At 35.2% G+C, this 57,671-nt stretch carries 54 protein-coding genes, 1 tRNA gene and 2 pseudogenes (2 of these 57 running past the window's edge); 25 read left to right on the forward strand and 32 right to left on the reverse strand.

Annotated features, from left to right (window positions below):
• Positions 1–398 carry the 5' portion of a hypothetical protein gene (locus R0F62_RS00875; RefSeq protein WP_274979353.1) on the reverse strand. It extends 391 nt beyond the left edge of the window, so only the first 398 of its 789 coding nucleotides appear in the window; it begins with the start codon at positions 396–398; the stop codon falls past the left edge of the window.
• A 244-nt stretch (positions 399–642) separates the two neighbouring features.
• Complete coding sequence (locus tag R0F62_RS00880) at positions 643–3,297, reverse strand: 2-oxoglutarate dehydrogenase E1 component (protein WP_274979352.1); 2,655 nt, start codon at positions 3,295–3,297, stop codon at positions 643–645.
• A gap of 127 nt (positions 3,298–3,424) precedes the next feature.
• Between R0F62_RS00880 and R0F62_RS00885 the strand changes: the two genes are divergently transcribed.
• Positions 3,425–3,556, forward strand: coding sequence for a hypothetical protein (locus R0F62_RS00885; RefSeq protein ID WP_255322263.1), 132 nt, complete (start codon positions 3,425–3,427; stop codon positions 3,554–3,556).
• Positions 3,557–4,898: 1,342 nt separating this feature from the next.
• Here the strand turns inward: R0F62_RS00885 and mutL are convergent.
• Positions 4,899–6,725, reverse strand: a complete 1,827-nt coding sequence (mutL, locus tag R0F62_RS00890) for a DNA mismatch repair endonuclease MutL (RefSeq protein WP_274979351.1) — start codon at positions 6,723–6,725, stop codon at positions 4,899–4,901.
• A gap of 7 nt (positions 6,726–6,732) precedes the next feature.
• Positions 6,733–7,224 (reverse strand): 5-(carboxyamino)imidazole ribonucleotide mutase, encoded by a 492-nt coding sequence (gene purE, locus R0F62_RS00895; protein WP_179943748.1) that lies wholly within the window; start codon positions 7,222–7,224, stop codon positions 6,733–6,735.
• A gap of 436 nt (positions 7,225–7,660) precedes the next feature.
• Between purE and R0F62_RS00900 the strand changes: the two genes are divergently transcribed.
• The 9 genes from R0F62_RS00900 (at position 7,661) to R0F62_RS00940 (ending at position 13,454) form a co-directional block, all read left to right on the forward strand.
• Positions 7,661–7,957 carry a helix-turn-helix domain-containing protein gene (locus tag R0F62_RS00900; RefSeq protein WP_274979350.1) on the forward strand — a complete coding sequence of 99 codons (297 nt, stop codon included), beginning with the start codon at positions 7,661–7,663 and terminating at the stop codon, positions 7,955–7,957.
• 60 nt (positions 7,958–8,017) lie between these two features.
• Positions 8,018–8,425 carry a DNA-directed RNA polymerase subunit omega gene (gene rpoZ, locus R0F62_RS00905; RefSeq protein ID WP_317051387.1) on the forward strand — a complete coding sequence of 136 codons (408 nt, stop codon included), beginning with the start codon at positions 8,018–8,020 and terminating at the stop codon, positions 8,423–8,425.
• Positions 8,426–8,453: 28 nt separating this feature from the next.
• Positions 8,454–8,699, forward strand: a complete 246-nt coding sequence (locus tag R0F62_RS00910; RefSeq protein ID WP_007548527.1) for a monovalent cation/H+ antiporter complex subunit F — start codon at positions 8,454–8,456, stop codon at positions 8,697–8,699.
• Positions 8,700–8,705: 6 nt separating this feature from the next.
• Complete coding sequence (gene mnhG, locus R0F62_RS00915; RefSeq protein ID WP_006279703.1) at positions 8,706–8,993, forward strand: monovalent cation/H(+) antiporter subunit G; 288 nt, start codon at positions 8,706–8,708, stop codon at positions 8,991–8,993.
• 1 nt (position 8,994) lies between these two features.
• Positions 8,995–9,522, forward strand: coding sequence for a DUF4040 domain-containing protein (locus tag R0F62_RS00920; protein ID WP_015589497.1), 528 nt, complete (start codon positions 8,995–8,997; stop codon positions 9,520–9,522).
• Positions 9,515–9,934, forward strand: coding sequence for a Na(+)/H(+) antiporter subunit B (locus R0F62_RS00925; RefSeq protein WP_006279705.1), 420 nt, complete (start codon positions 9,515–9,517; stop codon positions 9,932–9,934). The genes R0F62_RS00920 and R0F62_RS00925 overlap by 8 nt, the downstream gene beginning before the upstream one ends.
• Complete coding sequence (locus R0F62_RS00930) at positions 9,931–10,242, forward strand: cation:proton antiporter subunit C (protein WP_006279706.1); 312 nt, start codon at positions 9,931–9,933, stop codon at positions 10,240–10,242. The genes R0F62_RS00925 and R0F62_RS00930 overlap by 4 nt, the downstream gene beginning before the upstream one ends.
• Before the next feature lie 138 nt (positions 10,243–10,380).
• Complete coding sequence (rpoD, locus tag R0F62_RS00935; RefSeq protein WP_274979349.1) at positions 10,381–12,333, forward strand: RNA polymerase sigma factor RpoD; 1,953 nt, start codon at positions 10,381–10,383, stop codon at positions 12,331–12,333.
• A 140-nt stretch (positions 12,334–12,473) separates the two neighbouring features.
• Positions 12,474–13,454, forward strand: coding sequence for an SGNH/GDSL hydrolase family protein (locus tag R0F62_RS00940; protein ID WP_010082050.1), 981 nt, complete (start codon positions 12,474–12,476; stop codon positions 13,452–13,454).
• Between the two features lie 174 nt (positions 13,455–13,628).
• On the opposite strand, the gene R0F62_RS00945 is transcribed toward R0F62_RS00940, so the two are convergent.
• The 4 genes from R0F62_RS00945 to carB all read right to left on the reverse strand — a co-directional run bounded on the left by R0F62_RS00945 (position 13,629) and on the right by carB (position 18,055).
• Positions 13,629–14,012, reverse strand: coding sequence for a hypothetical protein (locus R0F62_RS00945; RefSeq protein WP_227738615.1), 384 nt, complete (start codon positions 14,010–14,012; stop codon positions 13,629–13,631).
• The gene (locus R0F62_RS00950) at positions 13,963–14,223 is read right to left on the reverse strand and encodes an IS110 family transposase (protein ID WP_274979348.1); all 261 of its coding nucleotides are present in this window, start codon (positions 14,221–14,223) and stop codon (positions 13,963–13,965) included. Before R0F62_RS00950 ends, R0F62_RS00945 begins: the two co-directional genes overlap by 50 nt.
• Positions 14,220–14,435 (reverse strand): hypothetical protein, encoded by a 216-nt coding sequence (locus tag R0F62_RS00955; RefSeq protein ID WP_080717592.1) that lies wholly within the window; start codon positions 14,433–14,435, stop codon positions 14,220–14,222. The genes R0F62_RS00950 and R0F62_RS00955 overlap by 4 nt, the downstream gene beginning before the upstream one ends.
• Before the next feature lie 164 nt (positions 14,436–14,599).
• Positions 14,600–18,055, reverse strand: coding sequence for a carbamoyl-phosphate synthase large subunit (carB, locus tag R0F62_RS00960; protein WP_138265033.1), 3,456 nt, complete (start codon positions 18,053–18,055; stop codon positions 14,600–14,602).
• 138 nt (positions 18,056–18,193) lie between these two features.
• On the opposite strand from carB, the gene R0F62_RS00965 reads away from it, so the two are divergent.
• On the forward strand, positions 18,194–18,367 hold the full coding sequence (locus R0F62_RS00965; RefSeq protein ID WP_167471214.1) for a hypothetical protein: 174 nt from the start codon (positions 18,194–18,196) through the stop codon (positions 18,365–18,367).
• A 124-nt stretch (positions 18,368–18,491) separates the two neighbouring features.
• On the opposite strand, the gene R0F62_RS00970 is transcribed toward R0F62_RS00965, so the two are convergent.
• Both R0F62_RS00970 and R0F62_RS00975 read right to left on the reverse strand, forming a co-directional pair.
• Positions 18,492–19,247 (reverse strand): SDR family oxidoreductase, encoded by a 756-nt coding sequence (locus R0F62_RS00970; RefSeq protein ID WP_022626173.1) that lies wholly within the window; start codon positions 19,245–19,247, stop codon positions 18,492–18,494.
• On the reverse strand, positions 19,234–20,049 hold the full coding sequence (locus R0F62_RS00975; protein WP_274979346.1) for a YihY/virulence factor BrkB family protein: 816 nt from the start codon (positions 20,047–20,049) through the stop codon (positions 19,234–19,236). The genes R0F62_RS00970 and R0F62_RS00975 overlap by 14 nt, the downstream gene beginning before the upstream one ends.
• 136 nt (positions 20,050–20,185) lie before the next feature.
• Here R0F62_RS00975 and R0F62_RS00980 point away from each other — a divergent pair, with 136 nt between their 5' ends.
• Positions 20,186–20,539, forward strand: a complete 354-nt coding sequence (locus tag R0F62_RS00980; protein WP_274979345.1) for a TrbC/VirB2 family protein — start codon at positions 20,186–20,188, stop codon at positions 20,537–20,539.
• 216 nt (positions 20,540–20,755) lie between these two features.
• Positions 20,756–21,100: pseudogene (locus R0F62_RS00985) on the forward strand (TrbC/VirB2 family protein).
• A 666-nt stretch (positions 21,101–21,766) separates the two neighbouring features.
• Here R0F62_RS00985 and recF read toward each other — a convergent pair.
• The 3 genes and pseudogenes from recF to R0F62_RS01000 form a co-directional block, all read right to left on the reverse strand.
• Positions 21,767–22,863, reverse strand: a pseudogene (gene recF / locus R0F62_RS00990) (DNA replication/repair protein RecF).
• 16 nt (positions 22,864–22,879) lie between these two features.
• On the reverse strand, positions 22,880–23,347 hold the full coding sequence (bcp, locus tag R0F62_RS00995; RefSeq protein ID WP_010963157.1) for a thioredoxin-dependent thiol peroxidase: 468 nt from the start codon (positions 23,345–23,347) through the stop codon (positions 22,880–22,882).
• A gap of 189 nt (positions 23,348–23,536) precedes the next feature.
• A complete protein-coding gene (locus tag R0F62_RS01000) occupies positions 23,537–24,964 on the reverse strand; it encodes a sensor histidine kinase (protein WP_274979205.1) in 1,428 nt (475 codons plus the stop codon).
• 65 nt (positions 24,965–25,029) lie between these two features.
• On the opposite strand from R0F62_RS01000, the gene R0F62_RS01005 reads away from it, so the two are divergent.
• From R0F62_RS01005 to R0F62_RS01020, 4 genes are all read left to right on the forward strand, one after another.
• On the forward strand, positions 25,030–26,205 hold the full coding sequence (locus R0F62_RS01005) for an aspartate aminotransferase family protein (protein ID WP_274979206.1): 1,176 nt from the start codon (positions 25,030–25,032) through the stop codon (positions 26,203–26,205).
• 14 nt (positions 26,206–26,219) lie between these two features.
• Positions 26,220–26,726: a ribosome maturation factor RimM gene (gene rimM, locus R0F62_RS01010; protein WP_006279718.1), complete on the forward strand. Its 507-nt coding sequence runs from the start codon at positions 26,220–26,222 to the stop codon at positions 26,724–26,726.
• A 62-nt stretch (positions 26,727–26,788) separates the two neighbouring features.
• Positions 26,789–27,355, forward strand: coding sequence for an elongation factor P (gene efp / locus R0F62_RS01015; RefSeq protein WP_006279719.1), 567 nt, complete (start codon positions 26,789–26,791; stop codon positions 27,353–27,355).
• Between the two features lie 8 nt (positions 27,356–27,363).
• A complete protein-coding gene (locus tag R0F62_RS01020) occupies positions 27,364–28,059 on the forward strand; it encodes an inositol monophosphatase family protein (protein WP_006279720.1) in 696 nt (231 codons plus the stop codon).
• Positions 28,060–28,177: 118 nt separating this feature from the next.
• Here the strand turns inward: R0F62_RS01020 and hemA are convergent, their stop codons facing one another.
• The 5 genes from hemA to ispH form a co-directional block, all read right to left on the reverse strand.
• Positions 28,178–29,386 (reverse strand): 5-aminolevulinate synthase, encoded by a 1,209-nt coding sequence (gene hemA, locus R0F62_RS01025; RefSeq protein WP_006279721.1) that lies wholly within the window; start codon positions 29,384–29,386, stop codon positions 28,178–28,180.
• Positions 29,387–29,450: 64 nt separating this feature from the next.
• Positions 29,451–32,216: a host RNA manipulator TomO gene (locus R0F62_RS01030; protein WP_316659901.1), complete on the reverse strand. Its 2,766-nt coding sequence runs from the start codon at positions 32,214–32,216 to the stop codon at positions 29,451–29,453.
• Between the two features lie 38 nt (positions 32,217–32,254).
• On the reverse strand, positions 32,255–34,150 hold the full coding sequence (htpG, locus tag R0F62_RS01035) for a molecular chaperone HtpG (protein WP_095742876.1): 1,896 nt from the start codon (positions 34,148–34,150) through the stop codon (positions 32,255–32,257).
• Positions 34,151–34,758: 608 nt separating this feature from the next.
• Positions 34,759–35,028 (reverse strand): hypothetical protein, encoded by a 270-nt coding sequence (locus tag R0F62_RS06660; RefSeq protein WP_244663114.1) that lies wholly within the window; start codon positions 35,026–35,028, stop codon positions 34,759–34,761.
• Between the two features lie 662 nt (positions 35,029–35,690).
• Complete coding sequence (gene ispH, locus R0F62_RS01045; protein ID WP_274978999.1) at positions 35,691–36,620, reverse strand: 4-hydroxy-3-methylbut-2-enyl diphosphate reductase; 930 nt, start codon at positions 36,618–36,620, stop codon at positions 35,691–35,693.
• A 20-nt stretch (positions 36,621–36,640) separates the two neighbouring features.
• Between ispH and R0F62_RS01050 the strand changes: the two genes are divergently transcribed.
• Positions 36,641–38,188 (forward strand): peptidoglycan D,D-transpeptidase FtsI family protein, encoded by a 1,548-nt coding sequence (locus R0F62_RS01050; RefSeq protein ID WP_070357019.1) that lies wholly within the window; start codon positions 36,641–36,643, stop codon positions 38,186–38,188.
• A gap of 2 nt (positions 38,189–38,190) precedes the next feature.
• Here the strand turns inward: R0F62_RS01050 and R0F62_RS01055 are convergent, their stop codons facing one another.
• The gene (locus tag R0F62_RS01055; protein ID WP_010081942.1) at positions 38,191–38,499 is read right to left on the reverse strand and encodes a hypothetical protein; all 309 of its coding nucleotides are present in this window, start codon (positions 38,497–38,499) and stop codon (positions 38,191–38,193) included.
• Positions 38,500–38,674: 175 nt separating this feature from the next.
• Positions 38,675–39,400 carry an isoprenoid biosynthesis glyoxalase ElbB gene (gene elbB / locus R0F62_RS01060; protein ID WP_006279595.1) on the reverse strand — a complete coding sequence of 242 codons (726 nt, stop codon included), beginning with the start codon at positions 39,398–39,400 and terminating at the stop codon, positions 38,675–38,677.
• A gap of 118 nt (positions 39,401–39,518) precedes the next feature.
• Between elbB and R0F62_RS01065 the strand changes: the two genes are divergently transcribed.
• Positions 39,519–40,553 carry a hypothetical protein gene (locus R0F62_RS01065; RefSeq protein ID WP_274978997.1) on the forward strand — a complete coding sequence of 345 codons (1,035 nt, stop codon included), beginning with the start codon at positions 39,519–39,521 and terminating at the stop codon, positions 40,551–40,553.
• Between the two features lie 36 nt (positions 40,554–40,589).
• Here R0F62_RS01065 and R0F62_RS01070 read toward each other — a convergent pair whose 3' ends face one another.
• The 10 genes from R0F62_RS01070 to R0F62_RS01115 form a co-directional block, all read right to left on the reverse strand.
• Positions 40,590–41,141, reverse strand: coding sequence for a 5-formyltetrahydrofolate cyclo-ligase (locus R0F62_RS01070; RefSeq protein ID WP_010963143.1), 552 nt, complete (start codon positions 41,139–41,141; stop codon positions 40,590–40,592).
• The gene (locus R0F62_RS01075) at positions 41,125–41,745 is read right to left on the reverse strand and encodes a ferredoxin reductase domain-containing protein (RefSeq protein ID WP_006279429.1); all 621 of its coding nucleotides are present in this window, start codon (positions 41,743–41,745) and stop codon (positions 41,125–41,127) included. The genes R0F62_RS01070 and R0F62_RS01075 overlap by 17 nt, the downstream gene beginning before the upstream one ends.
• 97 nt (positions 41,746–41,842) lie before the next feature.
• Complete coding sequence (locus R0F62_RS01080) at positions 41,843–42,988, reverse strand: SurA N-terminal domain-containing protein (protein ID WP_317051388.1); 1,146 nt, start codon at positions 42,986–42,988, stop codon at positions 41,843–41,845.
• A gap of 176 nt (positions 42,989–43,164) precedes the next feature.
• A tRNA-Ser gene (locus R0F62_RS01085) sits at positions 43,165–43,255 on the reverse strand.
• 92 nt (positions 43,256–43,347) lie between these two features.
• Positions 43,348–43,509: a hypothetical protein gene (locus R0F62_RS01090; protein ID WP_010963140.1), complete on the reverse strand. Its 162-nt coding sequence runs from the start codon at positions 43,507–43,509 to the stop codon at positions 43,348–43,350.
• Positions 43,510–43,553: 44 nt separating this feature from the next.
• Entirely contained in the window at positions 43,554–44,060 is a 507-nt protein-coding gene (gene ppa, locus R0F62_RS01095) for an inorganic diphosphatase (protein ID WP_010082061.1), read from the reverse strand.
• Between the two features lie 59 nt (positions 44,061–44,119).
• The gene (locus tag R0F62_RS01100; protein ID WP_208571592.1) at positions 44,120–45,343 is read right to left on the reverse strand and encodes a WD1261 family protein; all 1,224 of its coding nucleotides are present in this window, start codon (positions 45,341–45,343) and stop codon (positions 44,120–44,122) included.
• 865 nt (positions 45,344–46,208) lie between these two features.
• On the reverse strand, positions 46,209–47,321 hold the full coding sequence (gene mnmA, locus R0F62_RS01105; RefSeq protein ID WP_038199627.1) for a tRNA 2-thiouridine(34) synthase MnmA: 1,113 nt from the start codon (positions 47,319–47,321) through the stop codon (positions 46,209–46,211).
• Between the two features lie 202 nt (positions 47,322–47,523).
• Positions 47,524–48,600: a rod shape-determining protein gene (locus tag R0F62_RS01110; protein WP_007548791.1), complete on the reverse strand. Its 1,077-nt coding sequence runs from the start codon at positions 48,598–48,600 to the stop codon at positions 47,524–47,526.
• A gap of 23 nt (positions 48,601–48,623) precedes the next feature.
• On the reverse strand, positions 48,624–50,045 hold the full coding sequence (locus R0F62_RS01115) for a gluzincin family metallopeptidase (RefSeq protein WP_274979222.1): 1,422 nt from the start codon (positions 50,043–50,045) through the stop codon (positions 48,624–48,626).
• 275 nt (positions 50,046–50,320) lie between these two features.
• On the opposite strand from R0F62_RS01115, the gene R0F62_RS01120 reads away from it, so the two are divergent.
• The 3 genes from R0F62_RS01120 to ftsH all read left to right on the forward strand — a co-directional run bounded on the left by R0F62_RS01120 (position 50,321) and on the right by ftsH (position 54,134).
• Positions 50,321–50,800, forward strand: a complete 480-nt coding sequence (locus R0F62_RS01120; RefSeq protein ID WP_010081889.1) for an OmpA family protein — start codon at positions 50,321–50,323, stop codon at positions 50,798–50,800.
• Positions 50,801–50,984: 184 nt separating this feature from the next.
• Positions 50,985–52,280 (forward strand): tRNA lysidine(34) synthetase TilS, encoded by a 1,296-nt coding sequence (tilS, locus tag R0F62_RS01125; protein ID WP_316659829.1) that lies wholly within the window; start codon positions 50,985–50,987, stop codon positions 52,278–52,280.
• A 12-nt stretch (positions 52,281–52,292) separates the two neighbouring features.
• Complete coding sequence (gene ftsH, locus R0F62_RS01130; protein ID WP_274979224.1) at positions 52,293–54,134, forward strand: ATP-dependent zinc metalloprotease FtsH; 1,842 nt, start codon at positions 52,293–52,295, stop codon at positions 54,132–54,134.
• A gap of 164 nt (positions 54,135–54,298) precedes the next feature.
• Here the strand turns inward: ftsH and R0F62_RS01135 are convergent.
• A protein-coding gene (locus R0F62_RS01135; protein WP_394356546.1) for an IS5 family transposase occupies positions 54,299–55,130 on the reverse strand; the annotation gives its coding sequence in 2 pieces (ribosomal slippage) (positions 54,299–54,788 and positions 54,787–55,130; 834 coding nt in all).
• A 76-nt stretch (positions 55,131–55,206) separates the two neighbouring features.
• On the opposite strand from R0F62_RS01135, the gene R0F62_RS01140 reads away from it, so the two are divergent.
• Positions 55,207–55,875: a hypothetical protein gene (locus tag R0F62_RS01140; RefSeq protein WP_274979209.1), complete on the forward strand. Its 669-nt coding sequence runs from the start codon at positions 55,207–55,209 to the stop codon at positions 55,873–55,875.
• Here the strand turns inward: R0F62_RS01140 and tmk are convergent.
• Positions 55,868–56,458 carry a dTMP kinase gene (gene tmk, locus R0F62_RS01145; protein WP_010081998.1) on the reverse strand — a complete coding sequence of 197 codons (591 nt, stop codon included), beginning with the start codon at positions 56,456–56,458 and terminating at the stop codon, positions 55,868–55,870. The genes R0F62_RS01140 and tmk overlap by 8 nt on opposite strands.
• Before the next feature lie 108 nt (positions 56,459–56,566).
• Here tmk and R0F62_RS01150 point away from each other — a divergent pair, with 108 nt between their 5' ends.
• Together R0F62_RS01150 and R0F62_RS01155 are read left to right on the forward strand one after the other, a co-directional pair.
• The gene (locus tag R0F62_RS01150) at positions 56,567–57,139 is read left to right on the forward strand and encodes a thioredoxin family protein (protein WP_010081997.1); all 573 of its coding nucleotides are present in this window, start codon (positions 56,567–56,569) and stop codon (positions 57,137–57,139) included.
• A 5-nt stretch (positions 57,140–57,144) separates the two neighbouring features.
• A protein-coding gene (locus R0F62_RS01155) for a monovalent cation:proton antiporter-2 (CPA2) family protein (RefSeq protein WP_010963130.1) crosses the window boundary here: on the forward strand, positions 57,145–57,671 show its 5' end (the start). 1,192 nt of this gene lie beyond the right edge of the window; 527 of the gene's 1,719 nt are visible here — the first part of the coding sequence; its start codon is at positions 57,145–57,147; the stop codon falls past the right edge of the window.

A 57,671-nucleotide genomic window follows, 5' to 3' on the forward strand; every position in this document is an offset into this window, starting at 1 on the left:
AAGTCCTCTAAAGGCACTAGTTCTGGATAGGTGCCAGCGTAATCAAGTATGCCACACTCAGTAATACACCCTCCTTTTCTTATAACACAGCAATTGAGACGACCATGATACATTGATAACAAAGAAAAAAGACGTATTATACTTGTACCTCTATCTTTCATTTCCTCGAAAAGCTTCCTATCATTTATTAATTTGTGCAAAATGTAATCCATAGCAGGACCTGATTTGCGGAAACGAAACATATTATTCTCTTCAAAAATGGCCTCAGCTAATTCGATAGATTCTTTATCCTCATCTACAAAAGCTTTTTCATTTCTATTTAACTGTATGATCTCAGCTTTGCTATCTCTGCGTAGACCAGTTCTCCTTATTAACATCTCAAATATTTTTGTATTCATATATATCCTATATTAATTAAAGTAAATATTAATAATGTTTACTTTTTAAATAAAAATAAATGAAAATTTTAATAAAAATTAAATTTTTTTTAATAGAATAAAAATCTTTTATATTTGCTTGAGTACCAAAAGGGCTTTATTGGTGTAATGCGTTTTCTATTGCGCCTGGCTGCAGTGCCCAGCGTCAAGATCTGATGAACAATGTTCGCTTGCCAGCTTTCGCTTCAATATTTGCACAATTGTGCTAGATCCCCTGCATAACCTGCTTTAAAATCTCCTCCTGCTGCTGAGTGTGAACACTAACATAACCACATGCAGGAGATGCAGCAGCAGGTCTTGCGATACACTTAGGTCTTTTTGCTTGGATATCGAGATTAGATAACACTTCTTCTATCAATGGGTTGACAAAAAACCATCCTCCCATATTTTTTGGTTCTTCTTGACACCATATAATTTCAGCGTTTTTGTACTTTTCAAGTTCATTACTTAGTTTATCTGCAGGAAAAGGATAGAATTGCTCCAAACGTATTACTGCTATATCGTTTATTTTTTGTGCTTCACATATGTCGTAATAAACTTTACCACTGCATATTACAACTTTACGTATTTTATCATTCGAAACTAAACCTGTTCTACATTCTGGAATTACTGTGAGGAATTTTCCTTCAAAATCAGATAGGTTAGATACTGCTCTTTTGTGGCGCAGTAGCGATTTAGGTGTAAACACTACCAGAGGCTTACGAAAGTCTCTATGCATTTGTCTGCGTAAGACATGGAAGTAATTCGCCGGAGTGGAACAATTAACTACCTGCATATTATCCTCTGCGCAGAGTTGCAAAAATCTCTCTATACGTGCGGAGCTATGCTCAGGTCCCTGTCCTTCATAACCATGAGGCAGCAATAAAACTAGACCGCTTGATCGCAACCACTTTGTTTCTGCAGATGCGATAAACTGGTCGATCATAATTTGCGCACCGTTTGCAAAATCACCAAATTGTCCTTCCCAGAGCACCAGTGAATACGGAGAATCAAGACTATATCCATATTCAAAGCCCATTACAGCATACTCAGATAGTGCGCTATCTATGACCTCAAAGTGAGCTTGCTTTTCATTTATATTGTTTAGCGGAATAAATGCTTCTTCTGTTACCTGATCAACAAGCCTTGAATGACGGTGCGAGAAAGTTCCACGACCAGAGTCTTGTCCTGATAAACGCACTCCTATTCTTTCTGTGAGCAGTGATGCAAACGCAAGACTTTCGGCAGTTGCCCAGTCTATATTACTACCAAAATTTATGCTGTCTATTCTGCCATCGAGTATTTTTCTAACCTTATTGTTAATGTTAAAGTTACTTGGGATATTGCTATTTATACGCACACCTAATTTTTTCAGCTCATCTGGCGGAACACCAGAATCCGTGTAGTATTCGCTCAAATCGTTCAGCTTTGCTCTTCTTAATTTTGACCACACTCCACCGAACCAGTCAGCTTTTTTTGGAGTGTAAGCCGCTGATTCAGCAAGACTTTTATCTAATTTTGCCCTGAATTCACTGCGCAATTTATTTACTTCATCGCCATCTAATACTTTCTCTGCAGTCAATTTTTCTTCATACAATGTTCCAGGAGTTTTATGCTTTGATATCGCCTTATACATAAGTGGCTGAGTGAAATTCGGTTCATCACCTTCATTATGGCCATATTTGCGGTAGCACATTATGTCAATTACTACGTCCTTTTTAAATTTCTGCCTATATTCCATCGCCAGACTTGTAGCAAAACTCACAGCTTCCGGGTTATCTCCATTGACGTGAAACACTGGAGCTTCTATTGATTTTGCTATATCAGTGCAATAAAAAGAGGATCGTGCGCAACATGGGTTAGCAGTAAAACCAACTTGGTTATTAATGACAATGTGCACAATGCCATCCACTTTATAGCCTTCAATATTGCTTAAGGTTAAAGTTTCAGCAACCACTCCTTGACCGATGAAAGCCGCATCACCATGAATTGATATGCCAAGCACAGATCTTATATTCTGTTTTGCTCTTATTCTTCCAGCCAAAACCGGATTTACCGCTTCAAGGTGAGATGGATTAGGGCATAAACTTAAATGTATTTTTTTGCCACCTGAAAGTGCTCGATCAGAAGAGTAACCAAGGTGATATTTAACATCACCGGACACCTCAAGACCACTTGGGTATGCAAGATTGCCTTGAAATTCAGACAGCATTGCCGCATATTCTTTCCCCATCACTTTGGTTAGAACATTGAGTCGTCCGCGGTGAGCCATGCCAAGGACTATTTCTTCAATACCAAAAACCGTAGAATCACTAATGATTTTTTCAATTGCAACGATAGCTGATTCTCCACCTTCAATAGAAAAGCGTTTATATCCAGGAAATTTCATATGGAGAAATCGCTCGAACATCTCAGATTCGATCAAGTGCCTCAGTATTTCCTTTTTATCTTGTGAACTCAGCGTATAGGTTTGATTTTCGATCTTTTCCTGCAGCCACATCCTCTCCTCATAAGAGGAGATATGCATAAATTCAAAACCGATGTTCTTGCAGTAAATATCTCTATAGATTCCAGCGTCACTTGCCGGATATAGATTCGAATATTTCTGATAATCTACTTCCTTATTCACATTGGGTAATAACGGATTAAGATCCGCAAAAAAATGACCGTAAGATCTGAAAAAATTTGCTAAACTAGAAACTGAATCATCCACCTTAGTTACATGTTGTGCACCGCAGGTCTCCGCTTTATTAACTTCTAAATTGCTTGAAAAAATTCTATACCAATCCTCCCCGATTGATTTATCACCCTGCAAATAACGGCTATACATTTCTTCCACAAATTCTGCATTATCACCATAAAGGCAGCTTAAACTCGACATAATCACTATAAAAAGTATCAAATACTTATAAGTATAACTTAAGTTTTTTAAAAAAGAACTTTTTTAGTTTCTATACGTCATACCGCCGCGGTATCTCTTAACATAGATCCCGCTAACACGTAGCGGGATGACGATTGTCAGGGTGTCATCCCAGTGCGTGACACTGGTTCACTCTATAATGGCAGCGCCCCTATGGTGTCATCCCAGTGCCCAGACTACTTGGATCCAGAAAAAAGAATGGTGTCATCCGAGTAGCTGACACTGGGATCCAGAAGACTTAATTTCAACCAAGTGGCTGCATAATAAAGGCTAGATCCCAGTGTCACGCACTGGGATGACAAGGTATAAACCTTATCGTCACGCCGCCACGAACCGTCATACCGCGATTCATTCGCGGTATCTCAGCCGCTAACAAGAGATCCCGCTAACAAGCAGCGGGATGACAACAATCCTACGTCATGCCGCGGTATCTCTTAGCCGCTAACACGTAGCGGGATGACGATTGTCAGGCCAGCGCCCCTATAATGTCATCCGAGTAGCCGACACTGGGATCCAGATTGGATACTGAGTTGGTGAGTATAAAAGTATAGCTTCTACGTCATACCGCCGCGAACCGTCATACCGTGATTTATTCACGGTATCTCACATAGATCCCGCTAACAAGCAGCGGGATGACAGCAATCCTACGTCATGCCGCGGTATCTCTTAGCCGCTAACACGTAGCGGGATGACGATTGTCAGGGTGTCATTCCAGCGCGTGAAGGTGGAATCTAGTTTCACTTTATTATGGTGTCATCCGAGTAGCCGACACTGGGATCCAGATTGGATACTGAGTTGGTGAGTATAAAAGTATAGCTTCTACGTCATACCGCCGCGAACCGTCATACCGTGATTTATTCACGGTATCTCACATAGATCCCGCTAACAAGCAGCGGGATGACAACAATCCTACGTCATGCCGCGGTATCTCTTAGCCGCTAACAAGCAGCGGGATGACGAATTACTTAACCATCATCTACACCGTCATACCGCGATTCATTCGCGGTATCTCTTAACATAGATCCCCTACTATACCTTAACATAGATCCCGCTAACAAGCAGCGGGATGACGAGCTTATCGTCACGCCGCCGCGAACCGTCATACCGCGATTCATTCGCGGTATCTCAAAGCATAGATCCCGCTAACACGTAGCGGGATGACGATTGTCGGTGAACTTAAGTTACTTTAGTCATAAATATTTAAGAAATTTACCAAACGAAAAAAAGGCAAAAGAAGCCCCGAGTAGCGAGTTTTGACTCTATATTACTGTAAGTGGCGCTGTAATAATGTGCTGACGCTTAGTTTAAGCGCGGTTTGGCTGAATGTAGAAAAAATTTAAAAGACATGCAGCCACTATAATTTTATGTAATCCGCCAAAAAATACCCTGAGTTTTTTACTGAATTTTGTCATTGAGCCTGCAGGTCAAAAACAAGTTTTGAGTCATAAATACCCTTAATACTATAATAAGGGCGCTGGAGGAGTTTGTCAAGGAAGTTTTTTCGTTTCTATGAGCTACTTGGATGACGAGAAAGGAGCACTTACATATTTATGGCAACCTCATTACCTACGCTCAAAAAGTTTTTCAATATCACTGAGTTTCATTTCTATATAAGTTGGTCTTCCGTGGTTGCATTGCCCGGAATATGGGGTTTTTTCCATTTGTCTAAGCAGCACATTCATTTCTTCTAATCTCATTTTTCTACCCGCTCTAATTGATCCATAACAAGCGATAGTGGCCAATATTTTGTTCACTTTATCTTCTACTGGCAATGTATCTTCTATTTCCGTTAATCTATCGACTATATTAATTAGCATCTCTTTCACATCTATTGCTCCCAAAATTGCAGGGATTTCTTTTACTATCACTTTATTTTCTGGTTTGATCTCAATATCAAAACCCATTTCAAATAACTTATCTTTATAGATTTCAATCATCTCCATTCCGGCTTGATTTTTGATTTCAACCGTTTCAGGAAGAAGTAGTTTTTGTCTTTTTACACTTGATTTTTGTTTTAAGCATTCATATACTAGCCTTTCGTGGGCTGCATGCTGGTCGACTATAATCAATTTGTCTCTTACCTCGGCAATAATGTAAGTATTATAGACCTGACAGCGTGCAAACCCGAGCGGGTGGCTCTCTATCAAATCAACTTGCTCTAACACCTTTTTTTCTAGAACCATAGTCTCCGCTTGTGATGGAAATTTCTGTATGCCGGTATAATCAAACGATTTTGACTGTTCTGATAAGCCTTTTGCTTTTTCATTTGGAGAAGCAAATTCTTTTATTAGTTGATTTTTAAAAGGACTTGGTCTTTTTTCATAAAATTCTTTTTGAACATTAGGTTTATCAAAAGGATCCGGCAATGTTGAATCCATTTTCTGGTCATGCGCTGGAAAAGTGCCTATCCTTCTTGACAATGCTTTAATTAATCCTCTTGTCATTATCTCATATATGAGCTTCTTATTCTGATACCTTACTTCTGACTTATTTGGATGCACATTTACATCTACTTGATCATAAGGTATCTCTAAATGTAACGCTGCAAAAGGATACCTATCGCTTGGAATAAAATCATGATATGCATACCTAACTGCGCCAATAAGTAAATTATCTTTAATTGGCCTTCCATTAACAAACGTATAGATCTGAGTGGACTTACCACGATTGACGGTCGGCTTACAGATGTGTCCCGTAAGTTTAATGCCGTCTTCTTCTTCATTGATCTCCAAAGAATTGCCCTGAAATTCTTCTTCTACTTCACACAATCTATGAAATAACGAAGTCTGCTTAGCGTATTTTAAGAGCTTTTTATTACCTGAAGTGAGAGTAAACCCTATATGATAGTTAATCATTGCTAGGTTGTTTACAATATCAACAATGCTTTGAGTTTCTGCTCTTTCAGTTTTTAGAAATTTTAGTCTATTTGGAGTGGCAAAAAATAAATCTTGTACTTCAATATGTGTGCCTTGTGATAAAGAGTAAGGAGTTTGCTCCCCTATTTTCTCTCCACCCTCATAACTTATAGACCATGCTTCATTTGCTTCTCTTGCCTTAGACGATAATTTTATCCTACTTACTGCTGCTATTGAAGGCAGAGCTTCTCCTCTAAAGCCAAGATGCTTGATTTCTATCAACTCATTGTCGCTCAATTTTGAAGTAGCATGGCGCATAAACGCAAGTTCTAAATCGTTTTTTTCTACTCCGTTACCATCATCTGTCACAATAATAAGGTTACGCCCACCACTTTCTATTTTAATCTCTATTTCTAAACTTCCAGCATCTATTGCATTTTCCACTAATTCCTTTACTACACTTGCTGGCCTTTCTATCACCTCCCCCGCTGCTATACGGTTTATGGTTTTTGTGTCTAAAAGAATTATTGCCATAGATTTATTATGAAACTGGTTTTTCTTTTACTTCTTTGGTCTGCTTCTCTCTCCACTTTTTTAACCTACCTGCAATTTCACTGTTAGAAATTGACAATATAGATACGGCGGTAATGGCAGCATTATGTGCTCCATTTTCCCCTATAGACATGGTTGCAACTGGAACACCCTTTGGCATTTGAACTATAGAGAGTAGGCTGTCCAGCCCATTTAATTGTTTACTATGCACAGGAACGCCGATAACTGGTAAACAAGTTAGTGACGCAACCATACCAGGTAAATGAGCTGCACCTCCTGCACCAGCTATAATAACCTTAAAACCTTCTTCTTGTGCAGATTTAGCAAAATTGAAGAGCCTTTCTGGTGTTCTATGTGCAGATATTATGAATATATCATGTGAAACTTCTAATGCTTTTAACATATCAACAGTATGGACCATAGTGGTGTAATCTGACTCACTTCCCATAATAACAGCAACATCTTTTTTTATTTTTGTCATATTCAACACAATTTTACTTACTAACTAAATAATGTTCCAGCTAAAAAGCAACAAATATTTAAATTATATTATAAATATAATATATAGAATTCTCGTTAAAATAGAAATTTTAAAAATTTAAATAAATATTTATATTAAGATATAGAGATATAAACTTCTTATGTAAGATAAATTTATAAAATAATTATTTTTGTATTTCAAGCTTTGTAATCTTAGCTTGTTCTTTCTATAAATGGTTTTTTCAGATAGACTGATGGTAAAATGGTAATTTAAAATTACTAGAAATTTGATAAAAATATTAATATATAATCAACTTAAAGTTTTAAATATTGATATCATATAATTATTGACAAGTTACATGATATTAATATCTTGGTATATTAAATATTATGTTATAATATTTAATAAAGTTAATTGATATGTGAGTGTAAGAATTATGGAAATAATATCGTTAAATAACTTAGACAGTGCAGGAATAAAAACAAAGTTGCTTTATATAATAAATAAAATTATAGAAAAAAATGCTTGGACTCAGGCTTTTGCAGCTGAGAAACTTGGTATTGATCAGCCAAAGGTATCGCAAATTAAAAATGATAAAATAGATGGTTTTTCTTTAGAGCGATTGTTAGGATTTCTAAAAAAACTTGATCATGAGATAACAATCACGATGACAGAAAGCCAAGAAATAAAATCTGAGGCAGAAAAAGTAAAACATGAAGTTGAATCGCAATAGATACAAAGTTGACAACTTGTTTTTTGTGATATAGTATAAAACTTATTAAGGTAGTATCTTATGGCTGAGTCTATTGTAGAAAAGTGTATAGAACGGGTAAGTAACCGTTTCAAATTGGTTCTGTTGGCAAGTCAAAGAGCACATGATTTAAATACAGGGGCAAGTAATCCAATTCAAGCAGCTAAGTTTAAAGGTCATAAAAATACCATAGTTTCCTTACATGAAATAGCAGGAAAACAGGTGGATACTCATGAGCTGTTTAGCCTTTTGGTAGGTAGATGCAAGGAATACATGAAAGGAAATATGAATAATGTTTACAGCAGTAATACAAGTAAGCTAGCGAATTTATTAAATTTTTCTGATAACACAGATCTTGATGCAAGTCAAGAAAGCCAAGATTATGAAGTGGATGGTGAAATAGATGATGAAATAAATGATCAAGATGGCGATGAAGAAGTATCCGTTTAGAAATCTACTGAAGTCACATAGTCTTTAAATGATTTGCATTGCTATCTATACACTGTTGTTCTGTATGAGTGTAATGTTGTGTTGCATAGTGTCTAAGTCAAATGATGTGTACAATAAGGTTTTAGCGTTCAATAATTTCTCAACGCAAGTAGTTGTACTTATAACAGCAATATCAATCATTCTGAATAATTTTTTTTTAATTGATATAGCATTGTTGTATGCTAGCGTTAGCTTTATATCAACTATAGCACTAATGAGATTAATGTTGTTTTGATAATTTATGATAGGATCCATTTTCATATTTTTAGGTATTTGTTTGATAATTATTTCAAATATAGGGGTGATCAGATTTCCTGATTTCTATACTAGGTTACATGCAGCAGGTATTACAGATTCTAGCGGTGCAACGTTATTGTTAATTGGTTTTGCTTTGCAGAATGGATTTTCAATCAATACTGTTAAAATAGTATTATTAATTTTTATAATATGGGTAGCTAACTCAACTAATAGCTATATTTTAGCGCGCACTCATTATAAAGTTAAGAAAAAAACTGTTAAAGAAGGCTAAGGTGTTAGAAATATTAAATGTAGTGTTACTTTTGTTGTTACTAACAGTTACGGTTTTTATAGTTTTCTCGCGACATTTAGTCGTAAGTGCTGTTCTAATGTGTGTATTTAGTTCACTGATTGCGCTTATATACTTAATTATGAATGCACCTGATGTTGCAATTACTGAAGCTTCTGTTGGTGCGGGGCTCAGTACAGTTTTTACGTTTGCAGCACTCTCCTTGATAAAGAATCATAAAGTAAATCTATCTCATAACCCTATAACGCTTTTTTTTATGTTATTTCTGGCTGTATGTTTGTCATATTTTATGATTCAATTGCCAGATTTTGGCAGCCACAATGCTCCGATCCACTTGCATGTTGCTCCTTATTATGTGGAAAATACCGAAAAAGCTACCGGTATTCCTAATATAGTGACAGCTATTTTGGCAAGCTTTCGTGGTTATGACACGTTTGGAGAAACTATAGTAGTTTTTACTGCTGCGCTTTGTATAACGTTGATATTAAAAGAAGAAAAAGAAAATGATTAAAGATCCGATATTAAATGCAGTAACATTTTTGATGATACCTTTTATCATTTTATTTGGTTTATACATACAATTTCACGGTGATTACACTCCGGGTGGAGGTTTTCAAGCAGGAATAATTATTGCCTCCGGGATAATATTATATTCAATGCTATTTGGTGTATCTACAACTCTAAAAGCAATACCTTATTCTGTGATTAGATTGACTAACGTGTTAGGTATTTTAATTTATGGAGGAACGGGCGTTGCAACAACTTTACTTGGCCAAAATTTTTTATCTTATGATATCTTGTTAACCAATAATAGAACCGGTCAAAAATTAGGTATTTTTTTGGTGGAATTAGGTGTAGCATTTACTGTCTGCTCCTCTATGTTAATTATATATATAAATTTTGCTCGTAGGAAAAAACAATGACTTTATATAATTATACGATTATTATTGTATTAATGGTGCTAGGTTTATATATTATTATAAACGATAAAAATTTAATCAAGAAAATGATAGGGGTAAGCGTCTTCCAAGCATCTGTTTTGTTATTTTACATATCTCTAGGATATATAAAAAGTTCCTTGCCTCCTATATTGGTTTCAAATTTTTATTCATATAGCAATCCTATACCCCATGTTTTAATGCTTACTGCTATAGTGGTTGGAATTGCAACATTTTCAGTTGGATTATCCATAGCAGTAAAAATGGAAGAAAAGTATGGAACAATTGATTAAGACAAGTGTACATAAATTAACAGTATCTTAAACTATATGAAGTAACAAATAGCCACAAGTTAAAAGTAAAATTATAGACTTGCTCGTTGTAAGTTTGTTTGTTAATAAGAAATAAAATTATAAACTATAAAGGTAATGATGTCAACTATTAATGATGCAGAAGATAAGAAAAAAATTATCAAAGATCTGGTAACTAAGAGTATAAAAAAGGGTGGTTTTATCACCTTTGATGATATAAATGATAAATTATCAGATGAAAATTTTTCATCTGACTTTATAGATGATGCTATATCTTTATTGCAGGATTCCGGAATTAATGTGCTTGAAAGTAGCGAAGATGAAGAAGATATTCCTTCCAACAGTGATGATAGTAAACTTGATGATGATGACACATCGCCAAATGTTACTGCAACTTTAGTACAAAATGATGATCCAGTGAGGATTTATTTACAAGACATGAGCTCCGTAAAGCTTTTATCAAGGGCAGATGAAATCGAGATAGCAAAAAAAATTGAATCTGAAAAGCATAACATGTTACGTGCAATAATTGAAACATCAGTAACATTAAAGGTGATAAAAGTATGGCGTGATGATTTAAGTAATGGAGCTCTCTTACTGAGAGAAATTATAGATCTGGATGCAATTTATAACTCTGATTTTAATGTGGTACCCAAAGAAGAAAGTGAAGAGAGTGAAGAAAGTGCTGAAGATGTTGAGGATTCTGAGGATGTTTCTGAAGATGCTGAGTACTGTAGTGATGATGAGAAAGATAGTAAAAAAAGTGATGATGAGAAAGACGGTAATAATGAAGATATAAGTTCAGTCAATTTAAATGTTTCTATTCTTGAAATGGAAAGTGACTTATTGCCAAAGGTCATAGTTGCATTGGATGAGATAATTACTTTAACAAATGAAGCGCTGATATTAAGAAAAAATTCTAAAAATTTCTCTAATGAGCTAGAAAATTTGTATAATCAAATATGGTCTATAGCATTACAAATTAAGTTAAGTGATGCTGCTGTTGCCAGAATTACACAAGAACTTTATAAGATAAATAGATCCATTACGCTTGAAGAGGCTAATCTTATTGCTGAGGCTAGAAAATACGATATCGATAGAGAAAGTTTCTATAAAGTTTATGATGACGTGCTTTTAAAGCACGAATTGAAAAAGATAAGTCTTTTAAAGATCAATGAAAATCAGTCCTCTTTTACAGGTGAATTAAAAAACAAATTTTTAAGGTTTATAGACGATAACTCTGAACATATAGCTAGTACCTTGAACGGTATTAAGCAGCATATACAGGAAGATAACGTACAAGAATTTAAGGAGCTAATCAAGAGAATACAAAAACACGAACGAGAAGTCTCTGAAGCAAAGCAAGAAATGACTAAGGCTAACTTAAGGCTAGTAGTTTCCATTGCTAAGAAGTATTCAAAAAGAGGCCTTGATCTGCTTGATTTGATACAAGAAGGCAATATTGGTCTTATGAAGGCCGTGGATAAGTTTGATTACAAACGTGGATATAAATTTTCAACTTATGGCACTTGGTGGGTAAGACAATCAATCACTAGAGCAATACCTGAGCAGTCTAAAGTAGTTAGAATACCAGTTCATATGGTGGAAATTATCAGTAAAATCAACAGAGCATTAAGAAAGATGACTCATGAGATGGGAAGAGAGCCGACGTTAGAGGAATTGAGTGTAGAACTGACAATGCCACTGGAAAGAATACGCAAAGTTATGAAAATAGCAAGGGATCCAGTAAGTCTTGAAGCTCCAACAGGAAAAGATGATAGTAGTACCTTTGGTGATTGTATAGAAGACAAGCGAGTCTCCAGGCCAGAGGATGCTGCAATACTTGCTGACTTGCGTGGCATTACAACCAATGTTCTTGCAACTTTAACACCAAAGGAAGAAAGAATTTTAAGAATGCGTTTTGGCCTTGGTAAAGATGGGAAGGAACATACCTTAGAAGAAGTAGGAAAAATTTTTAATGTAACACGTGAGAGAATTAGGCAAATAGAGGCAAAAGCACTGCGCAAGTTGAAACATCCAAGCCGTGCTAGAAAACTTAGAGGGTTCTTTTAAGTATACGTGTCAAGTTAAGAAGAAGCTGATTTTGCCCGGAAAAAGTGGAGAGCAAGTTAGGCCAAAGTTGTATAATTTCACCGCTATTTTTCTTTTTCTATGAATCTAATGAAACAACATGCTAATCTACGGTAAATATTATGACAAACAAAAATGACAATTCTAATTCAAAGTATAGAAATTTTTATGTTCTGGGTGATAGCTTATCCGATAATGGCGCAATCATTGGAATTTTAAATAATTTATCCTTTGCAAAAAGCGTAAAATTTGATGATCCTTTTTATCAAGGAAGATCTTTTAGCAATGGCCCTACTGCTGTTGAATATATAGCAAAATATTTAGATTTAGATGAATTTAAACCTGGGTGGAGTTATTCATTTTTTGGGAGATGCCACGAACAGCAAGGTCAGAATTACGCAGTTTCATATGCAACAGCATCTGAAATTTTTGACCCTATTTTTTCTTATTTCTTCAATAAATTTCGTTTAGCTAACCAGCTAGATGCAGTAATTAAACATCATCCAGATATAGGTAAAGAAGATTTATTTTGCATCATAATCGGCGGAAATGATGTTATGGTTGCCACTGCTTATGACGATACTAAAGCGGAAGAAGTGTTGGAACAAGCAGTGAGTGAAATATGTAATGCACTTAAGGTTCTAAATGAACATGGTGTTAAGCATGTAGTTGTTGCAAATGCACCTGAAGTTGGCTCAATACCAGCTTTTAATAGAGATGAAGAAGCAAGGGAACTAGCTACAAAGCTCACGGAGAGTTTCAATGCAAAACTGGCTAAAGGCTTAGATTATATGAAGAAAAGTACAAATCTTGAAATAAAAGCATTTGATCTTAACTCTAAAATGAGAAGTATGTTTAGCGAATACAAGAGCAAAGGTTTAAATTGTCAAGATGCATGCACATCGAACATTGCAGACCAAGTTGGGAGATTTAAAGAAAATATAAAAATACTCTTAAAGTTGATATTTAAAGGGGAACTTGACGTTCACTATAACCCTGGGTGTAGCAAAGAAACACTAAAGGATTATTTCTTTTTTGATTATTTCCATCCAACTGCGGAACTTCATCATGAAGTTGGTAATGAAGTGTATGAGTTGATTTGACACAGTTTTTTGAACATATCCTTTTCAATAGTAACCAGACTGCATTCTGTGATTTTTAGCAAAACACGATCTTTCATTTGAGCTTTCTTCAATTTAAAATAAATACAGAAAATTGCTGCCTATAGCTAAACTGACTTAGATTTACCGATAATTTGAAAAACCGTCATCCCGCTACTATATAGTTATTGATATATATTTTCTTTTAAGCTCTTGGTTTTGATCGATAAATGTAATCATTTCATCTTCTAAAGTTTTAATTTGATTACGTAAAATTGCAAGAAGTTCCTCTATTTGTTTGATTATAGATGTATCAGTTACCTGTTGGATTTGGGTTTTTTGTATTTTTGCTATTTCTACAAGTTGGTTTCTACGAGATAATTTTTGTTTCAAGCAATCAATATTACCATTACTAACTGTTAAAGGAGTAACACGCATATCTGTATTATTAATATAACGTGAGATGATACTGCAGTCTATTTTATCAGTTTTTGTAGTAATACCAAGGCTTTTAGCATAGTCTCTCCCACCTTGGTTGAATGACGTACACCTCAAAACCATTGCTTAGTAAAGTATAGGCACATAATTTTTCGTATCCACCAGTTGCCTCAAGACCAATTTTGGTTACATTATGCAAACATAAAAAGTCCAGCATTTCATCAATGGATTGTACATTGTTTTCAAATATTTTATAATGCTCAAGTGGGTGAATGTGGAGATCTAATTTACTTTTGCTAACATCAATGCCAGCAATAATGTTTGATGAATTCATAATTCCTCCGTAATAATAACATATACTGCATTTTCCAGCCTTATATACGAGCCTAAAAGCTCAATCAGTTGTTCGGAACTTTCAGTATAATAAACCAGAGAAGAGAACCTTGCTGAACAACGATTCTTATAATCAAGGGGCGTGACGATTCCTCTTCTCTGTGTGTCTTTAATCTCACTACTTTGATATTTATAAAGACTTGTTCTTAACATATAAGGGAAGTGTCCTCTAGGTGAGATTGTGGAGCATTCGTTGCAGCACTTGGCTGTTCAATTACGCTAGTTGATTCTTTAGGTATACTATTTCCTTCAAAATTTCCATCTTTTTATTATGTTCTCTTTAGCATTTTGAGAGTGAATTATTCTAGTTTTGATATTTAAACGTTTTGTATCTGCTGTAATGATTTCACTTCCAGTTTGCTATTCTTTACATATTGAATTGCAAGCACTAACGCTTTACTTCCGGAAGCTGTGGTGCTGTAAGCTATATTTTGCAAAATAGCAGTTCTCCTGATATCTTTGCTGTCTGAGACTGACTTTACACCTTTTGAAGTATTAATCACTAGATTTATTTTTCCATCTTTGAGCATATCAACTATGTGGGGTCTGCCTTCTCTTACTTTATTTACAGCTTGTGCAGCAATGCCGTTATTGTTCAGATACGAAGCTGTGCCTTTGGTGGCATATATTTCAAAACTCAGTTCTTTCAACATTCGTGCAACTGGCAATATATACTTTTTATCATCATCTTTTACTGAAACCAGAGCTGTTCCTTCTGTTGGTAACTTGTATCCTGCAGCCATGTGCGTTTTTGCAAGTGCAGCTTCAAATGATGAGTCAATTCCCATCACTTCTCCTGTTGATTTCATTTCAGGACCAAGTAAAGTATCAACTCCTGCAAAGCGGGTAAATGGAAAAACAGCAGCTTTAACTGCAAAATGATTGAAAGGCTTGTTTTCCTGATTCAATTTTTTACCCAAAATAACCTGAGTGGCAAGCTTTGCAATAGGAATATTGATTACCTTGGAAATAAAAGGAACGGTTCGACTAGCCCTTAAATTCACTTCAAGTATGTATACATCACTAGACCTCTTGCATAACTCGATTTCTGAAGGCAATTTTGTCGTCAAAGCTTGTCTGCGCTCCTCAAATACATTCGAGTATTCTGTGGTGCTCATCTGCACTTTTCCTAAAGATTTCTCATCACAAACAGGTTCTGCAAGAGGTCTATTCTCTTGAACAGCAAACTGAATGTTTATCAGACCTTTCACTTTTAATGCTAATGCTATTCTCTCAGTTTGGAGCTCGATCTCTTTTATTACTTCGTCACTCAATGTATTTGTCGGTATTGAGCATGTTGAATCACCAGAGTGGATACCAGCTTCTTCAATATGCTCCATGACCGCTGCAATGAAAACTTTTTCCCCATCACATACAGCATCAACGTCAACCTCAACTGCATTGACTAAAAATTTATCAAGAAGCAGCGAACCATGCTCAAAGATTTTAGTTTGATCTAAGACGTACTCTTTAAAGCTCTGAGTATCGTGTCTAATCGACATAGACTGACCGCCGAGGACATATGATGGCCTGACTACTAGTGGAAACCCCACCTTTTCTGCGTTGGTTAACGCTTCTTCTACTGAATGGCAGATAGAATTTTCAGGTTGTTTTAAATTAAGTTGCAAAGCAAGGTTTTTAAACCTCATGCGATCTTCTGCAAGGTCAATAGAATCAAACGAAGTTCCCAGAATTTTGAAACCTCTCTCGTTAAGCACTTTGGCTAACTTTAAAGGTGTTTGACCGCCTATTTGAACTATTACACCAACCAGTGTGCCATTTTCTTGCTCTTTACTTAGTATTTCAAGCACATCCTCTGCAATGAGTGGTGCAAAATATAAACGATCAGCGGTATCGTAGTCAGTTGAGACAGTTTCGGGATTACAGTTGATCATTATTGTTTCATACCCCATTTCTTTGGCGGCAGAAGCTGCATGTACGCATGCATAATCAAACTCAATACCTTGACCAATGCGATTTGGACCACTTCCTAAAATGACAACCTTTTCTCGGTCAGAAATATTCGCCTCACATTCCGTTTTATTTTCAACATCACCCTCATAGCAGCCATACATATAAGCAGTGCTCGATTCAAATTCAGCTGCACAGGTGTCTACGCGTTTATAAACTTGTTTAATGCCAAATTTTTTTCTTATTTCTTCGATTTGTTTTACTCGATCTCCAGCGTGTAACGCTGGCTGGATCCCAGTGTCACGCACTGGGATGACATTAGAGGGTACTGGAATGACAGAGGTAGGTCTATTACTTAACTTTGCTAATCTTGCATCTGAAAATCCCATTTTTTTCAGCTCTAACATTTCGTACGCAGTTCCAGGAAATCCATTTTCCTTGATTTTTTGTTCAGTTAATATAATTTGCTGTATATTTTGCAGAAACCATAAGTCATATCCTGTAATCGAATTTATTTCTTCTATGCTAATTCCGTGGCGCATTGCGTCAGCAGCAATCAGTAATCTGTTTGGTAGCAATTTTGCTAATTGAGATTTTATGTGATCAATATCAATGTTCTCAGGAAATACTTCATCAAGTCCTGTAAAATCAGTTTCAAGTGAACGGAAAGCTTTCTGTAGTGACTCATTAAAAGTGCGGCCTATAGACATCACTTCTCCCACTGATTTCATGGAGGTTGATAATTCACAATTCGTCCCCTTAAATTTCTCAAACTCAAATCGAGGAATTTTAGTGACGATATAATCAATCACTGGTTCGAATGCTGCTGGTATTATTGGAGCACAGTCGTTACGTATTTCGTCGAGCGAATAGCCAATAGCAAGTTTAGTTACAACTTTTGCAATAGGATAGCCTGTTGCTTTCGAAGCAAGTGCAGAAGAACGAGAAACCCTTGGATTCATCTCAATCACAACGAGGCTTCCATCTTCTTTAGGATTCACTGCAAATTGAACATTTGCACCACCGGCACTAACATCAATTTCTCTCAGCACTGCTATAGATGCATTTCTCATCTGTTGGTATTCTACGTCACGCAGAGTCAAAGCAGGAGCAACCGTAATACTATCTCCGGTGTGCACTCCCATCGGATCAACATTTTCTATCGAACAGACTATTATGCAGTTATCTTTACAATCGCGGATAACTTCCATTTCATACTCTTTCCAGCCGATAATTGATTCATCTATCTGAACTTCATTTATTGGCGAAATTTTGAGAGCACTTTCTGCGATATTGAAAAACTCCTCTTTATTATATGCTATGCCACTACCTGCACCACCAAGAGTGAATGATGAACGAATGATTGCTGGTAATCCAACGTAATCCAAAGCCTTTTTTATTTGTTCTTGATTTTTTATAATGATACTTTTGGGGTATTTCAGTCCTATTCTATCCATGGACTGACGGAATAACTCTCTATCCTCTGCTTTTTTTATTGCTTCTCTATTTACCCCTATTAATTCTACGTTGTATTTGTCTAACACTCCATCATCTGCAAGTTTTATTGCACAATTGAGCGCTGTTTGCCCGCCCATTGTTGGCAATATTGCGTCTGGCCTCTCCTTAATTATAATTTTCTCTATGATTTCAGGCAGTACCGGCTCAATATACGTCGCATCAGAAAACTCAGGATCTGTCATTATAGTTGCGGGGTTGGAGTTAACCAAAATGACTTTATAACCTTCGCTTTTTAATACTTTACAGCTTTGCGTTCCGGAATAATCAAACTCGCATGCCTGACCTATAACTATTGGGCCTGCTCCTATTACTAATATAGATTCTATATCTGTGCGTTTCGGCATAATTACAATAACGGTCTCTATTCAAGTAATGTTACCAATCTTTCCTGTATATGTGAATTTTTATTAAACCTATTAGCTAATTACTTTTAGGCTTGACGCATAACTGTACGAACATTGCAATTTGCGTGGCAGATTCCAGTGCTTGACACACAGCTGTACAAACATTCATTTTTGAAGGTAAATTGCACAGCAAATGATGTTATTCAAGTAGCTGACACTGGTTCCTTTATGACGGCAGTGCCCAGAGGTGTCATCCCAGTCTGGGATCCAGAAAACTTAACTTTAAATAAGTGGCTGCATAATAAAGACTAGATTCCAGACTGGAATGACACCATAGAGGCACTAGGATGACATCCTTCCTAGTGGAGATTACTCTCAAATCACAATGTTCATACAATTGTGGGCTTAACGGTATCTTTGCAGATACTATGGTAATTTATTCGGGAGATTTGCTGAGCGGTAAGATTTTTCCTGATATGCTGCAGTCTTCAGAAGCTAATTCCACAAATTTATCTGTTAGTTTATCAGGTGACACCAATTCAGATCCAGGAAATGCCTGCTCACTACCCACAGGTCCTTCCGTGTATACAGCATTTACACATAATTTTGTATGTTTTGTCTCAGATGCATATATCTGCACCATTATTTCTAGTGCAACTTTACTTGCAGCATACGGCATCCAATATGGATAAGAGGAAGGAGAAAGTGTCACTTCTGAGGTCATGAATATCGCTCTTCCAGCATTAGACTTTTTTAGCATTGGATCTAAGTTTTTTAGTAAGTACCAATTGGCAGTAAAATTTGTATTCATTACGTTCTGTAGCTCTTCAATCTCACAGTCATGAATGGGGTTCAGTTTGCCTAAAATTCCAGCACACGCAACTAATATATCAAGTGCTCCAGATTCTGATAATTTCAGGCTTTCTATCATGTTTGTCAGTATCTTTACATTCTCAAAGTCTAAAAGATCAAGCTGAATTAGTTTCACAGAGCCTTCTTTAAATTCTTCAAGCTCTTCAATTTCATTATATAGTGGCTTGAGATTATCAAGAGATCTTGAAATCAGAATCACACATGCACCTTCTCTTATAAACCTTTTTGCAACAGCAGAGCCTACTCCACCTGAAGCTCCGGTGATTAAAGCTACTTTACCTTCTAACTTACCCATTTCTTTCTCCTTAGCGAGATTCATTGAAATATTTTAGCTGAAAATTGAATTTTGCTCCATATATAAAAATCAAACTTAGCATATAAAAAAATAGTAATGACACTACCACACCACCTAAACTTCCATATATCAAATCCAGTTGGTCAAAGGAAGCTTTTAAGTATTGCTTAAAAGCTGAAGCAGAAATCGTCCAAAGAATAACAGCTACACAAGATCCAGGAAATACGTCTGATAAATTTTGTTTTATGTTTGGCAACATAAAATATAGCCAAGAGACTACTGTGAAAAGTACAAATTCAATAAGTAAATACCTAGTATAACTTAGTCCCTGATAGGAAAAATCAATTAGCATTGGTACTAGTGTAGAAAACACTATAGTTAGAGTTATAATAAGCGTGATTACTAAAAATTGTAATATACTTAGTACTCTTCTTAATATATAAGGCGGCAAAACCGGAACTTTATAGGCCTTATTGAGTATTGTTCTAAGCCCTTCAATTGTCGATGAAGCGGTCCAAACAGCACCTACAATTGCTAAAGTTAGTAAGCTTTGCGGCGGGCCTGATATTATCTCCCTAATACGCGGCATCAAAGATGATAAAATATCCTGTGGCATGTTATCAATGATAAATACCCAGCCAATGTTGTACTGGTCTAAAAAATTTGCAAATGTTGACGCCACAGCCATTAAAACGATGAGAAAAGGAAATATTGATAACAGAATTAAAAATGATAAATACCCTGCATGCTCCACTCCATCATTATAAATTGTGTCAATCAAAGCACGATAAAGACAATAAACGATGCTGTAAAATTTCTGTGGCACTGTAATATAAACGAACCAAGAAAAGTATTCTAAATGAAATAAAGGATACTTTTAAGCAAAAAAATCCTCACCATTTACTTAAATTTAATCAAAATGGTAGATAATCCAGCATTAAATAGAAATTATCGGAGGCATAATGAAAAATTTTCTTCTACTTGTGGCGTTAATTCTCTTCTTTGCATTTGATAATGCTTTTGCTAGCAGTGTTACTGATGACGCAACGTCAAATACAATATGCAAAATAGTAGGCTATACTCACGGCATAGGTGGACCGATAATCACAATAGTAATAATTGGTGCAGCATTGCTTGCAATATTTGGCAGAATGCCGTGGCCAGCGCTTTTTGCACTCGGTGCATTTACTGCTGTGTTTTTTGGTGCGCCTGTAGTTGTTTCAAAAATAGTACCAGGCGGTGTGATTTGTAAAAATGGTGCAACTGCTTGCTCTGATGGTAAAGTATGGAATGCAACAACAAATACATGCAACTAGGCACTAAAATTTCAGAAAAACATTAGCTAAATGGTGCTCCTTAAAGGAGCACCATTATTCCGCAATTGTATAAATGTTGTCCAAGTGAATAACACTGAGATCCGGGAATTTTTATAAACTGATAGGATGACAAATTTACTAGAACCCTCACCATTTACTTAAATTTAATCAAAGCGATAGATAACCAAACATGAAACAGAAATTATAGGAGGCGTAATGAAAAATTTTCTTCTACTTGTGGCGTTAATTCTCTCCTTTGCGTTTGATGCAAATGCTAATACTAGTGGTGGCACCACCAACACCGTTTTTGTTGATGAAAGTGATATAACATCATCAGTGATATGCAAGATAATAGGCTATACTCACGGCATAGGTGGGCCGATGATCGCAATAGTGATAATAGGTGCAGCTTTGCTTGCGATATTTGGCAGAATGCCATAGCCAGCGCTTTTTGCACTCGGTGCATTTACTGCTGTGTTTTTTGGCGCTCCTGTAGTCGTTTCAAAAATAACACCAGGAGGTGTGATTTGTGAAGACGGTGCAGTAGTGAATAATCCATAGAAATTATAGAAGGCGTAAACGTAGTTTTCTTTACTTGAAAGTGGTAAGTTTTACCACTTTCAGTGTCTATAACTACCTAATAAATTCTCTTTCTGTAATCATATCAGTTAAAGTCTGGATTCCAGCGCCACGCGCTAGAATGACAAGGCTGATCGTCATGTCACCGCGAACCGTCATACCGCGATTCATTCGCGGTATCTCAGCCGCTAACAAGTAGCGGGATGACGGTTGTCGTTTAGCCATAAATATTTAAGAAATTTACCAAACGAAAAAAAAGGCAAAAGAAGCCCTGGTCATTGTCTATTTTCAGTATTGGCGTTTTTTAAGTCTTAAACACTGCAATTTAGCTGCTTTTGAATGCAACTCACCTTAGTTTGAATGTTTAAGAAATTTACTAAGCAGAAAAAAAGGCAAAAGAAACCCCGTGTTAGCTAGTTGTCACTCCCTAATCCTGCAAATTGGCGTACTATACTGTCTTAAACGACTTATAAGCGCGTTTCAGCTTGTGTAGGTAAAAACCTAGAAATATTGTGAAGACATAAGGTGCACATAGTGCAAAAAATTAAAAATAAGACGCCAACTACGTTGTTTTCTTGCTGTTTAATCTGCACAGATAAAGATAACTGAATACCTTCAGTATCATGATAAGGGGGCTGGCGAGGTTTGTCAAGGAAGTTTTGCATTTAATTCATTTGATAATTCAAAAAACTTGAAAGAATAAAGATAGCTATTGAAATTATCTTGATTTACATCAGTTATCCAAGTTTGACATTGAATACTTAACACTTCCTCCATTAACGCCTTTCTGTAATGTTTATCCAGATGAGACATTATATCATCAAGTAGAAGAAGTGGTGCCTTATTGTAATGAATACACCTTGCTTTTACACTGGATAAAATAATAGAAAGCAGTAATAACTTTTGTTCTCCAGTGGAGCACAGATTTATTGGTACGTTTCTTTTTTGACAAAAACCCGAAAATTATCGTTATGCACACCAAAGGTTACTCTACCAGTCAATGAATCTTTTTCTCTGTTTTCCTTTAGACGATTCTGAAAATATTCTGCAGTATCGTCCAAAGTTAGCTGGCTGCTGAATTTCAAACTTGCCTTCGGAAAAAACTCACTGGAATGGTTATCAATTGTGTCTTGTAGTGTCTTTAAAACAGACGATCGCATACGTAAAATACTAACTGCATTAACGGCCATTATGTTTTCAAGACTAGAGAGCCAATTTTCGTCCAAGGTGTTCTCTCTCAACAGTTTACTTCGCTCACGTTTAGCTTTGCTGTGTTTCATGTAGCAGCAAGTGTAATTTTCCTCAAACAGTGAGACTATACGGTCTAAAAATTTTAATCTGTCACTTGGAGAATTAAGAAGAACATAGTCCATTTGTGGAATCAGCCATATTACATTGGATATCTTATACAAAGATGAATAACTCGATTGCGTTTTTCCATCAATTTGTATTAGTTTCTTATCAAAACTCTTTGCGATACCAATTGAATTAAAATCCATTCCATTAAAAAAATCATAGTGCACTACCCAATCTTCATTACTGAATCTATTTTGTATCTCACTGGCTTTTGCTTTTTTCATTCCATTGCTTTTAGCAAGCAACGAGATTGCTTCAAGTATATTAGTTTTACCAATACCGTTTTTGCCAGTTATTACAACTGAGCTATCATCTGAATCCAGTTCAAAGTTTGAGTGGCTACGAAAATTATGTAATTTCAGCTTTTTTATGTAGCAATGGGTAGCCATTAACCTATTCTTTAGTTTATATTCTCTTTACTTCTTCCAGAACCTCATCAACATGTCCACTAACTTTTACATTTTTCCAGATCTTCACTATTTTACCTTTTTTATCTATTAAAAAAGTAGTGCGTTCTATTCCCATATACTTTTTGCCAAACATACTTTTCTCTACCCAAACACCATATTTTCCCAACATTTCAGCATTCTCATCAGAAACTAAAGAAAACGGCAGAGAATATTTTGCTTTGAAGTTAGTGTGACACTTAACACTATCTTTTGATACACCAATTATCACTGTGTCAAGGAAAGAAAAATCATCTATTTTATCTCTAAAGCCTTTTGCCTCCATTGTACAACCCGGAGTATCGTCTTTAGGATAAAAATAAAGAACTACATTTTTTTTATCAAAAAATTCACTCAGTGATAAATTTTCACCAGAATCTGCTGGCAAGCTAAAATCGGGTGCATTATTTCCTACTGCTAATTCCATACCTTGCTCCATTAATAACACTTCCATCTACAGTAGTATATTGTAGTCAGAGTATCAAATTTTATATATAGCTAACAGATAAGATTCTTGATGGGGGCTTATTGATGAATTTCTGCCTACCTTCTCGGCTTGCCGCTCTTGATAAAGTGTGGTTTTCGTCTGATGTAAGGCCATATCAAATAGATCCTATTAAAAATCAATCGAATCTTCACATGTTTGTTCTTCATAAAAGAAGTTCAATGTTATCGTAGTACCAAGTTTTGCTTCACTTTTAATGTCAAAAGTTCCACCCATTAACTCTACTAATTTCTTGCTTAGCGGCAATCCGATGCCCGTACCTTCGTTTCTATACCCCGAATCTGCTTGGCCAAAAACAGACATAACTTTATATATGTCCTGCTGCATTATTCCTATTCCATTGTCATGAAACTCAATAGTTAATAAGTTTTTTTCTATATTTTCTTTTATCACCATTCTTATTAAACCATCTTTGGGAGTAAACTTGATTGAGTTTGATAATAAATTTATTATAACTTGTTTCATTCTCTTGGGATCTGCAATGACTAATAATTGTTTATTAGTCATCTCTTTTTTTAAATTAATCCCGGCTTCTTTTAATTTAGGCAATAGCATATTTACACATGAATCTATTATTTTGTTCAGGTTAAACTTCACTTTTTCTACTGTTAAACTACTTGATTCAGCTTTTGAAAAATCTAACACATCATTAATTAAGGCAAGTAAGTGTGTCCCTGCATTATATATATCGTCTGCATACTCCTTGTATTGAGAGTTATCCATTGAACCTAAAGTTTCATTTTTGATCAACTCTGCAAATCCAATAATAGCATTAAGAGGTGTGCGTAATTCATGTGTAACGCTTGCAAAAAACTTTAGCTTGTTTGCATTTTCTTGCTCTAATGTCTCTTTTATCTGCTGTAATTCAATGTTAGTTTTATGTTGCTTGGCTAGCATTTGGGTATTAGAAAAGTGCAAATAGAACATTATTAATATTAAGATTATTAATAATAGGCCCAAAAATGTTAAAAACAGGCCATATGCTATAACATAAGAATTATTGTAGTTTCGAAGAATCTTCAAAAAAAACGACGGTTTAACGCTATTTTCATGGAATATAGGGAAAATAGAAGTTAATGTATTTCCTGTAGTATAAAATATTTCTTGGTTACTTAATAGTTTATCAATTTCATCGTTTGTAAGTAACTGTTCATAATCACAATCTTGAGTGTTAAAATTACTGAATATTATTCTGCCGTTTTGATCATACAGTATTAAGCTGAAATCCTTTACTTTGCTCACTGATTGTAATAATTCAGCACGTAGTTTTACTAGTTGGTTTATGTAGTCAAAATTTTTGTATTTAATGTGATGCTTTTCTATTAGTAAATAATGGTATTTTTTTATTATGCCATTTTCCAGTACGCTTTTTAAGTTTACACTTGAATCACGGTAAGAAGAAAGGAAATTACTCCTTAGTAAATGATTACAATATATCACACTGAATAAAATCATAAAGATCGATGAGAGTAATACAATAACTTTTGTGTATTTGTTTTTCTTCAACGCAGAAAACATCAATTTACCTAGCTTATACATATCCTTCTTATTGTGAAACAACGGTTTTTATGTTATTAATAATAAAATTTAGCATATAATATTTTATGACAATTTCTCCTATTTTGCCAGTTTATTCTCCTGTTAATATAAATTTTTCTCATGGCAAAGGTATCTACCTATATGATGTTGATGGTGAGCGCTACGTAGATTTTCACTCCGGAATAGCCGTTAGTAGCTTAGGTCACACTCATTCGCGATTAATTAGTGCTCTTAAATTGCAAGGAGAAAAATTATGGCATATATCAAATACCTATAATATACCTGCTGCCAATAATTTTGCAGAAAAATTAATAAACAATAGTTTCGCTGACACTGTATTTTTCTCAAATTCTGGATCAGAGGCAGTAGAATGTGGACTTAAGATTGCTAGGATCTATCAAAATGGAAAAGGCAATAAAAATCGTCACAGAATTTTAACATTTCATGGTGCATTTCATGGAAGAACCTTTTTAACTTGTGCTACAAACGATAAACAGAAATTTTCTGAATTACTAAATCCCTACATTGATTGGTGTGATAACATCGAGCCCAATATTGAGAGCGTAAAGAAAGCAATTTCAAGTGGTATAGGCGTTATATTAATAGAACCAATACAAGGGCAAGGTGGTATCAAAGTAATGAATGAAGTCTTTATGAAAGAACTAAGAAGGCTGTGTGATGAAAATGACATATTGTTATTTTTTGATTGCGTACAATGCGGTGCTGGTAGGACAGGAAAATTATTCGCATACGAACATATAGGAGTGGAACCTGATATATGTGCTCTTGCAAAGGGAATAGGCGGGGGGTTTCCGCTGGGGGCTTGTCTTGCAACTGAAAATGCTGCTAAATATATGGCGGTCGGTATGCACGGTTCCACTTGTGGTGGCAATCCGCTTGCAACCTCAGTAGGTAATGCTGTGCTCGAAGAATTGCTCAGCCCCGGCTTTTTGAAAAATGTTGAAATCAGAGGTAAATACTTAAAAAATAAACTAGAAGACTTAGCAAGTAAATTTCCAATAATAGAGGAAGTAAGAGGGCAAGGGTTAATGCTTGGAATAAAAGTGAAAGCAGACAATCAAAAGTTTGCAGAAGAGTTAAGTCATCGCGGCTTGCTTACTGTTGGGGTAACATCAGATAACGTTGTGAGAATTTTACCTCCACTCATTATCACTGAAAAAGAGATTGATGAAGGCATCGAGATTTTGACTCAATATTTATCTGAGAAATCTTCTGATTAGATACTTGCATTAATATGAACGACAATCTGGTATGCTTAGGAATTATTACCTCTCCTCACGGAATTAAAGGAGCTGTTAAAGTAAAAACCTTTACTGAAAAGCCTGAAAATATCTCCTTATATGGTAAGCTAATAAGTGGTGATGAGAATTATAAAATAGACTCAGTATCCGTCATAGGTGATAATTTAGTAATAGCTACAATAAGCGGAGTAAATTCCCGTAATGAAGCAGAGCTTTTAAGGAATAAGAAGCTATATATAGAAAGAAGCAAGTTACCAGAGCTAAATGATGAGGATGAATTTTACCAAAGTGACCTTGTAGATATGGAAGTAAGGCTGAAAAGTAATGAATTATATGGCTATGTAAAATCTGTGTATAATTTCGGCTCAGGGGATATATTAGAAATTTTAGTTATCAGCACAAAAAAACGTATTATGCTGTCTTTCACTAAAGAGATATTTCCACATATAAATATAAAGGGGAGGTATATAGTATTAAATATACCAGAATTTATTGACTAATAAAGACTTTGATATTTATATAAAGCTATTTATAATTATAAGATCAAATTGAAAATGTAATTATGGCAGAAAGAGCTAACGATATCAGACCAGGTCAGGTGTTGGAACATAACGGCGGATTATTTTTGGTTGTAGGTATTATGCATACTCAACCTGGTAAAGGTGGTGCATACATACAAGCCGAAATGAAAAACATCAAAACCGGAGCAAAACACTATGAAAGATTTCGTTCTGATGCAACAATCAGAAGGGCAATTTTAGATGAAGAGGAATATGTTTACCTTTTCACTGAAGGAAACATTGTAAATCTTATGCATCCAAGTAATTACGAGCAAATCACTATAAATTTGGACTTATTGGGAGAAAAAAAAATTTATTTACAGGATAACATGAAAATTAAAGTTGTAGCTTATCAAGACAAAATAATTTCTGCGCATGTGCCTGATTATGTTACACTTGCTGTGAAAGAAACAGAGTCTGTTATTAAAGGACAAACTGCTACTGCTTCTTATAAGCCTGCAATTTTGGAAAACGGAATGCGCGTTAACGTGCCTCAATTTATAAAAGAAGAGGATAAAATTGTAGTATATACTCCAGGTGACAGCTATTATGAAAGAGTGAAAGAGTAAAAGGAAGAATGTCCCTCTCATCACCACGAATTAATGTGATGCTTGATTCTGTGCGTAATGCTTCCAAGCAGCTTATGCGCGATTTTAATGAATTGCAAATTTCTAATGTTAAATCAGCAGACTTTATTAATAAAACTTATTCAAAATCCAAGCAAACCATATACGATTGCTTGCACGACTACAAACGAGACTATGGTTTTATTTTTGAAGATGATACTGATCAAGAAGTAAAAGATAACACTTATACCTGGTTTATTATGCCTATAGAGGGCAGGGAGAACTTTTCTAGTTGCATGGTTTATTTTGCAGTATCAGTCTGTCTCATTCATAAAAATAAAGTTGTGGCAGCTGTAATTGATGCTCCGGCTCTTAGAGAAACTTTTTGGGCAGAAGAAAAGAAAGGTGCTTTTCTTGAGGATTTTAGATCTCGTCATGTAAAAATGCGAGTGAAAAGCCGTGAAGGGGGTCTAATAGATGTAAGTGGTAATTTGTTAAATAAATTGCTGCCTGGCAATAGTAATGTACGCTCCATAGGTTCAACAATTTTAGGCTTTGCATACCTTGCGGCAGGAAGGCACAGTGGAATAATTTACTCTGGAGTTAACAAATATAAAGCCTTGCTCGGTAGACTTTTTCTGCAAGAAAGCGGTGGAAGGCTAACGGAAGACAACGGGCTAATCATTGCTGGAGATATAAAACTATAGCTAAAGTAATTTATGTTTACCTACAATTTGATAAGCGTAAAACTCGTCATTCCGCTACTTGTTAGCGGAATCCATGCTGAGATACCGCGAATAAATCGCGGTATGACGTAGGGCTGTACTAGCTATAGCATAAACAGGCTACAGAGATAGACAACTTTTCGAAAACTTTTACAAGAGATTCTGTTAAATGCTCTATCATTTCATCGGTATGATAAGGTGTAGGGGTAATACGGAAACGCTCAGTTCCTCTTGGAACTGTCGGGTAATTTATATGTTGAACATATATTCCATACTCATCAAATAATAATTTTGATGCTTTTTTGGATAACTCTGAGTTGCCAATTATTATTGGAATTATATGAGTTTCTGTTGGAATGAAGTTAATTCCTGCATTTCTCAGTGAGTTTTTTACTTTTTCAACGACTTGCTTTTGCTTTTCCCTTTCAATGTTGCTCGATTTTAGGTGCTCAACGCTTGCCTTTGCTGCCGCTGCTAAAACAGGCGACATAGCAGTGGTAAAAATAAATCCTGGAGCGGAACTTCTTATTACATCTACCAAGCTCTTTGAAGACGCTATATACCCACCCATCACTCCAAAAGCCTTTGATAGTGTACCTTGAATAACGGTTATTCTATCCATCAGACCTTCTCTTTCTGCAATTCCGCCACCATGTGAACCATACATGCCAACTGCGTGCACCTCATCCAAATAGGTAATTGCATTATGTTGATCTGCCAGGTCGCATATTTCTTTAAGCGGAGCTACATCACCATCCATTGAATATACGGATTCAAGTGCTATTATTTTTGGTGTCTTTTTGTCTATAGACTTGAGTAACTGCTCTAGATGATTAACATCATTGTGTTTAAATATATGTTTTGGCCTTTTTCCTGATTTTATGCCTTCTATCATCGAAGAATGGTTCTTCTCGTCTGAAAAAATTACTACGCCCGGAATAACAGACGATAAAGTGCTAAGTGTTGTCTGGTTAGCGAGGTAGCCACAAGCAAAAGTTAAAGCAGCCTCTTTTTTATGCAAACAAGCTAAGGATTTTTCAAGTTCAACAACCTCTTTTGTTGTACCAGATATATTTCTTGTTCCTCCAGCACCAACAGATGAATTTTGGATAGCGGCAATTACACTCTCATTTTGTGACATTCCCAAATAGTTATTACTGCACCAGACTATTACTTCCCTATTTCTTTCATAGTCCATAATGTGGGGGAGCCTACCTGGTAATGACGCAAAGTGCGTAAATTCACGGTAGCGCCCCTCATCTTTTATATCTTTTATTTTATTCAAGAATATTTCTTCGTAGTTTACCAAGTCCTTATTTACCGATAATTAACATAATTATAATAAATTATTAAATGGTAAACTACTATATTTATTATACATGTACGGCAGTAGGTACTTTCCCCGTGTTGAAAGGTTTGTCAACCTTGTTGTTTTCAACTTGGCTTTTAGGCGTACAGCAGTATATAATTGCAGCGGCAACCAGACAACAAGCTCCAACTGCTATTCCTGCAGCTAGCATTTCCAAATAAACTGCAATAGCTACTCCTGAAACAACTCCAGCTACTGCTAACGTCCATGTAGCTATGGTAGGCCACTTACTCTTTTGCGTATTTTGTGTTGCAGTAATAGAGGTTGATTGATTGTTTATAGCACTAGTTTTTTCTACTGCTGCAGGCTTTTCCTTACTGTTAATAACACCTCCAATTGTAGACACATTGTCAGCATTCGAAGAAACTTCACTTACCCCCAACTTCTTTTCACAACCCGTAATTTCTGGAGTTGTGGTAAGTGTACTATTGCTTCCGGTATTATTAGAACTTGTAGATTGGTCTCCTGAATTTGGCAAATCGTTGTTCAGTGAAATATTAACATTACCTTGTTTTGTATTATGGTTTTTAATTTCTTTTTTAATTTCTTCTACTTTACCCTTAAAGGGACCGTCTTTATTTTTTACATATTGTAGTACAAGAGTAGGAGAGTTACTTTTTAGAATATTTTCGAGTTCTTCTCTTGAGTTAGTACTGGTTTTGCTTATAAGTCCATCAATCTTTTTCTTAACAGGACTGGCAAGTTGCTTAACACCTTTTTTTCCGCTGCCTTTTTTGATTTCACCCTCCTCAAAATTATTAATTAAAGGCTCCTGCGTTGAAACCCCTGTGTTATTTAAGATAGCATTTTCTTCCTCCCCTGCAAGAACATTTTTTTCTGTCTGTTGACTGCCAGCACTTTTGGATTTTGGGTTTCTTTGACTGCTTGGTTGATTGTTATTCTCTTCATTTACTACAGCCGTATCGCCTTTTGTAACAGGTGATACTGCATTATCACTGCTGCTTCTTTTATTAACTTGTGTATTCGCTTGTGTCTGTATATTTGCTTTACTGGAAGTATTGATTAATTTACTACTTTCTAACAAATTTCTAATTAGATATAGATGACTCAAAGTATCGCTATTTTTTTGATACTCATTACGAGTCATACTTGGAGAAAGTTCCATACTTATTTTTTCAAGCTGTTCTGCAATTACTGGTAAAGCTTTCTCAAATTCTTCCTTGCATATTGCCTGAAGAGCTGCGAATTTTAGGTCAACATGCTGACATAAGGGTACAACAACTCCATAACTAGCTTCTTTTATTGCATTTCTCAGTATATTTTGTATGGTTTGCCTGACTACTTGCTGTTTATTATTGAGTATGCTTTGATAAATTTGAACATGAGCTAGAACACTGACTATAATGTCTTGACTTTCAGTATTAGACAATGCAATCAGAATTGATTCATATATTTCATCAAACTCGTTGTTTTTAGATTTATGATCAAGATAATTAATAACATCATTGCTGCATTTAGCACATTTTTCACACAAGTGCTCGATAAATGCAATATTACCAGCATCCAATGCAGTTTTCAGAATTAAATCATAAATTTCTTTTCTGCCACGAGCTCCTATGTTTTTCAGGATTTGTTGCCTTAGTATTGTAATAACTTTATCATCTGCAAATGCTTGTTCATATACATCGTAAATGGCACGATCTGCACTATTAGTGTATCGTTTGCACAGGTATTCAATGACAGATGTGTGTTCCTGGCTTATCGCAGTTTCTAACAAGGTAGCAGAGCTCTTTTTTAATAACTCTTCTGTTGAGGCTTTTTTAGTTAGCTCATTAATATATCTTTCAAATGCATCTAGCACTATCGTGATGAATTCTTCATTTTTGATCAGAGATGCTGTTTCAAGCGCACCATACAAAGGATTAGGTTTACTTGTTTTTAACACCTGTCCAAAATCTCTTAAAACGTATTCGACAAAAACTGTCTCTAGTAATTCTTGCTCTTTTCTTAGTGCTATAACTGAGAAAAAGTCAATCTTATTAGGTTCGACAAGTTGTATAGCTTGACCTTTTAATCTTCCATAAACTCCATCAGTACCATGGAATTTTTCTATAAAAGCTTCAATATATTTTTGACCACCAACAAGTACAGGTAAAAGACTTAAATTTTCTTCAGCAAAAAGAAAATCCTGATATTGCTCTACTAGCTTGTCATTAGCTGCAATTGCCAATAATACCAATTCTTTTACTGAATAATCACACTCAAAATTCTCCTGATCAAATTTATACTGTGATAGTACATTTGAGTATATATGTTGATGATCGCTTCTATCTTGTAAATCTAAGTTAAGTTGTTGCTCACAAAAACTCTTTAAATTTACATTATCCAGCGTAATAGACCTGCCTTCATAATCTTCAATATTTTGTACAACCTTGTCTAGTTCTTCACAATTATCTTCTTGTATAGCTTGATTTAGGATATTTGTTATTTCAGCGAAAGTTAAGCTTTTAGGAATGGTATCAAATGAACCTTCATCTTTTGATTCTACGGTAAACGACCTATCATAACCATCAGGAAAGTTTGCAAGTATTGCATTCTCTAAACTTAGATCTTCAGAGGGTGTGCTACATGGAGTAGCTGGTATCTCTTGACTTTCGCTATCTAAAACTTCAAACTCTTCTTTAATACCTGAATCTTCAGAATCTGGTTTTTCAAAACCATGCCAACTTTTGATTAATCTTTCAGAATTTGATTGGCCCTGTGAAGTTGTATCCTGTGATACAAAGTCTCTAAAATTGGAACCAAACATGTTTTACCTCCTAACTAGCAGCTAAGCTAAGTATAGCATTAAACAGAAATCTTGCCAAGCAAATTATTCAATCTCTTAGCAAACAGACTTACATCATCCATCTCTTCACCTTCCACGATGCAAGCTTGGTAAAATAATAAATGAATCATGTCTTCCAATGTTGGGTTTTCACCACTTTCAGCATAAGATTTCATTATACTCTTTATTACAGGATGCTTAGTATTAATTTCAAGCACCTTTGGCGTGCGGTAATTTAGCTGCTTTTGTTCACGCAAAAAACGCTCCATGCGAAGATCCATAGCACCTTCATCAACCGCTAGGCATACGGGACTATCAGTCAATTTTTTGGAAATTTTTACGCTTTTTACTGAATCTCCAAGCACTGTGGTAAAATATTGCAGTATAGTTTCCTCAGTTTTTTCTTCATTCGATTTATTTTCTTCATCTGTCTTATCTTCTTCTGAAGAGAATTTTTCCAAATCAACATCTGCACGGGTTACAGACTTGATTTTCTGATCTTTGTATTCATGAATTACACTAGTCCAAAAGTCATCAACTGGATCAACAAATAGGAGCACTTCTAGTCCTTTACTGACGAATCCCTCAAGTTGCGGACTGTTTTTCACTGAATCCAAGCTATTTCCAGTGAGATAATAGATATGCTCCTGCTCAGGCTTCATTCTGCTTATATAGTCATCAATGCTGACTAATTTCTCATCACCAGTGCTATGAAATCTGCAAATCGAGAGCAGCGCTTCTCTCTCATCAGTTGGCATAGCTTCACAAAGACCCTCTTTTAATACTGCACCAAAATTGGTCCAGAATTTTGTGTACTCCTCTAAATTCTCTTTTGCCTTTTTACCGAGCTCTGATATCGCGCGTTTAGTGAGGGATTTCCTGATTTGCTCAACAACACGATTATTCTGCAACGTTTCTCTGCTGATATTAAGAGGTAAGTCCGGTGAATCAACAATACCTTTCAAGAAACGTAAATACTGCGGTATGATCTGTACATTATCTTCAGTGATAAATACTTTATTTACATATAACTTAACAGAGCAACGTCTATCTGGATGGAATAAATCAAAAGGTTTTATAGAAGGAACATAAAGCAAATTTGTATATTCTATTGCACCTTCATTTTTATTATGCAATATCATCCAGGGCTCCCCGCCAACGTGGGCAACACTGCGGAAAAAATCGTTGTGCTCCTCTTGAGTAACGTCATTTTTTGGCTTAGTCCAAATTGCAGCCTTACTGTTTAACTTTTCACTTTTTCCTTCTTCGTCTATAAATTCAACAGGAAAATTTATGTGATCAGAGTAAGTAGTGACAATATTTTCAACACGAAATTTATCTAAAAACTCGTTTTCTTCAGGATGCATAATGAGCGTAATTTTGGTTCCGCGAGGGACTTGATTATCTGACTTGCTGATTGAATATTCCCCATCTCCTTTGGATTGCCAGATCCAAGACTCCTCTTCTCCAGCTTTTCTCGATTCTACTATTACTTCTGATGCAACCATAAAGCTTGAGTAAAAACCAACACCAAACTTCCCAATCAGCTCCACAGTTTGGCTTGAATCCTTGCTATTCTTAATCGCATCCAAGAACTTTTGCGTACCAGAGCTTGCAATTGTACCAAGATTGTCTATTAAATCCTGTCTATTCATTCCAATGCCATTATCAGTGATATATAGCTCGTTCTTATCTTTATTGGAGCTGATAGTGATTTTTAATTCGTCACTCAAATCTAGCAAATTAGGGTTTAGTTGAGATTCATAGCGCAACTTATCACATGCATCTGATGCATTTGATATTAATTCACGCAGAAAAATGTCTTTATTGGTGTAAAGTGAATGAATCACTATATTCAGTACTTTCCCTACCTCAGCGTCAAATTTTAAATTTTCAGTTTCTTGTACATTATGCATTTTGAGCTCCATTATTTGCCTACTACCCTAATAATTTAAGTATTGAATCACGATCTTTCAAGGTCACGTACACCAAAATTAATGTGGGTGTAGTTATTATGACACCCAATTTATGGGATCTCTTGCATAACAAACTTTTGGCAACGCATTGGATGAAACGAAAAACTTCCTTGACACCCTTCGCCAGCCCCCTTATCATGAAACTGAAGCTATTTATTTATCTTCGCAATCTCTGCAGTGGATTAATGACAAAAAAACTTAATGTATTTGGCGTAAATCATGCTTAATTTTTTGCACTATGTGCACCTCATGTCTTTATCAAATTTCTAGCTACACAAGCTGAAATACGCTATTTAAAACATCAAAAAACGCCAACTTAAAAAATGGATAGTGAATAATTAGCTACCCTAGGGTTTCTTTGCCTTTTTTTCTGTTTAGTAAATTTCTTAATGTTTATAATTTAGATTAGTTGCGGCTTAAAAGCGGCTGAGTCACGGTTATTAAGCGTTTAGAATAAAAAAACGCCATACTTGAAAGTATAATGTAAGTAACTAGCCAACCATCGGGCTTTTTTTGCCTTTTTTTTCGTTTGGTAAATTTTTTAATACTTAGATTAGTTGCAATTTAAGAGACCAGAAATGGTCAGTGCTTGGCACTGGAATAACGTCCTCCTTTGTTATCCCAGTGCCCAGACACTGGGATCCAGGAAACTTAATTGCAAGTAATGCATTGGATTTGGTGAGTATGGGTTTTATGTTATAGAATGAAACACTTTTGGTGAATTTGTAAAGAAAACTGGATCCCAGTGTTTGGGCACTGGGATGACAAGGTATAAACCTTATCGTCATGCCGCCGCGAACCGTCATACCGCGATTCATTCGCGGTATCTCAGCCGCTAACAAGAGATCCCGCTAACAAGTAGCGGGATGACGGTTGTCGTTCAGCCACAAACATTAAGAAATTTACCGAACGAAAAAAAAGGCAAAAGAAGCCCTGGGGTTATTATCCGCTTTAAAATATTGGCGTTTTTTATGTTTTAAACGCTTGACAAGCGAGATTCAGCCGCTTTTAATTGCAACTAACCTACGCTGCAAATGTTTAAGAAATTTACTAAGCAGAAAAAAAGACAAAGAATCCCCCGAGTTAGCTAGTCTTTTACTATCTCTGTCGAGTATTGGCATTTTTTGATGTCTTGTAACGCTTTATAAGCGCGTTCAGCTTATTTAGATAAAAATCTAGATGTAGATGAAGTTTTGTAAAGACATACAGTATCTATATACTGCAAAAAATTGAACATAAGACGCCGATACATTAAGTAATCCTTACCTTTTAATCTGCAGATTGGCGAAAGCAAATACAATAGTTTCAGTTTCATGATAAGAGGGCTGGCGGAGTTTGTCAAGCAAGTTTTTTCGTTTCTATTCCCAATAAAAGTTTGTTATATGGTTATGCAAGAAGTCTAATGCATCGCGGTATGACGTCTTAGCTATAGATGCTGGTTTGTGTGATTTCAAGAGAAGTTTAGTAGATAAGTTGTGTTTTAAACCAGATTCGGTATTTTAAACTGAACATTTTCAGTAATACCACCTGGCATAACTGAAATTTTTACACTCAGGTTTACTTTTAGGTAGTCTATTAATTCATCAACTAATATGTCAGGAGCGGAAGCACCTGCGGTGATTCCTATCTTTTCTACGCCCTGAAACCAGCTTTTATTCACACAGCTGTAATTATCAATCAAGTAGGCTCTTTTTCCTCTGGCAGTGCACAGATCTAATAAGCGGTTTGAATTTGAGCTATTTTTACTTCCTACAACTAATACCATGTCTACAATTTCAGCTAGCTTTTTAACAGCATTTTGTCTGTTTTGCGTTGCATAGCATATGTCCTTTAAATCTGGACCTGTTATGCCTGGAAACCTTAATTTCAAGGCAGCAATAATGTCACGGGTATCGTCGATGCTTAACGTAGTTTGTGTAACATAAGACAAATTATCTGGATCTTTAACCTTTAAATCATATACATCCTGCAAAGTTTGCACTAAAGTGATAGGATTGTTTACTCTTCCCCTAATTCCCTTAACTTCTGGATGGTTTTCATGCCCAATGAGAATTAATTCTTTACCACTGTTTTCATACTTTTTTGCTTCTTTATGCACTTTGTTGACTAAAGGACATGTTGCATCAATCACTTGAATACCCTTTCTTTTTGCCTCATCTTCTATATTTTTTGATACTCCGTGCGCGCTGAAGATCAGTATTCCTTCATTATCTTCAATTTCCTCGATACTGCTTACAAAAACCACTCCTTGTTTCTTAAAGTCCTCTACTATATATTTATTGTGAACAATTTCGTGTAGCACATAAACTTGGCGCTCGTTTTTGTATTTTTCTAAAGTAATAGCTAATATGTCCACAGCTCTTTTTACCCCGGCACAAAAACCTCGTGGTTCAGCTAAGATGATTTCCATTTTTGTCAAATCAAGTAAATATGCAAGCATTACTTAAAAATAAGCTCCGCTCACTGTGTTTTATAGTACCATTATTTATATTTTATATAATAATTATTTTTCGCATATTCTCTTTAACATTTGATCAACTTACTACTTCAGAAAATTTTAGAAAAGATAATATAGTACATAAACAACCTGATATTTTAGATAGAAATGGAGTGGTAATAGCAACAAATGTGCCCACAACATCACTATATATAGATGCAACCAAAGTAAAGAATCCGGAAAGTATAGCAGCACAACTGTGTTCTACTTTGCATGACCTCGAATACAAGAACTTATATAGAGTACTTACTTCAGAAAAGAAATTTGCTTGGATAAAGCGGCACTTGACTCCAAAAGAATTACTAGCGATCAAAAACGCTGGTGTACCAGGAGTAAATTTTGATGACGACATAAAGCGTATATATCCTCACAGTAATTTATTTTCACACGTGCTTGGTTACACTGACATAGATGGCAATGGTATTGCAGGAGTTGAGGCGTATATAAGTAAAAACAATGAGCAAGAAAAGCCCATAATACTATCCTTAGATACACGAGTGCAAAGCATAGTGCATGAAGAGCTAACTAAAGCTGTAAGCAGATATCAGGCACTTGGCGGAGTAGGAATTGTTTTAAATGTGAGAAATAGTGAAGTTATCTCGATGGTCAGCCTACCTGATTTTAATCCCAACTTACAGAATAAGGCAGAAGACGTACAAAAGTTTAATCGCGCCAGTCTTGGGGTATATGAGATGGGGTCGGTATTAAAATACTTTACAATAGCCGCAGCGCTTGATGCGAACGCTACAAAAACTAGCGATTTATATGACGTATCAACACCAATCACCATCGGAAAGTATAAAATTCAGGATTTTCATAAATCTAAAATTCCAAAAATTACTGTGCAAGATATATTTGTAAAATCATCCAACATTGGTGCAGCAAAAATTGCAGTCAAACTAGGTATTGAAAAACAGGTAGAATACTTTAAAGCTATGAAGCTATTTTCTCCTTTGAAAATAGAAATACCAGAAAAATCCACACCGATAATCCCGGATAAATGGAGTGAAACCACTTTAATAACAGCATCTTATGGTTATGGCATAGCTGTAACTCCTATACATCTTGCACAAACTGCAGCAGCATTAATCAACAATGGGATATTTCATAACGCAACCTTGATGTTGAATAAAAGAAGTATAGGAGAGCAAATTATCTCAAGAAGAACTTCCAGGGAAATGAGAAAATTATTACGTGCAGCAGTAACAGATGGCACTGGCAGAAAAGCAAAAATAAAGGCATATTCAATAGGAGGAAAAACTGGATCGGCGGAAAAAGTTGTAGATGGTAAATATAGCAAAGATGCAAACATAGCATCATTTATAGGAGTGCTAACTATGCTTGACCCAAGGTACATAGTGCTAATTGCTATTGATGAGCCTCAAGGGATGCACCATACCGGGGGAATAATTGCTGCGCCTATAGTAAAGAACATTATAAATAGAATAGCGCCTATACTAAATGTTACACCTGAGATGTAAAATTATGATTGCTTTACTACAACTTCAAATTTATCATCACCAAAATCCTTATTAATATACCAAGAACCATCATCTTTAGTTACAAATTCAAGACCTTTAAGGTCTTTTTTTATTGTCTTTCCATTTTGACCATCAATAGCGATATTAATATCGAATGTAATAATGTCTAGATTTATCATAGCTTCTTTCCCGCTGCACGAATTTAGACTGAACTTGCCTAACATGACATCATTAAAACTCACTTCCCCTGTATAGACATCACACTGACCGTCCACACAACACGTAGTTTCAATATAGAAAAGATCTGACATACAAAATACCTTAAAAAAAAGAACTAAACATATATGGCCACTACACCACACCGCTAACAAGTAGTAAAGCGTCGATAAACCTAAGTTACTTTAGCTACGTAGCCATAATACAGCTAGAAATGTAAAATTCAACAGTTAATTGTGTGATTAATAGAGAAGTCTTATTTAGTACACCTTATAGGAATGGCTGTTTAGTTTTTTTGTTAATCTTTTTTACCATGCTGTCAATCATATGCTTTATCCCTTGATATACAGAGTATGTACTTTCGTCGCTACGCATATAAGCAGAACAGGAAAATACATTATGTTCTTCGTCTTCTATTGATAACTCTGTATCGCATTTTATGTGCTCGCCGCCAAGCCTTTCTATCAACTGTTCTCTGTCATCTCCTATAGTTACCTTAACCTTACTTTCTTCTTTACCTATCTTGCTACTTAAAATTGAAACAATGATGGCTGGAGATATGCATATCGCTCCTATTGGCTTTTTTGTAACAAAAAATTCTGAAACTAATCTTTCAAATTCAGGCATTACTGTCACCATGTCTTTACTTTCAGCTAAGTCAGATAAATTTTTCGCAACCCCGTATCCACCAGGTACAACTAGCATGTCAAAATTTTCAGCTTTGGCTTCTTTTAAGTCATATATTTCGCCTCTTGCGATTCTTGCTGCTTCCACAAGTACATTCCTTTTTTCTTTTGTTGCCTCTTTTGTTCTATGATTCATAACTTGTGTGATATTGATATCAGGTGCAAAGCATTTAACATCCACTTCCTGCTGATCAAGCACAAGCAAACTTAAAACCGCTTCTCTTACCTCTGCACCGTCAAGGTGACCACACCCTGATAAGACCACAGCAGCTTTTAATTTTTTTTCACCCATAAAGTACCTTGATTTCATATAATCTAGATATTTTAATACAAATTCTATATTTGGAAAGGGGTATGTTATATCAATTATAATATAATTAATGATTAGTATGTATAATTAGGCATATTTATAATCAACGAAGCTGAATATGGAATCTAGCAATAGTATGTTTTTTGACACTGACTATCCAGAACTAAGAAAAGCTATTTCAGATATAATAGAAAGTATTGCACAATCCTCACAAGAGGGGAAAAAAGAGTTATTTACAACCCTATCAGAACAAGTTAAAGGGATGAACCTCAAAGATTTAGGTTTAGCGATTAATGACCAAGGCTTGCAAAAGGAGGTCAACAAAGAATTATTTATAAAATTCATTGAAGAAGCGCTTGAAGGTTTAACTTCTGAAAATGTTGACTCAAAAATAAGAGAAGAGGCGTTAAAATCTGTTAATCAGCAAGCAATAAGTAATGTTATAAATAATAATAAAGGTCCACTGGACAATCTAGTCAATTATTTTAAATCAGCATCTGCAAATAAAAAAATTGGAATAGCTTCTGCCGTAATGGTATTAGGAGCAGCATTTTCTCCACTTATTGTGCTTGCTACATTAATAGCACTTGTAGGTATTGGAGCACGTTATGCAGGAATAGGTATAGTAAAGGCAGGGGAAAAAATAAAAGAAGGTGCGATTGATGCAGGAAAAGCAGTGAAAAGTTTATCTAAAAATTTAGGGGATAAATTGCCTGAGGTTGGGCCAAAAAAAGATAACTTTAGTAAATTATACAACAGTTTGGCTCAAGAGATTATAGGCTATAATATGTCCGAAGAAGGTGAAAAAATAAAAAACGCCCAGAGTAAAGCAAAGGTCATAGGCATGCTTCAAAATGAAGGGCAGCGATCTGCTATACAAGAGTTAGTAAAGAATGGAACTATTCAAAATTTTTCAGAAGATGACATGAAAAAGCTTAGAGAAAAAGGTACTAGTACTTATGAAAGTGATAAGGAAGCACTTGAGGAACTTATGGAGAAATTTCAATCTAAAATTATGGCCATTGGTGAGGGTAAAATAGAGGAGGTAGAAAAAATGGTTAATGATAAAGTTAACCAAATGAAGTCACCAGTTCCTCAATTAGATAGTCCAAGTTCTGAACAAGCGAGTACAGGAGAAACCAAAACCCTCTGATGGCTTGGAGAGGGAGGGAATGGAAAAGGTAGAGATCTATTCTTTTTTATCCACTTTTTTGAGCAATCCACTTCCACATCTAACACACATCTCAGTGATTATAATATCCAATTTTTGATCATGTTTTTCTACAGGTAAATCTTTACAATATTGTTTCTCATAGGCTACACCTATAAATATTTTTCCAAGTGGCCGCAGTTTTTCTATCATTGTATCATACCAACCACCGCCAAAACCCAATCTATTAAAATGATCATCAAAAGCAATAACAGGAGTAATGATTGTGTCGGGAATTACGTCTTCATTTGTTTTGTTCCATTCCTCAAATTTTAGTAACTTATTTTTATTAGGAATTGCTACTTTATAATCTAAATCGAGTAAACTATGCATCAAAGGCACAACATCTATTTCCTCATCCATTGGAATGTAAGCTGCTATTGTTTTGCCTTTAACGTAGCTTAAGTTCTGATTAAAGAGATTAATAAGGGAATTTGCCGCATAACTGGAATAACTTTCATCAATATCTTTTCTTATAGCTCTATATTGCTCTCTTATTTCCTTTTTGTGCTGTTTAATATCTTTGAACATGATCTATCCATTTTGCAGTAAGTTTTTCTTGTAAACTATTTTGCTTCAAGCGCTCACTTAAAAAGTCAAAGTCAACACACCCCATATCCTGGTCTTGATTACTGCAACTATAAACAAAACTCCTTTCTCCTGTTTTCGCATTTATATGTTGCTGCACACACTGAGCGCAGATTTCTTTCATCATACACTGCATAGGAGAATTAACTGATGATATCGCTATGTGGCCTGATTTCAGATATGGCTTTAAAATTGTTTTTCTAGCTTCATTCACAGCTTTCATCATTTTGTCAGAACCAATAGTGATAATTTTATCTATAACGTTCAAATTAATACCTAATCTTCCTTGTTGATAAGAGACTATTGCATCAACTATATTACCATGAAAGGATTTATCTTGATCTCTGCTTGTTTCTATCAATCCTTCTTCACATGCCCAAACTACTGCATTTGATGCACGCTCTATCAGTGCTCGTTTAAATACATCACTTAACTTCTTATAGCCAGCAAAGTACAAAACCTTGTTATTATTTTCAAGACATGCCTTCCCTATCGAAAATAACACTGCATTTCCAACTCCACCACCAATTAGCATTATATTCTTCATGTGCTATTTTAACTGCATTTGTTCAAATTTTTTGAAATTTTATAGAACAAAGTAATTTATATAGTTCTATACACAAAGACAAGAACACTCTCTGACTTCAACTATACCGATAACTGATAGCTGCATTTTTACGCATATCATCTAATAACAAGTTGCTTTGTATCATAATCTTTTGTTGGTACATTTTCTGTTTGATTGCTTCTATACCCGCTACATTACTCTTGATATCACACAACATCATCAACTTTGCAGTGCCATTTTCTCTCAATTCTACTATTTCATTCACACTTGTTTTACTAAATAAAATCTGTAAATCAGGATTTAAATCTCGCATTTTTATTTCAAATTCTTTTGCGTTTGGCAGCTTAAAATTATCTGCCAATTTATCAAAATTTAAACAACTGACCTTTTGCTCCTTGAGATTATCTAATAAACTTTCTGAACCTTCAACCACAATCTGTTTTAATTTTAAAGTGCTTTCCAGCAGTGCATGATTAAGTTGTACTTTATCTATTACTTTTATAACGGAGTAACCTTCACTGAAACTGAATGGACCTGCTATGTCGCTGGTTTCTAATCCTTCTAAAACGCTCTTGAGTTTTCCTTTTAGCTGACTTAAATTAACTGTTGCTTTACGCATCTTTATTGGAGATTCTGGGTTATCACTGTTGCGTAATTTTTTTACTAAATCTTCAGCTATACCATAAACGTCCTTGTCTTTTTGATCAGGAATTATAAACTCTTGGAACGTGATAAGATAATCCGGCTTTTCTGTTTGCCTTTTTACATCATCTACTTCTTTATCGCTTATATTAATAAATGGCACAATTCTTACTTCAATAATTTTGCTCCACAGTAACTGACATTTTATTTGTTTTCTTAAAATACCAAGATCTATATTATGCTTCTCTATGTATTGATCAACTTCATTAGCCTTAAGTTTAAAACTTTGGGTTAAAAATAACATAATAGCATTATCTAACTCCTCGTTGCTCAATTTTATATTCAGCCTCTGTGCTTCATTGATAATGATAATTTCGTCTATTAGCTCCCTAAGCACTTGAGGCTTTGCTTCTTTTTGATTAACACTTTGAGTGCCAAACAATGAATTTATCAAGTTGATGCGTTTTTCGATATCTAAATTTGAAATTGGTTCACCATTTACATCTGCAACAATTTCAATCTCGGTTGCAAGCAACCTAAGTGGCAACACTATCAACAGTAAAATTAGTATTTTATACATACAAGTAAAGTTAATAACCAATTCTATAATAAATACTGAGTCAATGCTAGCCAACTTTTTAATAGTGATCTCAGTGACAATGGAAATAAAAACCATTGCAACAAAATCAGGTACGCTGGTAAATAGGCTAAAAACATGCTAACATAGCGAATTTAAACCGTGCTAAAAACAGTATACGGAAGGAGAGGGATTCGAACCCTCGATACGACTTTTGGGTCGTATAACGGTTTAGCAAACCGCCGCCTTCAGCCGCTCGGCCACCCTTCCAAATTTAGAACCTAAAGATTATATAATACCAAGACCTCTACCACCTGTCTAATGCTTTTAATTGCAATATTTGTATCTGTTCAGATGCATGGCTAATGCTGAAACAAAAATTCCAGTGCTCCCTTTCTTGTCATCCCAGTGTCACGCACTGGAATGACATCGTTTACTATGTGCCATATTGCAATGTTCGTACAGTTGTGCGCGGTATAGATTCCGCTAACAAGTAGCGGAATGACGAATTTGTTGTTTTTCAAATTGTGGGCAAACCTAAGCCACTTTAGCTATAAATCAATAAAAACTAATTTCTGCTTTTTTCAATGATTTTCTTTGCTTCTTCCACACCAACCCATTCTCCAACTGCTACCGTTTTTCCCTTTTCCAGATCTTTATAATGAGAAAAGAAATGAGTAATTTTATCTAGTAGGCTTTTAGATAAGTCAGAATAGTCCTTTATATTGTCATAATAGCTATCAACACTGGAAACAGGCACTGCTAATATTTTCTCATCTTCTCCTTTTTCATCTTTAGTGAGTAATGCGCCTATTGGACGCACCGATATTAAAACACTAGATGCTAAGGGAAATTGAGTTAGCACCAAAACATCCACAGGATCACCATCACCTGCGCAGGTATTTGGTACAAACCCATAATTGCAAGGATAAGTCATTGAGGTAGATAAAAATCTGTCAACTTGTAACAACCTAAACTCTTTATTAAATTCATACTTTACAGGCTCAGCATTCGCACTTATTTCAATTACCACATTCACCGCATTTGGTCCTGCTGTTATTTTACTTAAATCCATAAATTACCTCTTAACTTAAGAATAAGCATTATACAATATATGCTTTTAAGTTGCTACATTTATGTAATTCTAAACTTATTTTGCACGGGCTGTCCTAAATTTTCATTCGTCATCTTATTGACTGTTGAAAGTGGTGGTTCCTGTGATAATTGAAATAAAGCATATACTATTACGATAGTAAGCACTGCAGCAATTACTAGATTAGCAAAATTATCCTGTGGTAGGACACCTTTTATTGGATTAAATAATTTTTGCTCCATAAAGAAATAATCAGCAACATATAACCCAACAGATAATACAAACATACCTAAAATAAGTTTACAGACTGTGTTTTTATGGTCTTTTTCTTTTTTCTTGCTGGTGATAGGATTTGGCCTACATTCATTCTCTTCTTGCAGCACTGAGTAGTATATATTATCAGGGCTCGTTATTAATTGTTCAAATTCATCACTATTTTGGTTTTTTAACAGTTGCTCTAGGGTGTTTTTTGTATTTATAGGATATATTAATCCATCCATTTTCAATGCTTTCTCTTGCCGATCCACATTCTCATGGTCGATTGTATATTTATCTCTACTTGATAATCCGATCATGTGTAGTTTGCCAGCTAAGAACATTATATAGCTCTCTATTAACTGATTCTCACATATCTCTAATACTTCTCTTTTTACTGTTTTGTTAGATGACGAAAGTTCTTTATAGTGACCACCCAAAGAAAAGAATAATGCTATATCTTTATCTGCTTTTATGTCATGAATGGAATAATAGCTGCTGATAACGCACTTATTTAATGCAAATTCTCTGTCATATTTGTTTAATGTATTTCCTTCACTTAGTAACTTTCTAAGACCAATGAGTACTTTATTTTCAAAATCTTCTTCTGTTTTAAATATTGGTTCTCTCTTTGGATTTGCTAAGATGTTAAGTAAATCTAATTTTCTTCCATCTACTACTTCATTTATATATTCATTTAACTCAGATCCTTTAATAACTTCATATATTTTATCTATGACATCTTTAGTATTCAGGTTATTGTTTTCACTTAGAATTTGATAAGCTTGAGCATAAATTAAAAACAGCCCTTGTAGACTAAATTTTAAGTTAAAATATTTATCTAATGGTTCCTCTTTTTTTCTAATGAATTCAGACAAACCAAAATGATTTCTGTGATCCATAAAACGACCTAAGTCAGCATGTTGAAAGCTACCTAAAAAAATAAATAACGTCTCTAATAAATTACCCTTACCAACAATTTTTATTAGTTCTTCAATTTCTTTTATCATTGCTGAAACCTATAATGTTCTACTTTATAGTATAAGGGATACATGGCAAAATAGCAATAAATGTTATTAGACTTCTTGCATAACCCAAACTAAGTAGAAAAAGGTATAGCTATACCGCCGCGGCACTAACAAGAGATCCCGCTAGCGGGATGACGAGCTTATCTTCATGCTGCCACGAACTGTCATACCGCCGCGGTATCTCCAGATCCCGCTAACAAGCAGTGGGATGACGAGACTTATCTTTATGCTGCCGCGAACCGTCATACCGCGATTCATTCGCGGTATCTCTCAGCCACTAACAAGAGATCCCGCTAGCGGGATGACGGTTGTCGTTTAGCTACAAACATTAAGAAATTTACCAAACGAAAAAAAAGGCAAAAGAAGCCCCGTGGTTGGCTAATTACTTACATTATACTTTCAAGTATGGCGTTTTTTTATTCTAAGCACTTAATAACCGCGATTTAGCTGCTTTTAAGCCGCAACTAATCTAAATTATAAACGTTAAGAAATTTACTAAACAGAAAAAAAGGCAAAAGAAACCCTAGGGTAGCTAGTTATTCACTATCCATTTTTTAAGTTGGCGTTTTTTAATGTTTTAAATGCTTTATAAGCGTATTTCAGCTTGTGTAGGTAAAAACCCAGAAATTTGATAAAGACATAGAGTGCACATAGTGCAAAAAATTAAACATGAGACGCCAGATACGTGAGTTTTTTTGTCATTTAATCTGTACAGAGAAGATAAATAAATAGCTTCAGTTTCATGATAAGGGGGCTGGCGGAGTTTGTCAGGCAAGTTTTTTCGTTTCTGTTATATGGTTATGCAAGAAGTCTATTGTATGTTTACACTCTGCATTAAAGCTTTTAGTTAAGAGCATATCCATCCACCGCCGATAACTTGCTCATCTTTATACGCTACACAGGCTTGACCTGGACTGATGCCAAAGTAATCGTCGTTTAAAATGACACAGGCTTTATTTTTTTCGTCAGTTGAATGTATTGTTGCTAAACTTCCCACATGTGATGATCTCAGCTTCACAGTTACTTCCATACCTTCCTTTGGTTGTTCTAACCAATTTAACTCCTTGATCAATATTTTTTTTTGCATTAATACGTTGATCGGACCTACTATAACCTCATTATTTTCTGTATTAATTTTTATCACATAAAGAGGTTCATTGTGTGCGATACCCAAGCCCTTTCTTTGCCCCACTGTAAAATTTACTATGCCACTGTGCTCGCCTAGCACTTTTCCATTAACATCCACTATTTTACCTTTCTGTACAGATTGTGGAGCTAATTTAGCTATTGTTTTACTATAGCTTTCGGAAACAAAGCATATATCTTGACTGTCCTGCTTTTCAGAAATTTGTAAGCTGAAATACTTTGCTAATTTTCTTATATCACTTTTATAGAACCCACCTAGTGGAAATCGCAAAAGCTTCAATTGCTCTTGAGTTGTAGCAAACAAAAAATAACTTTGATCTTTACTTTTATCAATGCTTCTGCACAACTTTACCTCACCATTTTTTTCTAACCTTCTCACGTAATGTCCTGTTACGAGCACATCCGCACCAAGATTTTTTGTAACTTGCAATAGATCACGAAATTTTACCGTTTGGTTACATCTCACGCATGGTATGGGAGTTTCCCCACGCATATAGGTACTCGCAAAATCCTCTATTACTTCCTTTTTGAATATTTCCTCATAGTTTAAAATATAGTGAGGAAAGCCAACACTTTCAGCTACACGCTTAGCGTCATAAATATCCTGTCCAGCGCAGCATGCGCCCTTTCTTGCGTTAGCATTACCGTCGGTGCCATAGAGTTGAAGAGTCACACCTACCACTTTGTACCCAAGGTTATGTAGCAGTGCTGCAGCAACGGAGCTATCAACTCCCCCGGACATTGCAACAACAGCCTTGGTCTGGTGCGGAGCTTTATCTTTTAGCAGAGGTTCTATTTCAAATTCTTTTAGCATAATCGCCTTAATTTATAAACACAAACTTGGTGTCATGCAAGTAGCTGACACTGGAATCTAGTTTCTATTGCACAATTTCATCGAAACAGCATACTTGTTTATAGTCAATTTTTCTGGATCCCAGTGTTGGCTACTTGGATGACATCTTTATGCTTGAGGTAAAATTTGCTATAAAATTCGATGAACTACCTTTAAAAATAATTTAATCCTGCTTAAATAAAACATGGCCAAAATAATCCATGTTTTCAAGCACTTTTCCGCTACCCAGAGCAACACAACAAAGTGGGTCATCTGCAACACGAACCGGTAATTTTGTTGTTTCACTGATAACTTTACCTAGATTACGTAATAATCCACCACCACCGGATAAAACTATTCCTCTATCGACTATATCAGAAGAAAGTTCAGGTGGAGTGCTCTCCAGCGCAGTCTTAATAGCAGAAATTATCTGATGTACAGGCTCTATTAAACTCTCTGCAACTTGGTATTCTGATAAAAGCATTTCTTTTGGCATGCCACTCACTAAATCCCTGCCCTTAATTATCATTCCCTCTTTGTTATTTTCACCTGGCAGACTGGCTGAACCTATGCTTTTCTTAATTTTCTCAGCGGTTGTTTCACCGATTAATAATTTATGATTTTCACGAATGTATGACTTTATTGCCTCATCCATAATATCGCCACCTACTCTGGCAGAACGTGAATAAACAATTCCGCCTAAAGAAATAATTGCAACTTCAGTTGTACCGCCTCCTATATCAACAATCATAGAACCCTCAGGTTCAGTAACCGGGAGCCCAGCTCCGATTGCTGCAGCCATTGGTTCTTCAATTAAAAATACTTCATTTGCACCAGCACTTTCTGCTGCATCTTGTATAGCACGCCTTTCAACTGGCGTGGATCCAGATGGAACGCATATGATAATATTAGGTTTATTAACAGTGAATTTTGTGTTTGCACTGCGTATGAAATATTTTAGCATTTCTTCCGCACTTTTAAAATCAGCAATAACTCCATCCTTTAAGGGCCTTATCGCCTCTATTTCTCCAGGCGTTTTCCCAAGCATCATTTTAGCTTTTTTACCAAAAGCATAAGGAACATAACTTCCTTTTTCTTTTATTCTTGCTACAACTGAAGGCTCATCAAGCACTATTCCCTGATTTTTCTGATAAACTAAAGTGTTTGCAGTACCAAGGTCTATAGCAATATCGCTAGCAAACAAACCTTTGAAAGTAAAAAGGCTATAAAACTTTCCGGTTAATTTTCGAACAAAATTCATACATAACTCAAGAAAACCATTTATTAAGACAAATTATACTTTTCAGATAAGTAGTAAGTAACACACTCAACGTCTAAACCCTTACCTGTTACTTTTTTTAGCAGTTCCAGGCCACACTTTGCACTGTATATATTTTCAGATAACCAACTGATAAGTAAACTAAAATCTCCTTTTATTATAGCACTTAATGATTCGTAATGATTCTTTTTAACGCAAGAGAAAATCTGCACAGCAGCAATTAAAGCAATAATTTTTATAGGAAAGTAGCCCATAACACCGCTTGCCCAATATTCATCTTGAAAATAAGTGTTTAGCTCATTTTCAGCTTTTACTGGAATTTTATAGTGCTTCATACCTTCCAGCCACGCATCATGCAGGTCTTTGACTTCCAATGTACCATTTATTATATCTTGTTCTAACCTAGTTCTCAACATAATATGAGCTAACAGACTAAATTCATCTGCATTTTTTAAAAAAGAAGAAAGGTTTATTTCATTGAAAATCAAGTACAAATTTTCAACACTGCTAACTTTCTCGTTAGTTTTGCCTTTTATAGCAAATTTCTCTTTTATGTGTGGTTGAATAAACTCAATAAATTCTCTGGATGTTCCAATCATCCTTTCCATGAATAACCCTTGAGTTTCATACATAACATGTCTCGTAATTGGACTACTTATAGAATTTTGCGCTAAACATTTTTGATAAATTGCATAACCACTATGCCGTAAAAGTGAAAATAAACCATAACAAAAATCAGATTCATCATAATCTATAGGGTAGTAATAAGAAGTACGAATCTCATTTAGTGCAATACCCATTTGCTGTAAGCATAATGAGCCAAGTTCAATCTGTTTCTGAGTAGCAACTTTTTGTATATTAGTAACCTTATCCTTTTTCTGCTTTTCAATTATTTTATCTACATTTTCGCTAAAAAATTTGCCTACCTTGGGGAATACTTCCCTTATATTCTTTTCTGTGATATCAGAGTCATAGTCAGCAAGCAGTGAGTCGTATTTTGAGCATTTTAATTGCTGCGATTTTATAGAAGCTACTTCGCGAATGAGTGTGATTAAATCAGTAAAACGTTCTTTTAGTTTTTCTAAGTTACTGGTTTCAGAATGAGATAGCTTCCATAAATTTTGGCATTCAACCTTAGCTTTGGATAAAGACTTTACTAAATCAATAGGAACAGCACTGTTGCTTTTATGTATTCTCTCTATTAACTTTAGCTGCTGAGTATTTGCACTTTTTTTGTTACCAAGAGCATCTGCTAATGATTCCTTTATTGCGTCATGAGAGATAATTTCATGTCTGATTTCTTCTAGAAGACTCATTTGTTCAACTTTGTCCTCTATATTCAATTGGCTTTGGTTTAGTACTTTTAGCGTATTTTCGATATTCTTTACCCTATATAATACCTCCTCTAAAAACTTATAAGATTGCATATTTGTTCATTATTTTAGAAAACATCTGTTTAATACCGTAATAGATTAATAATAAAGTTAAAAGTATATTTGCTTAAAGTACAATAAAAAATTGTACTTTTTATTCTTTTATTGGATTTTTCTACTCAGAGTCCAGCATATTATAGGAAAATTAATTGTAAGGTTGTAGAAAAAGTATTTAGTATTTTATTTCTCTTGACTATATTACAATATGGAGAGATATTAGCTACTGAAATTAAAGTTACGCACTATTTAAAATTTATGGAGGTTTAGTAATGTGGAGTAGACTGGTTATAATGTGCTGTTTTTGTTTATTACTTACTGGTGTAAGTTCTTGCCCCAAAAAAGGAGCAAATACAACAAATAAAATAAATTCTGTTGTTAAGCAGATAGGTGATAAAAGAGTTTTCTTTGGTTATGATGAATCTAGTATTGCTGAAGTAAGTGCAGATGCATTACTTGACGTAATGGAGGTGTTACAAGATAACCCTGACGCGAAGGTTACTTTAACTGGTCACACTGACAACCGTGGTTCTCATGAGTATAATCTTGCGCTAGGCGCTAGAAGGGCTGATGCAGCTAAAAAATTTATGGTTAGTTGTACACCCTACATAGAAAACAGAATAAAAACTGCTTCTAAAGGTGAAACTGAGCCTTTGGTTAATGTAAAAGATGATTCTAGAAATTCTAAATATGAAAAAGAGCATGCTAAAAATCGTAGAGTGGAATTTTCATTTTCTGGAATAAAGAAATAGTTTCTTGCATTAAAACCTGGATCCCAGTGTCAAACACTGGGATGACATAAAGAAAGGGCACTGGGGTAGACAAAAAAGGACAAACTTGTCATATTTCGTTGCTTGTTAGCGGGATCTATATATACCACAAATAAGTCGCGGTATGACGTAAGAGATCTGACCTGTCTGGCCATCAAGAGACATAATGGAATTAGAGTTATTATTTCAAAATGTGGTTAATAGTTTTGCTTTCTATAACAATCAAATTGCAGTTGCAGTATCAGGTGGTGTAGATAGTATAGTCTTACTGCACTTAATGACTAACTGGGCAAAAAAAAACAAGCTTTCACTTCCTATAGCATTAACAGTAAATCATGGATTACGTCCAGAGTCTCAAAAAGAAGCTGATTTTGTTGTAAGTTATGCAAAGGAACTTGGAGCAAAGGAATCGTTCATATTAAATTGGGAGAAGCAAAATATTAAAGGCAATATTCAGTTACAGGCACGAAAAGCACGGTATAAGTTACTAGCAGAGTGGTGTAAAAATAATAATGTTAAATATTTACTTGTTGCTCATCACAAAGATGATCAAGCAGAAACGTTCTTGTTAAGATTAGAGCGAGGTAGTGGCGTAGATGGATTATCATCAATGGACTACAAGTCTTTCCTAAATGGTATTTATATATTTAGGCCATTGTTAAATTTTAGTCGTAGTGAAATAGAAAAGTACGCTAAGCTTCATCGGTTAAAATGGATCGAAGATAGAAGCAATCATGACTTAAAATACAGACGAACTTTATACCGTAACTTACTTAAAGCAAGTGATAATCAAGAGATTTTAACAGAGCGAATATGCCTCACAGCCCTTCATATGAAAAGAGCTGCAAAAGCGTTGATGCACTACACACGCCTTGCGTTTAATGACTGCGTTAATGTGCATGATCTTGGTTATATTGAAATTAAACTAAGTGAATTTTATCAATTGCCAGAGGAAATAGCCTTGAGGCTTCTTCTTTACTCTATAATGGCAATTGCCAGTAAACATTATAAACCAAGGTACAGCAGCCTCATTGCAATATTTAATAGAATATTGCAAAAGGATAGTAATGTTAACTGTACACTTTCTGGGTGTAAAATAAGAAAGTATGGAGAAAATATCTTAATAATTAGAGAATCGTCAAGGATACAAGAAATTACCGTAAACCTACCTTTAAATGAACCTACCCAATGGGATAACAGATTTAGCTGCACAATACTCGGAAATCAAGGGTGTTCAGTTATCATCGCTCCATTAAAAAAAACACAAAAAGTTCCTGAATTTCTGAAGGATTACAACTGCTGCCCTGAAGTTTTCTACTCTTTGCCTACAGTACAAAAAGATAGCAAGGTGCTTGCTTATCCTGATGTAAATTATAACGGAAAAAATACCAATGACGATAAGGTTCAATGCATTATTAATAGCACGATAAAACAAAATTTGGTAAGCTTGATTAGTATTTAGTTAGAAATAGAAATGAAAAAATTTTTAGAAGGCTTATTGATCTGGTTAGTAATTATTGTTCTTATTTCAGTTGCTTATATTCAATTCAGCGGAAATGTAGGTAAAAGTAAAACAATTATACCTTTTTCGGAATTTTTAACTAGACTAGAAGACAATGATGTAGAAAATATTGTCATAAAAAACCAGAGCATTGAAGGCAAGTTCAGGGACGGTTCAAGTTTCAATTCAAGCGGTGTCATATATAGCGACCTAATAAAAAATTTACATGATAGAAAAGTGAGATTCTCCTTTTCAACTGGAGATTCTGCCATGAACGTAATTGGTGGATTACTTATCTCATGGGTCCCAACATTTATCTTTATTGGCTTTTTGCTATTCTTTCTTAAACAAACACAAGCGGGAGGCAACAGCACTATAAGCTTTGGCAAGTCAAGGGCTAGACTCATGACTAGTGGAAAAAAAGTAACATTTGATGATGTTGCTGGAATTGATGAAGCAAAAGAAGAGCTAGTAGAGATCGTTGATTTCCTTAAACAAAGGCAAAAATTTCAAATATTAGGTGGAAAAATACCAAAAGGGTGCCTTTTAATTGGCTCTCCTGGAACTGGTAAAACTTTACTTGCTCGTGCAATTGCAGGAGAAGCTAATGTGCCATTCTTTAGCATTTCTGGATCTGATTTTGTTGAAATGTTTGTTGGTGTTGGTGCGAGCCGTGTTCGTGATATGTTTGATCAAGGCAAGAAAAATGCTCCTTGTATAATTTTTATAGATGAGATAGATGCGGTGGGTAGACATCGTGGCATTGGTCTTGGTGGCGGCAATGATGAAAGAGAACAAACATTAAATCAGTTATTAGTTGAGATGGATGGCTTTGAGTCTAATGAAGGTGTAATAATAATTGCTGCGACTAACCGTCCAGATGTCTTAGATCCAGCACTGCTTAGACCTGGTCGTTTTGACCGACAGATTACTATTTCTTTACCCGATATAAATGGGCGTGAAAAGATATTAAATACTCATATAAAGAAAATATCAATAGCACCAGATGTAAACGTGAAAACAGTTGCAAGAGGAACACCAGGTTTTTCAGGGGCTGATCTAGCAAATTTGGTGAATGAATCTGCACTTATCGCTGCAAGAAGAAACAAGAAAATTGTTACCATGGATGATTTTGAATATGCACGTGATAAAGTAATGATGGGCGTAGAAAGACGATCCCTAATTATGACAGAAGAGGAAAAGAGACTGACTGCATACCATGAAGCTGGTCATGCGATAATTGCGGTTAATATGCCTGCTTCTGATCCTATACACAAGGCAACAATCATTCCAAGAGGTATGGCCTTAGGTTTAGTTATGAGACTACCGGAAACAGATAGAGTCTCCCACACAAGAGAAAAGCTGATAGCAGATATAACTGTTGCCATGGGTGGCAGGGCAGCAGAAGAGTTAATTTTTGGCTACGATAAAGTTACAAGTGGCGCGTCTTCTGATATACGACAAGCATCTAACATAGCACGTGCTATGGTAAAAAAATGTGGAATGAATGATGAGATAGGGCTAGTGTATCACAATCGTGAGCAGCAAGATCCACAACATCCTCATATGACATCTGAAGATACGCTAAAGCTCATAGATGAAGAAGTGAAAAAAATCATATCTTCTTGCTATGAAAAAGCAAAAGACATTTTGACCAAGCATAAGAAAGGCTTAGAGCTTATTGCTGAAAATCTACTGGAGTTTGAAACTTTAACAGGAGATGAAATAAAGGATATACTAAACGGAAAAAAAATTGTTAGAGAAGAAAATGAGAAGAATGAGAAAGTAAAAAAATCCTCTCTCTATGAGAGTTGACCTCATCTTAAAAATGCTAATCAGCTAACGCTGCAATAAAACATTCAGAATTGTAACTGTCAATATAAATTGTATTAAAATATTCATAATATTGCATTTTCATCACAATAATGCTATCATTCAGTTAGTATTAATGTTTAGAGGTTGTCCGGAAACTAGTAAATTCAAGCATATTCCCTCTTTAACATAACCCTACTCATAGCTAGGTATATGAAATTCTCAGTGGATGTTGTGAGTAAATCATACTCCTTCGATAGCCTTCTATTCCTATTAACCCAAGCAAAAGTCCTTTCTACAACCCATCTTCTTGGCTGTACTTTAAACCCTTGTTCTCTTGTTGGTAGTAGCTCAGGTGGCGTATCTTTGTGCACCCAAAATCTACATGGAGGCCTTTTAACAATTTCAATATCTATGTCATATTCTTCCTTTATGTGATTCTTTAAATTTCTTCCTTGGTATCCCATGTCAGCCCACATTTTTTTAACTTTAGTATATTTTGTTCTCATATTGTTTAATGCTATTTTCATACCATCTCTATCATTTTCGTTAGCAGCGCCTACGTAACAACCTAGTATAAAACCCTGAGTGTCTGTAATTATATGCCTTTTTCTACCCTTTACTTTTTTACTTCCATCATAGCCTTTGATCCCCCTTTTCTGTAGTCTTTACAGATTGACTATCTACTATACAGGCACTCGGCTGCTCATTCCTTCCTATTTTTCTTCTACTATATTTTGTAATTTCATAATTCATTTTCTCAAAAATTCCCTGCTTCTTCCATTGCCTGAACTGCTCATACACAGTCTTCCATAGCGGAAAATCATTTGGTAAATACCGCCATTGACACCCTGTACGCAATACATAGAAAATTGCTTCTAATATTTCTCTTTTGCTATACTTTGGCGGCCTTCCTCCTTTCTTGTATGATACTCTGAAGTGTTTTTCTATTCTTGCCCATTCCCTTTCGCTTAGATCTGTTGGATACTTTTTTCTCATCTTTACCCCGTACTAAAATTTCAGATATTATAGCCTTTTACTTGTTTCCGGACAACCTCTTAATGAGGTGTGAGTAATGATTGATATAGCTTCTATTGGTGTAAGTACAGTTATTGATCAGAATTATAGAAGAAAAGCACAATTATGTTTATCAGGATTATTTGTAACTGTGTCAATAGCAACTGTTACCTGGTTTATTTTCCCTGCGTCACAAAATGTATTAGCTCCGTTTTTACTTCCGGCTATGTTCTTGCTCTTCACTTTATCGATGGGTTATTACATGTTCATATTTAGTTGTGAAGAAAAATCTTTGGTAAAGAATGTTCTTGGTATGGTTGAACCGGCTGAATCGGTAAAGAGAGTGCATTGCCAAGAAAATATTAAGTCCTTATTAGCAGAAGTGAGAAGTACTACGAAAGATAGGTTTCGTAACGTGCTTGTTAATCTTTGTTTTGAAGATCGTAGTAAAGCACACAAACTTGCATTATATGTGAAAGAAATTGACGATATTGTGTCTTCAATAAAAAATCAAGACCTCTTAGACCATTTTGATCAATTTTTTACTATTACTGAAGTAAGCAATAAAAAAAATAGAAGTGAATTAATGAACCTCGCAAGGGCATATAAGATGATAAGTGAAGAAGATCCAGACAAAATACAGGATTTTTTAGCTACTCAAACAAAAAGTTATTCATATGAAATAATGTTACCTGAAATTGATAATTTTCTATCACAAGCTAGGTGATTTTATCAATAATTTCATTGTGTACGTGATTATCATTTTTTGTTTCAATTCCAGTGATAACACTGCACCTAACGGGCTCTTTTATGGCTATTTCCTGAAATCCTTTTCTGACCTTATTGTAAAAATTAACATCCATTTCTTCATATTTATTCTTGTCTTTTGCTCTATTTAACCCAACTTTAACATCAATATCTAGAATGAATGTAATATCTGGATATTTAATTTCCACTAGCTTATGTAAGTCCCTTATTAGCCCTAAGTCAACTCCAAACCCATATCCTTGATATGCAATAGTTGAATCAATAAACCGATCACAAATCACTATTTTTCCTTCTGCAAGAGCTGGTAATATTAATTTTTTCATATGTTCGCGCCTCATCGAGATAAGTAGCAAGAGTTCAGAAATAGAATCAATATTATTCGTTAACAATACTCCTCTTACCTTCTCTGCAAAGTTAGTGCCACCTGGTTCTCGAGTCAATACCACATTATTTTCGCCGCGAATTTGCTTAAAATGATTTGCAAGTAGCTTAGATTGTGTTGTTTTACCAGAGCCGTCTATTCCTTCGAAAGTTATGAACATAAGTTTTATAATTATAATACTAAAAAAGAATATGCAAACAGTATACATAGAAACCGTTTGACATTTAAATAATAAGACCGTAAATTACATGTGGTATAATAATAGTCTATGGTTGCTCTGAATACTCCTAAAGTCGATTTTAGTTTTACTGCAAAAGATTTTAATCTTTTGGGAGTAGACAATAAATATTATGCATTAAGTGACTGTTGTGGAAAAAATGGTCTTATTATAATGTTTATATGCAATCACTGTCCTTACGTTCAGTCAATTATTAGCAATCTGGTAAGCGATGTTGATCAATTGAAAAAAGATTATCAGGTAAACACCATTGCAATAATGCCAAATGATGTAAATGAATATCCAGAAGATTCCTTTGAAAATATGATTAATTTTGCCAAGGAAAATAAGTTTATATTTCCATATTTAATTGATAGTACACAGAAAATAGCTAAAGAATACGGGGCTGTTTGCACTCCTGACTTTTTCGGCTTTAATTCCAATTTAAACCTTTGCTATCGTGGACGTTTTAACGACACAAAAAAAGAAAAGGTTCAAAGCTATGAAGTAGGAAGTAGTGACTTATTTCAAGCTATGAAATTTATTGCAGAAACTGGTAATTCTCCAATTGACCAAAAATCAAGTATTGGCTGCTCAATTAAATGGTCTAATTCTACAGGTTAAATATCATGCACAGTGGCTCTCAGCATTTATTTGATATTATAATTTTGCTTTCTGCTGCTGTGTTTATAGTCATAGCATTTTGGAAAATGAATATTAGTCCAGTGCTTGGTTACTTCGTTGCAGGTGCAGTTATTGGTTCTCACGGATTTAATCTGATACACTCAGCTGAAGCAATGGATAATCTTGCAGAATTTGGTGTAGTTTTTCTATTATTCATTATAGGCCTTGAATTGACATTTGAACGCCTGATCGCTATGCGTATTCATGTATTTGGGTTCGGTTCTCTTCAAGTTATAGTTACCATGGTAGCAATATGGTGCATCGCTCTTGCTTTCGGAGTGAATACGAATATAGCAACAGTTATTGGTGGTGGGCTTGCGCTATCCTCAACAGCAATAGTGTTGCAGGTTCTGCAAGAAAAAGGTTCTCAAGCAAGTCAGGTTGGTAGGTTGTCGATAGCAGTGCTATTAATGCAAGATTTTGCAGTGGTACCATTAATAGTATTGGTACCTTTACTTACTGGCAATTCTGA

Origin of the sequence: Wolbachia endosymbiont of Drosophila aff. chauvacae BK-2020 (genome assembly GCF_032848195.1) — a bacterium.
Lineage (GTDB): Bacteria > Pseudomonadota > Alphaproteobacteria > Rickettsiales > Anaplasmataceae > Wolbachia > Wolbachia pipientis.

Coding starts and splice junctions, on each gene's coding strand:
- R0F62_RS01050 (WP_070357019.1), top strand. CDS start 36,641: ATGCAAGCATTACTTAAAAATAAGCTCCGCTCACTGTGTTTTATAGTA.
- R0F62_RS01100 (WP_208571592.1), bottom strand. CDS start 45,343: ATGATAAAAGAAATTGAAGAACTAATAAAAATTGTTGGTAAGGGTAAT.
- R0F62_RS01115 (WP_274979222.1), bottom strand. CDS start 50,045: ATGCAATCTTATAAGTTTTTAGAGGAGGTATTATATAGGGTAAAGAAT.
- R0F62_RS01150 (WP_010081997.1), top strand. CDS start 56,567: ATGGTTGCTCTGAATACTCCTAAAGTCGATTTTAGTTTTACTGCAAAA.
- R0F62_RS00880 (WP_274979352.1), bottom strand. CDS start 3,297: ATGTCGAGTTTAAGCTGCCTTTATGGTGATAATGCAGAATTTGTGGAA.
- carB (WP_138265033.1), bottom strand. CDS start 18,055: ATGCCGAAACGCACAGATATAGAATCTATATTAGTAATAGGAGCAGGC.
- R0F62_RS01140 (WP_274979209.1), top strand. CDS start 55,207: ATGATTGATATAGCTTCTATTGGTGTAAGTACAGTTATTGATCAGAAT.
- mnmA (WP_038199627.1), bottom strand. CDS start 47,321: ATGCTAAAAGAATTTGAAATAGAACCTCTGCTAAAAGATAAAGCTCCG.
- htpG (WP_095742876.1), bottom strand. CDS start 34,150: ATGCATAATGTACAAGAAACTGAAAATTTAAAATTTGACGCTGAGGTA.
- R0F62_RS00940 (WP_010082050.1), top strand. CDS start 12,474: ATGACAAACAAAAATGACAATTCTAATTCAAAGTATAGAAATTTTTAT.
- R0F62_RS00950 (WP_274979348.1), bottom strand. CDS start 14,223: ATGAATTCATCAAACATTATTGCTGGCATTGATGTTAGCAAAAGTAAA.
- ppa (WP_010082061.1), bottom strand. CDS start 44,060: ATGGATTTAAGTAAAATAACAGCAGGACCAAATGCGGTGAATGTGGTA.
- R0F62_RS01055 (WP_010081942.1), bottom strand. CDS start 38,499: ATGTCAGATCTTTTCTATATTGAAACTACGTGTTGTGTGGACGGTCAG.
- mnhG (WP_006279703.1), top strand. CDS start 8,706: ATGATAGGATCCATTTTCATATTTTTAGGTATTTGTTTGATAATTATT.
- R0F62_RS01070 (WP_010963143.1), bottom strand. CDS start 41,141: ATGTTCAAAGATATTAAACAGCACAAAAAGGAAATAAGAGAGCAATAT.
- R0F62_RS01005 (WP_274979206.1), top strand. CDS start 25,030: ATGACAATTTCTCCTATTTTGCCAGTTTATTCTCCTGTTAATATAAAT.
- purE (WP_179943748.1), bottom strand. CDS start 7,224: ATGACAAAAATAAAAAAAGATGTTGCTGTTATTATGGGAAGTGAGTCA.
- elbB (WP_006279595.1), bottom strand. CDS start 39,400: ATGAAATCAAGGTACTTTATGGGTGAAAAAAAATTAAAAGCTGCTGTG.
- tmk (WP_010081998.1), bottom strand. CDS start 56,458: ATGTTCATAACTTTCGAAGGAATAGACGGCTCTGGTAAAACAACACAA.
- rpoZ (WP_317051387.1), top strand. CDS start 8,018: ATGGCTGAGTCTATTGTAGAAAAGTGTATAGAACGGGTAAGTAACCGT.
- R0F62_RS00930 (WP_006279706.1), top strand. CDS start 9,931: ATGACTTTATATAATTATACGATTATTATTGTATTAATGGTGCTAGGT.
- R0F62_RS01080 (WP_317051388.1), bottom strand. CDS start 42,988: ATGTATAAAATACTAATTTTACTGTTGATAGTGTTGCCACTTAGGTTG.
- rimM (WP_006279718.1), top strand. CDS start 26,220: ATGAACGACAATCTGGTATGCTTAGGAATTATTACCTCTCCTCACGGA.
- R0F62_RS00980 (WP_274979345.1), top strand. CDS start 20,186: ATGAAAAATTTTCTTCTACTTGTGGCGTTAATTCTCTTCTTTGCATTT.
- R0F62_RS01030 (WP_316659901.1), bottom strand. CDS start 32,216: ATGTTTGGTTCCAATTTTAGAGACTTTGTATCACAGGATACAACTTCA.
- efp (WP_006279719.1), top strand. CDS start 26,789: ATGGCAGAAAGAGCTAACGATATCAGACCAGGTCAGGTGTTGGAACAT.
- R0F62_RS01075 (WP_006279429.1), bottom strand. CDS start 41,745: ATGAAGAATATAATGCTAATTGGTGGTGGAGTTGGAAATGCAGTGTTA.
- R0F62_RS06660 (WP_244663114.1), bottom strand. CDS start 35,028: ATGAATCGCGGTATGACGGTTCGCGGCGGCATGACGATAAGGTTTATA.
- R0F62_RS01000 (WP_274979205.1), bottom strand. CDS start 24,964: ATGTATAAGCTAGGTAAATTGATGTTTTCTGCGTTGAAGAAAAACAAA.
- R0F62_RS01020 (WP_006279720.1), top strand. CDS start 27,364: ATGTCCCTCTCATCACCACGAATTAATGTGATGCTTGATTCTGTGCGT.
- mutL (WP_274979351.1), bottom strand. CDS start 6,725: ATGGCAATAATTCTTTTAGACACAAAAACCATAAACCGTATAGCAGCG.
- R0F62_RS00970 (WP_022626173.1), bottom strand. CDS start 19,247: ATGAATCTCGCTAAGGAGAAAGAAATGGGTAAGTTAGAAGGTAAAGTA.
- R0F62_RS00925 (WP_006279705.1), top strand. CDS start 9,515: ATGATTAAAGATCCGATATTAAATGCAGTAACATTTTTGATGATACCT.
- R0F62_RS00945 (WP_227738615.1), bottom strand. CDS start 14,012: ATGGTTTTGAGGTGTACGTCATTCAACCAAGGTGGGAGAGACTATGCT.
- R0F62_RS00910 (WP_007548527.1), top strand. CDS start 8,454: ATGATTTGCATTGCTATCTATACACTGTTGTTCTGTATGAGTGTAATG.
- rpoD (WP_274979349.1), top strand. CDS start 10,381: ATGTCAACTATTAATGATGCAGAAGATAAGAAAAAAATTATCAAAGAT.
- R0F62_RS00955 (WP_080717592.1), bottom strand. CDS start 14,435: ATGTTAAGAACAAGTCTTTATAAATATCAAAGTAGTGAGATTAAAGAC.
- bcp (WP_010963157.1), bottom strand. CDS start 23,347: ATGGAATTAGCAGTAGGAAATAATGCACCCGATTTTAGCTTGCCAGCA.
- R0F62_RS01065 (WP_274978997.1), top strand. CDS start 39,519: ATGGAATCTAGCAATAGTATGTTTTTTGACACTGACTATCCAGAACTA.
- R0F62_RS01110 (WP_007548791.1), bottom strand. CDS start 48,600: ATGAATTTTGTTCGAAAATTAACCGGAAAGTTTTATAGCCTTTTTACT.
- R0F62_RS00900 (WP_274979350.1), top strand. CDS start 7,661: ATGGAAATAATATCGTTAAATAACTTAGACAGTGCAGGAATAAAAACA.
- tilS (WP_316659829.1), top strand. CDS start 50,985: ATGGAATTAGAGTTATTATTTCAAAATGTGGTTAATAGTTTTGCTTTC.
- R0F62_RS01120 (WP_010081889.1), top strand. CDS start 50,321: ATGTGGAGTAGACTGGTTATAATGTGCTGTTTTTGTTTATTACTTACT.
- ispH (WP_274978999.1), bottom strand. CDS start 36,620: ATGGAAATCATCTTAGCTGAACCACGAGGTTTTTGTGCCGGGGTAAAA.
- ftsH (WP_274979224.1), top strand. CDS start 52,293: ATGAAAAAATTTTTAGAAGGCTTATTGATCTGGTTAGTAATTATTGTT.
- R0F62_RS00885 (WP_255322263.1), top strand. CDS start 3,425: ATGACGATTGTCAGGGTGTCATCCCAGTGCGTGACACTGGTTCACTCT.